This is a genomic window from Myxococcales bacterium (assembly GCA_022563535.1).
Taxonomy (GTDB): domain Bacteria; phylum Myxococcota_A; class UBA9160; order UBA9160; family UBA4427; genus DUBZ01.
The window spans coordinates 1-46,804 of the sequence record JADFNE010000034.1 but is presented as its reverse complement, the minus strand read 5'-3'; the positions used below and the strand labels follow the sequence as shown (position 1 = coordinate 46,804).

The window sequence follows — 46,804 nt, the reverse complement described above, 5'->3', positions numbered from 1 at the left end:
ACATGAACTTCGTGCCACCCGAGTTCGCGGTCTTCGGCGAGGATCAAATTCTTGACGCGCTGCGGGCGACGCCGCCCGACTGGATCGCCATCGTGCACCGACCCACGCGCGAATACGGAATGCTATTTTTCGGGCGCGACTACGGCAAACTCGTCTGGGCCTGGATCCAGAGCAACTATGTGAGCGCGGTAACCCTCGGCGCCAAACCCCTGGTCAGCCGCCGCTTTGGTATCGAGCTGCTCGAGCGAGTACCGAGGGTAGAAAGTCCTCCCCCCGGCCAAGAGCGGTAGCCTGAAAGTACGAAGGGTGCAGTGGCCAGCTTTCTGGTGGCGTGCTAGCGATGGCTAGCAATGGACACCGACGCTTCCGCTGAACCTGACACGATCCTCGAGGCTGGGGTGCGCGATCACCTGGCATCCGTGATCGCCTGGGGCAGCTTCTTTGCAGCCAGCTGGTTTCTGTTCGCCACGCGCGGTCGCTACCACCCCTGGGTCGTCTACTACGCGGGCTGCGTGGGACTCTTCCTGATTACTGTCATCGGTATGCGGGTCTGCCGCCGGGGCCTGCCCCTCGGTCTTCCGGCCATCGTCGTGATCTCGCTCGGGATCCTGATGCAACTATGGTTGCAGTTCAAAAACCCTGGTGTGATGTATTTCAAGCATGATCTTGCTCGCCAGCTATTGAGCAACGGCATTTTGCTGTCCCTCGCCATCACGGCTGCGGCAATGCTGTGGGCAGCATGGCGCCGGGGCGGCCCGCTCAATCTGCCACTGGCGCCGGTGGTTGCGCTATTCGTCATCTTTTTGCTGGGCTCGGGCGCGGTGATCTTGGGTTCGCCAACGCCACACATCGACGTCTGGACAATGGGTCAAGAAGCGTCGGAGCTTCTCTGGAATGGAACCAATCCCTACAGCCACATCTACCCGGATATCTACCGCGGCCGCTACAGCTATACGCCGGTGTTTCCGTATTGGCCGGGCACGCTGTATGGGAATGCACTGTCGTGGCGACTCACCGGAGAGATTCGCTGGGAATACGTGCTGACTTCAATTCTGTCGCTGGCGCTGCTCGTTCGAATTTCGCGCAGTTTGCTGGGATCCTCGCGACAATTCGCGCTGCCCATGGTGTTCATGAGTCTGCCCATGACATTCTTTGTGCTGGAGCAGAGCTGGGTCGATGCCGCATTGATCTTCATGTTGATCGCCAGCTATGTGGCTTTTCGCGAGCGACGGTTCCTTCTGCTCGGGGTCCTGCTCGTGCTCGCGCCGGCGGTAAAGCAGTATGGCGTCGTCTTCTCGGTCTTCCTCGGGCTGGCCGTACTGCGCGACACCACCTGGCAGCAGCGAAAGACCCTGATCTTCGGTGCAACAGTGACCGCAGGGCTCCTCTTTATCCCATTCATCATTCTCGACGCCCAGGCAATTTACGATTCTACCGTGGGGAATCTTCTCAATGTGAAGCCCCGCATGGATTCGTTCAGTCTGACCGTGCACTGGGCGCGTGAAGGACTGATCAGCGCACGGGGTAGCGGCCCCACGTTGATAACAGCTGTATTGGGTGGCTTGTTATGTGTTTGGATCAGCTGGGGGCGGGGCGATCCGCTCATTGCCACGGCTTCGCTATTCGCATTCTTCTTTCTATTCTCGAAGGTGTCGTTTTGCAACTACCATCATTTCTTGCTGGGGATATTCGCGCTCTTGCTCCTTCACCTGCATGGTAACTGGCTGAATTGCGGCTCAACGAGTTTGTCTACCAGCCGGGGGCAGATCTAACTTCGCCCGCTCGGCTTGAAGTGAGCGTCGCACCCCTGGCGCTTTGGGTCGGATATTGAGCGCGAGTTCGAGGTGGCGGACCGCATCCTCGTGCTTGTCCAGCGAACTGTATGCACCCGCCATGTTGATGTGGAGCTTCGCCATGTGGCCGAGTCCAGGCAGAGCCCGCTTGTAGCTCGCGATCGCTAGCGCGGGCTCTTGCTGCCGGCGATAGATGTTTCCGTAGTTGAAGAACTGAGACGCCGCCGATTGGCGCAGGTCGTCGGTCCACGAGTGGAGCGACAGTGCTGCGATCAGAACCGCCGGAAGCAGCCAGGCGATCAACTCGAGGCGCGAACGCCGCACGAGCGCAACGATCTCCATGGCGCCGCAGCCCGCTAGCACAGCCAGGACCGGGACCGCGGGCAGGCGGTAGCGGGACGCAAAGTAAAAGATCAGAACCGACGACAGATTGGCGAGGGTGAATAGATACAGAAGGACCTGGGGCGGCTCGCGCCAGCGCGGGCTGCGAAGTCCCAAGAAGGCGAACGCCAGGATCAACCCGAAGGGAACGGGTGCGAACCAGAGCGCTGGCGTCAGCTCGCGCTCCGCGGGCAGGGAGTAGTCGACGGGAACCTCATCGCTCGACAGCCAGAAGCGCAGCTTGAGGGCGATCAGGCCGACGGCGCGAATGGGATCGTCCGTGAGGTGCGCGAGACCGCGCCCGAACCAGTAGCGACTGACGCCGGCCTGGGTGAGGGAACGGCCGGCCGCCTGCTCGGCGACCTGCCGCTGATCCGCGGCCTGGGTGAGTGGGTTGCCGCTGATCACGTCAGCCCGAGCGTAGAGCCCGCGGGCCTTGGGGTTGTTGCCATCAAAAAATGTAACCCCGGCCTGGGACGAGATCAGCGTAATCTCGCCGGTCACCCAGTAGTTGCGCAGGGTGGCGGGGGCGATGGCCAGAACGATCCCGCAGCACAGGGCGAGTGCCCCCGCGAGCGCCACACGGGTCTGCCCGGCATTGGTGTTGCGCGGGGTGTGCTCGCGCTGAGCCCATAGCCACCAACCGATGGCGAGTGGAGCAAAGAGCAGAGTATTGGGTCGAGTCAGACACGCCGCACCGAGCAACAGACCTGGAATTACTGCACCGACTGTCCAACGTCGATCGTGAGCAAACAACAGCAGGGCAAGGCTCGCAACACACAAGAATGTCGCAAAGGTCGAACTCATGAGCTTGACCTCGAACATCCCCATGGCGCCGTAGAACGCGATCAACGCCGCCGCCGCGATCCCCGCGCCCGGGCCGCAACAGCGCCTGGCGATTAGCGCGACCAGTGCAACGCTGGCGAGACCGAGCAATTGTTGCACGGCGTAGATGCAGCCCGGTCCGTCTGGGCCGATCCAGCGGAGCAGGGCGACAAAGTAGGCGTAGAGGGGGCCGAGGCCGAAGGCCTCGCTCCCCGCGAGCAGGTCGCCCGCAGTGATCTGCGCGGCCATCTGGTCATAGACCCGCGAGTCGAGTAGTCGCATGTCCCGGAGTTCCGGACGACTGAGGGTCTGGAATAGAAGTACGCCCCGGACACCAGCGGCGGCGGCGAGCACTCCTGCGAGCCAATACCGAAAGCGCATCACCTCGGGCGCGACCTCATCATGATCTGAGCGCGCTCCAAGGGGGCCCGAGCCTGAATGGTTCGACGACTCCATGGCTCGCTTCTTTCGCTGCGCTGGGTTGTCATGAAGCGCCAAACGCTACATCGACCCAGTGCATGGTTCAACTTGACGCCATTGTCAGCGAGGCCTCTACTGCCGCGGCCAGAAAGCCTGGCTGGCTCGTCGGCCAAGCCACAGCGCGAAGAAGAGCGCCAGGCACAAAGAGATCGCGTAGCGACGTTCGTCCACCAGTCTGAAAGGGCCGCTCATGACCTCGTGGCCGTAGAGGAACGCCGCAAATATGACGGGCACCAACGGTGCGAGTCGTCCCGGTAGCAGTGGCAGCGCGAGAAGTACGACCCAGTAATACGAGGTAACCGGAGTCAACGCGAAGATCAGCGCAAGTCCCAGCACGGCGGATTCGACCAGGCTGGCGCGCCACGCCGCAAGACAAAAGAGAACGATGAATCCGAGCCTGAGTGCAGGTAGAACGAGCCCGTGTCGCTCGACCATGGCCGGAAGGCTCGACCCGGGCATCGGGGTGAGCGTGACCAGAGCGCGGGTGAGCGCCAGGGGATCGATGTGCAGAGCCGTGTTCAGGTCAAAGGTCATGGGCGATACGAGGGCTACGTGCATCCGCATGTTGTCCACGAATTCAGACCAGCCTGCGAAGCCACGGCCCGACAAGGTGCCGGCGAGCAGACCGAGCGCAACGGTCGCTGCGAATGCTCCGAAGAGCTGAAGCGGCCACTCGGGTCGCTCTCGTCGCCGCCAGGCCTTCAGCGCGAGCAGGGCGGGGCCGGCGAGCAGGAGTGCCGGAAAGAGTCTGGTCGCGGTGGCGTAGCCGAGCATCATCCCGGCGAGCGCTGGCCGCTTGCGTTCGAGCATGCAGAAAGCTGAAACCACAGCGACGAGCCAGTCCAGGCGCATCAGCGCGCCGACATAGACGTAACGCCATCCGAAGCCCAGACCAAAAACAACCAAACTCGCGCACAGGACACGCGAACCATAGGTTCTGCCGATCAGGACAAACATCAGCGACGCGAGGACGATGTCGAGCAAGCAGAGGATCCCGGACCCCATCGGTCCCGGTGTCACGAGCGCGGTGATCAAGCGGGCGACCGACACCCAGGTCGGGGTCGGGTTGAAGCCGTGATCCTTGTGGATTGCTCTATTGACTTTGGCTGGGGCGAAGCGGTGAATGCGATTGCGGTCACTCACGAATTGCTGCCAGCGTTCCGGCGTAAAGCGCGCCGCAATGCTGTCCGCGTACACCATGTGGTCTTCGCTCAATACCAATGTGTTGGTGCGGAGATCCCTGACCCACTTCGGAAGGGCTGTGTTCGGCAGACTCTCTCGATGCGCCGCAAGAGAAGCTGCGTAGAGACCGTCGTAGCCGAGTTCGGAGAAGTACTTCGCGCCGAGGTAATAGTGAAAGTGCTCGTGGTAGTTGACGAAGCCGTCTCCCTGGTAGTGCCGAACCGCGCCGAAATTGTAGAAGGTCAGCAGCGCGAGGGCGGCGGCCGTGACCGCGATGGTTTTTGCACGCCAGTCGGACGGGGGGAACTTTGCGCGAAGGCTCACCGCGATGAGGAGAAGGCAGATCAGGCTGGTAGCGAAGCGGAGAAGCGTCTCTGTCGCGGGGTCCATCGACTCAGTCTACCCGACCCATGACCGGAATCACCCGGTCACGAATGTTCCAGAGGCTGATGGTGTTGTTGTAAGTTTTGTTATAGGTGTTGTTGTAGATGTTGGTGTGGCAGCATGAAAGCAGGGAGAACGAATCAACATGTCCCCAGTGGTGCGCGCCAGCCTCCAACTACTGCTGCTGCTCGCGCTTGCGTGCGGTCCGAGCGACCCCATGCCGGAAGTTCGAAAACTGCAGGACGCTGGCCATTTCGAGCAGACCATCGGTTTGCTGCGGCAGATCGTCCGCGAAGATCCTTCGCATACCGAAGCAAGTCTGCTGCTCGGCAAGGCGCTGCTGCGGACGGGCAATGCCGGACTCGCCGTGTGGCCGCTTCGCAAGGCCGCCGAGTTTCCCGATTACGCGGTCGAGGCCGGCATGCTGATGACCCGGGCAATCCTCGCGAGTGGAACCTCGCTCGATGCGGTCGAGGAGATCGAAAAGGTCCTGGAGATCGAGCCCAACAACCTGAACGCCTCGGCACTGTTGGCGGATGCCCACCGATCGACACGCGAAATCGAGGTATCGCTCGCGAACATCGAGCGAGTGCTCGAGCTGCACCCTACCAATCTCGCGGTGCTCGTAACTCGAGTGACGGCGCTGATTGCGCTGCATCGAATTGAAGAGGCCGGTGCATCCCTCGATGCCGCCCAAGCGAGCTTCGACGCCTCCGAAAATGACATCGCAAGCCGGATGCTCGCAAGACTCTGTGTCGCCCGCGCCTCGTTCACGGCCGAGCGCGGCGAAATGGAAAAGGCCGAGAAGCACTACGCCGATTGCGCCAAACAATTCCCCACCGAGGCCGCCGCCGTCACGGAGATCGTTGCCTTCTACGATCGGATCCAAAAATCTGAGCGCGCCACCGAGGTCCTCGAGCGCGCCTCGAACGAGTTGAGCACCGGCCCCTTCCGCACAACCCTTACACGGCGGATGGACGCCCTCGGTATTTTGGGGACAAAGGAACAACTCCTGCTCGAAAAGGCCGAGACGCAACATTCGACCGAGGCTTGGTTCGCCGTTGCTGACGACTACGTGCAGCGCGGACGCTTTGACAAGGCGATCGATGCTTTCGAAAACGCGCTGTCCCTCAGCCCGGGATCGCCGCGCCTCAGTTTCGCCTACGCCGACACCCTCGTGCAGGCCGAGCAGTTCGAGAAAGCTCGCGAAGTTGCCAACCAACTGGAACAGCCCAAGTTTCAGAGCCTGATTCTTGGCCGCATCTTCCTCGCCGAGGGCAACTCCCGGGACGCGCTTGCGGCCTTCGAGACCGGGATTGAATTGTGGCCGGAGAACGCAGTTGGACGATTCCTGGCCGGGCAGGCCGCCGAGGGCGTCGGCGAGTTCAAGCAAGCGATCTCCCACTATCGCGAGTCGTTTCGAGCCTCTCCCGGCAGCAGCGCTGCCGGACTCGCACTGGCGAAGCTCTACGCATCCCAAGGTAGTCTCAAGGGGGCCCTTCAGGTCTCCGGCAAATACCTGCAGACTCCGGCGCATTATCAAGATCCTGAAGCATTGCTCGTAAACATCCGCAGCGCCCACGCTCTTGCTCTATCCAAGCTCGTCGATAAAAAGCTTGCGCGTTTGAGCAAGATACCCGGTCAGGCCGCCGTTGCCGTCGCCGAGCGGGCGTCGATTTGGGCCGAAGCTGGCGCCACCGAACAAGCGGTGGGGGTTGTCGAAGCGGCGGGTCTCGATCTGACAGATTCAGCAAACTCGATTGCGTTCCGGGTTCTCATCGAACAACTCGAGATGCTCGGCCAACACAAAAAGATCATGGGCCAAATCGAAGTGGCGCTGGCCGCTTATCCCGACGATTCGATCTTCCACGAACTACACGGCCGCGCGCTCTACGCCGCGGCACAGCCCGATCAGGCACGCGCGAGCTACGAGCGGGCGCTGGAACTGGACGCTGCGAACTGGCGAGCCCTCGAGGGTCTGGCCGTCCTCGCCACGGCGGCGGGGGATACGCCCCGGGCACTGAGCCTCTATGACCGCGCCCTCGCCGCCGACCCAGAGGATGCGACAACCGCATTCGCGGCGGTCGCACTCGTGCGAGAGACCGACCCCGACGAGGCCGCCCAGCGTCTCGAGCGCTTGCTCGACGCCCACCCGCACGCAGCTACCGCGGCGAACGATCTCGCGGGGATCCTCGCCGATCGAGGCGAACTCGAGCGGGCCAGCATTTATGCCGCCCGTGCAGCATGGTTCCATTTACCGGAAGCCGCGAAAACCCTCGAGCGAATCGAGCAGCTTCGGGCCGGAGCCGCGACAGCGATGGAACCACAGTAGGGCATTGCTCAGCGCCTGGGTGTGCGCGTCTTCGACTGCTCCATCAAATAGAGCAGGGGGACACCCATTCGCTCGACCGTGCCGAGTACGCGCCCAGCATGACGGCGATGACAGTTGGTTCGTGTGAATGCCAGCACGATATCGGGACGCCAGATTGGGCGACTTGCCACGAAGTCAGCTTCGCTCCCTGGGATATGATCGAGAGCATCCACCATCGTGGCATGCATCCCCTGGCACGCGGATACGGAAATTTTTTGTCCGGACGACGCTCCTTCGTCCCCGCCCCGAAGAGCAAAGAGTTGTCGCATGCCCTCGCGATAACTCAAACCCAGGTAGTCCGTTTCGTAGCGCTCGGCAGCGCCGGGTAGCCCGCCCGCGACGCTTCGGTTGAAATACACATACTGGTAGGGGTGTAGTGCGCGCATATCGAGCAACGTGAGCAGCGCCAGCGCAACCAAAGCGGCCAGCGTCGCAACACGCAGGCTCAACCCGTGGCGCCCAGCGAGAAACTCTACCAACGAAGCGGCGAGCATCACGGTCAGCGGTGGCAACAGAAAGAGGAAGTGGCGGATCCCGTCGAATTGAATCACACCCAATAGAACCGTTGCGGCCAGTGGCGCGACCACCGACACGGCAACCACAACCCATGCCATCTCCCTTGGCTTGGGCCAGCCCGGTGAACGTCGGCGCGCCCATTGCACCAGTGCCCAGATCGTCACCGGCGCCAGCAACCAGAACTCCGGCGCGCTGATTGCCAACCACTGCACGCTGTAGCGGGCGGGCACACGGCTGAGCAGGTGGGTGCTGCCGTCGAACAACACCGAAAAGTCGACATTGAGTTCCTGCGCAATGTCGCCAAAGAATCCGAGTGCTTGAAGCGGCCGCAACAGCGGAGAAAACTGTGCCCATGGCCACCCGACAAGCATCACGCCCCATGCCACCACGGCCACTGCGATCGCGCAGCCGATGACGATCATCAGTTCGCGCTTCAAATTCGAGGTCGCCTCGCTCTCTTTATCCACGAGGGCTTTGCCGAGCCACCATGTCATCCCGAGCCCGAGAAAGGCAAAGTTGATGACGCCGGCTACGCGAATTCCCATACAAGCACCGATCGCGACCCCCAATGCGAGTATGCGTCCCATGGATAGACGCGGCAGCGAGGACAGCGCGCCGCAAATGGCCAGCAACATGAATGTCGAGAAAACTGCAAACGGGAGGTCCTTCGGGTTGGCAAAGAAATGGCCATAGAAACGCGGCGTCAGGGCCAGCAGCAACGCGCTCAAGAACCCGGCGGCTCGGCTGTGCAGCAGACAGCCGAGCCAGGCAACGGCGCCAAGACCCACCACACCCAGCCAGGCGGTGACGAGATGTCGGGTTGAAGTGCGATCGAGTGGCGAAACGCGTGCCGCCATTTCCGCAGGCAACTCGAAGAAGCCTCCGTAGTAGGCCATGGCATCTACCCTGGGCACGAACTCGTCGAAACTCCCTTGCGGCGAGAGCCCGCGTAAGTACCAATCGGCGATTTCCACGCCCAAGGGAGCCTGAAAGATCTCGTCGATGTTGTAGCCGTAGTCGTCGTAGCTGGTGGTTACGACCAGCCACGTGATGACGAGCAGCGCGCCGGTCGCGAAGTGCCAATGAGGACTCGCGATGTCGGGCCAGGGTGGTTTTGCCGTCGCGGCGGCGCTGATTTTTTCATGTCCATTCGCCAGGGAAGGCGATGAACCCGCGAACCGAGCAATCAAACCGGCGGCTAGAGCCACGGCGAGCGCAATTCCGACGGGCAAGCGCGGCCAGGCCAATAGCAGTTCGCTCATCGGGCTAGGCTAGCCCACGCTCGATTGAGCTGCTGGCCGCTAGCAACTTTCGGGAGTCCAATGGTCGGTTCTTCAACCCCCTCGCAATTTGACAAACTGGATAGCGACCCGCAGGCTTTGTTGGTGCCCGTCGATTCCAGCGCTCCCAATGCCGCAACCGCACACCAGCCTGAATCGGGTTGTCGAACGACAGTCGTCCTGCCCTGTCTGAACGGTTCGGCCTACCTGGATTCATCGCTGCGCACGCTATTTGATTTCCTTGATCGGGAAATTCCCGAAGCTGCGCCGTATGAGGTCATCCTCGTCGACGACGGATCCGACGACGGAACCTCCGAGATTGCTGCTCGCTTCGACGGCCGTGTAAAGGTTCTCACCCACGCTCTAAATTGCGGAAAGGGTGCGGCGGTCAGAACCGGAATTCAGGCTGCGCGGGGAGAATTCATTTTTTTCATCGATGCGGACATCCCCTATGCGCTTTCGGCAATGTCCATCATGCTCGACGCGCTGGATCGCAAAGAATTCGATCTCTGCCTGGGGACGCGATCACTTGCTGAGGCCCAGAGTATCCTGCGGCCCTCCTTCATCCGGCGCGTGGCCAGCGCAATTTTTTCCGAGTTCGTGAGTCGGATCGTCGTCACCGGAATACGCGATACGCAGTGTGGGTTCAAGGGGTTTCGTGCGGACGCGGCCCACTACCTTTTTTCACAGAGCCGTATCGACGGTTTTGCGTTCGACGTCGAACTCGTCTACCTCGCTTTCAAGAACAACTTCGACATGAAAAAGGTACCCGTGAAGCTCGTGCGCGATGAAAATTCGAACGTATCGCTCATGCGGGATGCCCCACTCATGCTGCTCTCCGTTCTGCGCCTCCCATTCCACTACTATCTGGGGCACTACCAGATGCAGGACTCACAAAAACAAGAGGGCTCCCAGTCTTGAGTTGCATGTTGTGCGGGGAGGAGGTGCTTTCTCATCGCCACTCGTTCGGTGAATACGAGATCCGCACTTGCCAGGCCTGCGGACTGAGCCAGCTCGATCCCCTGCCTTCGACCGAGACGACAATCAACTTATACGCTGACGGTTATTTCGCAGGAACGGGCGCGATCGGCTATTCGGATTACGCTGACCAGGAGCGTGAGTACCGAGCCACTTTCGCCGAGGACCTCCGCTCACTATCCCCTTATCTAGCGGCCGGGGCTTCGGCGCTCGATGTCGGCTGTGGCTTTGGTTGGTTCGTTGATGGAGCCTTGGCAGCGGGCTACGACGCGATCGGCATTGACTTTTCACGCGAGGCAGTGGAGCGGGCCGCACAGATCCTGCCAGGCCGCGTCTTTCATGGCGCGATCAATGATGTCGCCGAGCTGCGAGACCGGCGCTTCGATCTCATCTTCTCATCCCACGTGATCGAACATATCCCCGAGCCGCACGTTTTCATGGCCGATCTTGTCGACCGCCTGAATGAGGGCGGAGTGATTGCACTCGTTACACCGAACATTGAGAGCGCGCTGGCACGAATCTCGGGTAGACGCTGGGTCTCATTCAAACTGCCCGAGCACGTATCCTATTACTCGCCTTCAACCATCAGGCGCCTGCTCGAGACTGCCGGCCTCGAGGTTGTCAGCGTAGAGCCCGCGTACCAATATTACGCGCTGCCGTTCTTGATGCATCGCATCCGCGAACTGATACATCCAATCGGCAAGTTGATCCCACGAATCGAATCGAGCGCGTTGCTCCGCAACCGAATGGTTCGCGTAACCAGCGGATCGCTTCGTGTGATCGCAAGACGCCCAGTCTCCTCGCCGGGCCCTCTGTTCGATCTTGACCGTGCCGAGTTGGCTCTATAGAGTGAGCGTCATCCGTTCAGACAGTCCTGCGAACTCAGGAGATACCCGCATGAAGCGTCGTCTCGCGACCGCGATCGTAGCTTTCGTGCTTGCACTGAGTTCGGCGATGGCCCTCGCGGACAGTCGCACGGAGTGGGCTGTTCGTCCAGGTATTTCGCTCGAGGTTTTTGCGACCGACTTCGTCCTGCCCGTCATGATCGCGATCGTTCCCGAGCCGGGACCAGAGCCGGAGGACCCCTTCCTCTTCGTGACCGAACTTGCAGGAACCATTCGCGTCGTCACCAACGACGGATCGGTGCATGATTTCGCGAAGGACTTCTTCGAACTCGAGATGCCGGTCGATCTTCCGAAAGCCGCAGGCGCCATGGGACTGACAGGAATCACCCTCGACCCTGCAACTGGCTATATCTTCGCGACCTTCGCCTACCAGGCAAAGTCGAAGCGCCGATACAACAACATCATTCGCTTCGAAACCAAGCCCCATACGTTTTCGCTGAAGCCGACGGGCAGCATGATGTTCACTGACGCCCTGCGAAGCGGGAGATCGAATTTCACCCGCAATCCGAACGGGCATCAGATCGGAGCGTGCCTCGTAGATGGAGACAAGCTCTACGTTGGCGTCGGAGACGGTGAGATGAGCAGGCGTTCCCGCAATAAACGCTCGCTCTTCGGCAAAGTGCTGTGCCTGACGCTCGACGGTAAGCCGCATCCGGAAAATCCATTTCACGACGACAAGGGCGCTGCGTCATTGATCCACACCCTCGGGCTCCGCAACCCGTTTGGGATGGTCGAAATTGACGGGCGTATCTTCGTGGGGGACAACGGTCCAGGGGTCGACCGGATCGTCGAAGCACACAAGGGGATGGACTACCTCTATGACGGATCCGATGCATCGATCGGATTGAACGCACTCGCGGTCCTCTCCCCCGCACGCGGGATGGGACAGATGGGTTACCTCGAGCGCAATACTTCCTTCGCGCCTGCGGGACTCGGAGAGGGCTTCTTGCTCGCGCGCACGGGGCCTCCCGAGATCCTGATTGAGGGTGAGTACCCGGCTGTTACCTGGCTCGGATTCGACCCCGACCGTACCCGGGTGACGACCCCCGAGCGAACGGTGGTCGAGTACATCGGAACCGACCAACAGTGCCTCAACGCGCTGGCAGTCGGGAAAGATGAAATCTTCTTTGCGCCGCTCTTCAGCGACGGCAAACCCGGCCCGGTGTCGATCTATCGGATGCGCTACGACCCGAAGAACCCGGCACCGGAAATCTTGGGGGCTCCGCGCACGGGCCTCGCTGTCATCAAGCAACGCCGCTGCCTCGGCTGCCACAGTTTCCGGGGCAGGGGCGGCAAGCGAGCGCCTGCCCTGGATCCGAAGGATCTGATCCCGCGGCTCCACGCAAGGATCGGAACCGCTGAGTACACCCAGAAGCTCGCCAGTTGGAGCCCCGACGACGACGGATTTCGAGACGCGCGCAAGTCGGTGCTGGCTGCGGACGGCGACGAGCGCATTCGTCGTTGGATCACCGAGCACGTCATGGAGCCGCGCTTCGACTCCAAGAACGCGACCATGCCGGCCCTGGGCGTGAATCGCAGAGAGGCCGAAATGCTCGCCGCCTATCTCCTGGAGGCCTATCACTCTTCTGCGATCGTCGAGCCTGAATAGATGAAGGATTCGATCACGAGAGATTCGTCGCGCCCATTGATGACACTGTTCGGCTACCTGAGTCGAGTTTCCATGCTGCCCACGGCGGTGTTCCTCGTCGTTCCGGGCATGTTGTACTACTTCAACCGCGGTGAGTGGGGCGGTGACATGCTCCCCCTCATGTTGTCCGGCGGTGCATGGTTGTTGACCGTCGCCATTGCGGCTGCGCTCTATCCGTTTCTGGGTAGCAAGGGTCCAGTGGTCGCCAATTGCATGTTCCTGGTGGGCCTGATCATTCTTGCAAGCGATGTCTTCGCCCCGGTACAGCTGGGTGTATTGGATGGTCAAGCCCTGCGCAGTGACGAGCCCCTCCTATACACCGTGATTGAAATCGTCATCGCAGTCGTCATTACGGCGGTCTTCCTTCGAGCACTGGCCCGTGAAGCGAATTGGCCCGACCAGCTTTCGGTCATCGGATTGTTGTCGGGTCTGCTCTTGTTCTTGCTGTCGATTCAAAGTACGCAGGGGATCGGGCGGGTGGATAGGCTGCTTGATGAACAGAGTGAGCGCCCCAACGTTTATCATATTCACCTGGACGCGATGCAGACGGATTACTTCCGGCGCTATCTGAAGGCCGATGCGAGGGAAAAAGAATTCGACGGATTCGTATTGTACGAAAACAATATTTCCAATTATCCCTTCACGGGTGCCTCTGTAGCGAGCTACTTGACCGGCACAATTTATCGCCGCGGGCGCTACGACAAATGGTTGGATCGGGCGGCCGACGGGCTGCCCGCCGCGTTGCGGGGCGACGGCTACTATTTGAGTTTCTACGGAAAGAAAAGCACGATCGATACCTCGGGCTTCGATCAAGTCGATGATGCCCATGATCTGGTGAGACAGAAAACGAAAGTACGACACCCACAAATCGTCGATTTCGTCAGGTTGTGGAGCGCAAGGCTGGCGCCGAATTTCGTCACCAACAATGCACTGCTTCTCGGTATGGAGTTCGGCACGGCAGTGCAGGCATTCGTCAATGATGACGGAGGCAAAAAGGAGATCGTGCCCCTGACCATTTCCGCGGGGATCGAACCTTTTTCCGGCGTATTGATGCTGCGCAAACTCATCGACGACGAAGGTGAACGTGCAAGCCATGGCGAATACGTGCTCGCGCAGGTGTTAATTCCTCATGCTCCGTATGTCATCGGCGCGGGGTGCGAGCTTCGCGGTAAGCATGAAAATGCCAAGTGGGCCTACTACGAACAAACAATCTGTACGGGAAACTTGTTGCGAGAGCTCATCGCTCTTCTCAAGCGCCTGGATCGCTACGACAAATCAGTCATCGTTTTTCATGGGGATCACGGGGCTGGTTGGGCGGGCATGATCACTGAGGATGGGGGATTTGAGTATCCGGAAGGGACGAATGTGCAAGCCCCTCCATTCCGGAACTGGGACAAGGAGCAGGTGATTTCGCGTGCTCGCGCTTTGTTGATGGTCAAGCTCCCCGGCGCGAAGGGACCCCTGCGGTATTCCGCGTTCGATTCCCAACTTGCAGATATCTATCCGACAGTGCTGTCTGCCATTGATTTGCCTTATTCGGAAGGCGATGGAGTGGACTTGTCCGAGTCGCGGGATGAGTCAGTGCGAAGGACGAGGCACTTCTATCTATTCACACCCGAGAGGGCCGCTTTCAAGAACATGGCTGTCTATGGAGCAACGACTTTGTCGGGTGCGATTCCTCTGGCTTTGCGACGAGTGGGCAACATCTGATCCGCCCCGGCTAGCGCGAGGAGTAACACGAGACCCAATGCGCTGATCCACAGGCCGACACTGAGGGAGCCTGGCCAATACTCGAGAATGACCTCGTGATGCCCCGAACCCATCTCCAAAGCCAGGAAGAAGCCATTGGCGCGCTCGAGTTCGCGAATCTGACCGTCGACCCGCGCTCGCCAGCCCGGGTACCACAACTCGCTGATCAGCAGATAACCCCCGTCTCCGGCATCGAAGTCGAGCCGGATTCGATCGCCCGAGTGCTCGACCTCGATGGCGCGAAAGGGATCCGGGTAGATTGTCGTCCAGTCCTGGTCTTCGATCAGCACTTCGCGTCGCGGGTCAACGCTCCTGAGTTGTTCGAGCGCCTGGTCCTGATTCGCAACCTGCCGCGCTCGCGGGATCAGGCCAGCGCGGGGGAGGGCCCGGGTGTTTTCATAAAGAAGCACTTCGTTGAATTCGAACATCGCTCTTGGCAACTCAAAGAGATAGACGGATAGATCGGGGAAGCGATCGCGAAGCACGAGTCCTTCGAGTTGGATCGGGGCCACCGAGATTACCCAGCGAATGTTGAAGAGGTCCAGCGGAGTGCGGTGCCGCAGGGGAAAGGAATCGACGGTGGTCGAGGTCTTCCGGGAGGGTTCCATTCCCCCAACCCCTTCGCGGAGCAGTCGATGCGTCGAGACTGGAACCAGGGGATTGAAGCCTCGCATGCCCTCGATTCCCGCAGGCGTGATGTAGGTCACGGGCAAGGGGCTCAGATCGGCGCGAACTCTTCGATTGATCGAGAGCACGCGTTGGTGTCCGAGGGGCGCGGCCAAACGTGAAACAAGTGGGTGGTCTCCCAAGGCTTCCTCGATCGGCATGGTGTGTATCAGCGGAATGACATAGCGAGCTTGATCAATCAGGAGTCCAAAGACCAACAGTGGCGCGGCGAGGGCGGCGGGCCCCCACGCACGGATCGCAAGCGCAATGCCGGGGAGGCAAAGAGCGAGGGCGGTGAACAGGGCCGCTGGGGTCTGGACGATTGCAACCAGTACCAGCGCCGCAATCGCCGGTGTGATCGCCGCCGCCGCCAGGCCCCGTCGGATCGGAGCCCGGAGCAGGGTCTCGGTTCCCGCCGCGACCAAATAGGCGAGCGGAAAACCGATCAGGAGCAACATGCGATTCGGAAAGCGAAACAGTGAAAAGCCTGGAAGCCAATCGTGCATCAGTCGATGCAGGCCACCGGGTCCCCCGGTGGCGTACCAGAGACAGAAAATCACTGAACCGAGACAGTAGAGCAGGGCGTTACGTCGGGGGCGGTGCCACAGCGCAAAGCCACCCAGCACGAGGGCGGCGATGCCCAGGTAGATTGACGCTTCCCAATTCGGCAGGGGGCCTTGCTCTGGCAGCAACAGGTTCTGGAGCAATTCCCTTGTGATCGCGTAGTTTGCGGCGACAGAGTAGGGGATGCCCTCGCCGCGAACGTAGTAGGTCATGTGGTCGACGATGGGAAGCAGGTGTGCTGCGCAGAGCACGAGGGCGAGGCAGCCCGAACCCACAAGGACCAGCGGTGCCTTGAGTCTCGACGCATCTACCCGCTGGGTGTCTCGACTCCGCCAGAGAAGGATGCAGCCCCGCAGGCCATAGCCCAGTACCAGGAGTTGAGAATAAAGAAGCAGCTGGGGATGAAACCCCGTGATTGCAAACGCGGTCACGAGAGCAAAGCCAATACAATCTCGGGGTTCGGGGCGGCGCAGAATCCGATCGATGAAGAAACACTGCCAAGGGATCCAGGCCAGGGGAAGAAAGATGATGTGTCCTGGGACCGCGATGTGGAGCAGCCATTTTCCCGCGAATGAAAAGGTGAACGCGCCCGCGAGTCGGGCCCAGAGGTCGAAGCCGTGCCCCTTCAACCACGCGAGCATGCCCCAGCCGCCGAGAATCAAATGCAGGATGATGTTCCAGCCAAACCAAGCGTGACTTCCATCGGAAGGCGCCAGCGCGTGGAGCCAATTCATCGGATAGAAAATGCCGGCCTGGGGATCTCCGACGAGCGGCATGCCGCCAAAGGACGTGCTGTTCCAGAGCTGAGGCCGTCCGCGCTCGTGGAGTGATTCGACCTGAAGCGTGCGAAAGGGGTGATGCTGGGACAGTACGTCGGAGCGCGGGCTATAGATGACATCCGTTGGATGGAGGACGACGGGCGCAAAGACCAGTGCGACGGCAAAGAGCAGAGCGGCGTGAACGGCAAAATTCCCGCGTTTCGAGTCGGAGTCCGGTAGCGATGTGCGGGATTCCATATCGCCCAATATTGATATAGCGACCGGCTCGACGCAATTGAGTCCGACCCAGGCCACCAGCAGGCTGCTAGACGAAATAGAAAAAGGCGGGACCCATGACTGGGCCCCGCCTTTCAATTCACGCTCGGTGTTGCTTTCTTTCGCTCTAGCTACGACCGAGTTTCTTCAACGCTCCGTCGAGACCGAGCTCGAATCCTTCGAGAGTCTCCTTCAGGCACGCTTCGTCGTGGGATTCGCAGAGGAAGAAGGGTTCGCGGGAGTCGGGCTCGATCATGACTCCGTGCTCGAGCATCTCCTCGGCGAGCGCCTCGTAGAGCGTGTTGTCCGTCTTCTTCCAATCGCGATAGTCGGTCGGTTGTTCCTCGGTGAAGAAGAGACCTCCCATCGAGGCATGTCCTACGAAGACGTGCTCGATGCTCCTCGCATTCAGGATCTTGGTCATGCCTTCCTGCATCTTGAGGCCGTAGGCCTCGATGTTCGCCAGCGCGTCGGTCTCGTCGAGAATCTCGAGAGTCTTGTTCGCCGCACAGATCGATACGGAGTGCGCCGTGTAGGTGCCGCCGTGGGTGACGCCATTGCCGATCGTGCGCATGATCTCTTCTTTACCCGCCAGGACCGAGATGGGATAACCATTCGCGACGGCCTTGGCATAGGTGCAGAGATCTGCTTCCACGCCCATCCATTCCTGCACGCCACCGCGAGCGACCCGGAACCCGGTCTTTACCTCGTCGACGATCATGATGACGTCGTGGCGGGTACACAGCTCGCGTGCATCCTTCACGTACTGGGCGTTGGCGGTAATGCCACCGGCGTTGCCCAGAATGGGCTCGATCAAGAACGCGCCAATCTGGTCGCCCTTGGCCTTGAGCAGGTCTTCGAGCTTGTTGGCATCGTTCATCGGAACCATGTTCAAGAGCGCCTTGAGGTGCTGGGGAATCCCCTTTCCGGTGGGAACGACCTCCGGTTCGCCGTCTTCCTCAATTTCGAGGTACCACATCACGGAATCGAACATCCCGTGGTAGCCGCCCTCGACCATGATGTAACTATCCTTGCCCGTGTAGCCTCGTGCGGTCCGCAGTGCGGCCATCACCGCCTCGGTTCCACTCACGCAGTATCGGACCAGTTCTGCGGCGGGCACCATCTTGATGATGCGCTCGGCGACCAGGGCTTCCATCTCCGTCGCCAGGGCGAAGACGCCACCGATTTCCATTCCCTCGCGCACCGCGGCGTCGACCCGCTCGTCGGCGTAACCGAGGATGGCCGGGCCGTAGCCGAGCCGATAGTCAATGTATTGGTTGTCGTCGATATCCCAGACACGGCCGCCTTTGCCGCGCTTGATGTAAATGGTCTCGTCTTCACCCCAATAACGGAAATTGGAGGTAACCCCGAGGGGCATCGATTTGATCGCTCGTTTGAATTGTTCATTCGACTTTTTGAGCGAACGCGCCATGTAGATCTCCTTGCCCGATCAGCGGGCTGTCATGTTCTGTATTTACGTCCATTATGGATCCGGCCCGCATGTGCTGCGCAGGTGCATTATTCACACCTGTTGGCCGGTGCTCCGCTGTCTCCTCGCAGAGGAGATTCCAGGAAGCGGCGGGAGTATAGGGGGTACTGGCAGAGGCCGCCGCTACCCCGTTGGGGGGGCCTAATCGCAAGGACGCAGGTGCCGAGGCTAGGGGCCGGGGCCCCGTTCAGCTTTTTTCGGCCGTGCACTGATCAATCATTTGTGTCTGCCTGCCAAAGAACAGGAAAGTGTTCCGGGTCTTCGGACAGCCGCTGCCCAGGTTGCACGTTGGCATTCGCTTTTCCGTCTCCAAGGGGAAAATCGGGATTCGGCACATAGACGGCGGATTCATCGACGAAGCGGCAGTTGAAGCGGCGCTGCTCGGACTGCGTTGGGTTGCCTCGACTGCTGTGCAGGGTGAGGCCGTTGAAGAAAACACAGTCTCCGGGTTCTACCTCCCAGGAGAGAATCTCGTAATCCCCTGCATCGATATCGGGAATCGGATCGTAGGATTTCGGCACGACCCCTGCTGAAGCGGGATCTCGATGCGACTCGAATTCAACGGGAGGAAATCGCTTTCCCCAGCGGTGCGAGCCCGCAACCAGCCGCAGTGTCTCGTGTTCGCCGTGGGAATCGAGGGGGATCCAGGCGACCAGGATGTCCCCTTCGATTTCGTAGTACGTGAAGTCGTGGTGCCATGGGACCTTGATTTCTGAGCCCGCCTGTTTGATGAAATAACTGTCGTCAAAAAAACACACGCGTTTCGACTGCAGCAACTCGGCCGCAAGTTCCGAAAGCCTGGACGTCGCCGCGAACTCGATGTACTCCGGGATCCAACGATGGCATCCGTAGTCGAGGGTGAATACGCCTCGCCCATCCTCACCCTCGAAGCGAGAAAAGGATGTTGGCGAAGGCTCTGCGACATTTTTTTCGATACCGCGAGCCAGGAGTTCGAGTTGTTCGGGGGAGAAGACGCCTCTCAATAACGCCGCTCCGTTTTTTTGATAAAAATCTTTGATCGTCTGATCCATGAGCACGCTGGCTCCTTTCCGTTCCGCTTCTTCCACTACGAAGTTTCCATCACTTCGTGCAGCGGCGCCGGAAGCTGGGTGCGGCGTGGAAGGTCGATCAACGGTCCGTTCTTCAATACAACGTCGAGCCGCTCTCCATCGATCACGGTCCACGCCTCCTCGAGGTCGGCGTATTGGAGTTGAATGGACGCGTTGCCGATCATGCGCTCCATGCCCCAGGAATAGCTGTGGCAGGGCATCGTGCCGATCTCGACCGTTTCTCCGTCTATTGACGTGTGGAGCGTCCCATCCTCATCGGGTGGCTTGCGAGTTTCGATTGCGAAGCTCCGGAGCGCGAATCGGTGCCCACTCTCCTTCCTCTCACGCAGTGCGTCCCGGCCGACGAAGTCGGCCGCCTTCAATTTCACCAACCAGCCGAGGGCCAGCTCGTAGGGTGTGCGCTCCCTGCTCGGCGAGGGGTCGAGCTCCGTCGCGCAATCCCAGCCGGGTACAATGAAGCCTCCTTCAATTCGACACGTCTCCATCGCCGTGACGCCATAGCCCAGAATGTCGATCCCCATCTCTTTGCTCACGGACAGCAGGCCCGCTTCGAATACCCCGTAGAGATCCGGGGCGAACCAGCACTCGTAGCCGAGATCGGCGGTAAAGCCCATGCGCGAAATGCGGATGCTGCCGCTCCCCAACGGGAAGTCTTTCACGTCGAAGGGTTTTAGATGTTCGATGCCATCCATTCCCCAACGATGCAGCACGGTCGCGGAAAGGGGACCTTGGAGTGACACCCCCGCCATCGACTCCTTGCAGTCCGTGATCGTCACGTCATCCAGGCCAAGCGTCCGGCGCACAGACTCGAAGTGTGCGGTGTGATCGATTTCGGACGGCATCATGAGGTAGTCGTCATCGGCAAACTTGTAGAGGATGGCGTCGTCCTTCAGGATGCCCTTCTCGTCGCAGAGCGCGACGTAGATCCCACGCATCGAAGGGGAGTGGCTGACGGGTCGCGTGACCAGCCGATCCAGGAACTGGCCCGCATCGCCGCCACGAATGCTGTACTTGCGGATCGGTGTCACGTCGAAAATCGCACAGCTGTTCCTGATTGCCTGGTACTCCGACTCCGCGTCTCCGAAGTGATTGGGAACCAGGTAGTCGTTCCAGACGATGTAGTCCTCGCCCTCCGTATGAGTGCGGACGTAGTCATTCAAATCGGCTTCAATGTTGCGATTGAACAGGTCGTAGAACGGAAGCTTCTTCACGCTAGCCTCGAGTGCGTAATTTGTAGCTGGGGCGAGGATAGAGGATGCCTGGCTCGGCGGAAATTGAGGCCACCTGATTTATCCACCGTTGTCTGATCCCGACCGTTCCTCTTGCTGCAACTGCCACATCTTGGCGTAGTAGCCGTCTGCCCCGAGTAATTCGGCGTGCCGGCCGCGTTCGACGATGCGTCCCTCGTCCATCACGAGAATTTGATCGGCGTTCATGACGGTGGAAAGGCGATGGGCAATCACGAGGGTTGTTCGGCCGATCTGGATGCGGTCGAGTTCTGCCTGAATCGATTTTTCCGAATGTGAATCGAGCGCAGAGGTAGCTTCGTCGAAGATGAGGATAGCGGGGTTTTTCAGCAGGGCGCGTGCGATCGCCACGCGCTGCTTCTCGCCGCCGGATAACTTCAGACCCCGTTCGCCGACCTCGGCCTCGTAGCCGTCGGGCAGTGTCATGATGAAGTCGTGAATGTGAGCAGCCCGGGCGGCGTCTTCGACTTCTTTGCGGCTTGCCCCCGTTCGGCCGTAAAGAATGTTGTAGAAGATCGTGTCGTTGAACAGCACGGTATCTTGGGGAACGATCGCAATGGCGGCGCGCAGCGTCTCTTGCGTGTAATCGCGTACGTCGCGACCGTCAATCAGGATATGGCCAGAGTCGACGTCGTAGAAGCGATAAAGAAGCCGGGTCAGGGTCGATTTTCCAGAGCCCGAATGTCCGACAACTGCAATCGTGCCCCCCGATGGAATCTGAAAGTCGACGCTGTGCAAGATCTTCCGGCGCGCATCGTAACCAAAATGCACATTTTTGAAGCTGACGGTTGGGCGACCGACGTCGAGGGGAATGGCGCCTTCCTTATCTTGCACGTCCTGACGCTCATCGAGCAAGCCGAACAGGCGCTCCATGTTGGTCAGCGCCTGTTTGACTTCTCGATACACCATGCCGAGCAGGAACAAGGGTGCTGACAACTGCAGCAGATAGGCGTTGACCAGCACCAGGTCGCCGATCGTGAGTTCGCCGGCAGCCACACCTGCGGCAGCTCGCCACATCATCGCCGTGACACCAATTGCAATGAATGCGGTCTGGCCGAGGTTCAGCACGGCCAGGGATGTTTGCGCCTTGACCCGGGCGTTCTCGAGGTGGCGCAGGTTCTCGTCGTAGCGCGTGGCTTCGTGGGCCTCGTTGTTGAAGTATTTGACGGTCTCGTAGTTGAGCAGGGAGTCGACCGCGCGTTCGCTGGCGCGGGTGTCGGCTTCGACCGCGGCGCGATAAAAACGGGTGCGCCATTCGGTGATGGAAAATGTCCACAGAGAATATGCCGTGAGCGTTCCGAGCGTAATGAAGGCGAAGCCCCAGTCGTAGGCCCAGACCAGCACCGCGGTAACGAGAAACACCTCGAGCGCGGTAGGCAAAATGGTGTAGATCGTCCAATCGAGCAGGTCAGAAATGGCGGTGCCGCCGCGTTCGATATCTCGGGCAACGCCCCCAGTGCGGCGACCGAGATGAAACTTGAGACTCAAACCGTGCAGATGCCGGAATACCTGCAGCGTAATTTCTCGCGAGGCCCGCGCCATCACCCGGGCAAACACGACCTCTCGCAGCTCGGTAAAAAGCGTGACGCCGATGCGTGCAGCGCCATAGGCCAGCAGCAATGCGACCGGTAGCACCAGCAAGCTCGGTTCGACATTGAGCTGATCGACGATGCCTTTGAGTGCGAAAGGGATCAGCAGGTTGGTGAGCTTCGCAGCCAGGATCAGAAACAGGGCGAGAATGATGCGGCCAAGGTAGGGGCGCAGGTATGGGAGAATCTCCGTGACTACATGGAGATCCCCACGGGCTTCCCTGGCTCGTTCGACCGGCACGACCGATTCATCGCTTTCTGCAAGGTCGCGATCGATCATGCGCGAAGCGTAGCACCAGCCAACTCGCGGCTCTGGTTTCCCCCGTGGCGTACTACTCCAGCCAAACTCGATAGGTCTTCGGGGGGCGCTCCAGCTGAATCAATGCCTGCGGAGCGATTCCCGTGTCGCGCACCTGATCGATCAATCCGGTGAGGTCAATGTTTTCCTCGCGGATCATTTCCCGCACGTCGTCGGGAACGATGCTCTCGAGATCCAGGGCGACTTCGGCTGGGAAGATCAGTTTGACTTTCTGTTTGCCGCCATCGAGTACCTGTACGATGAGCGAACGGGCCAACGGGCGCGCGTCCCGCCCGTCGATCTTGGCCTGGATGGCCGCGGGCAGGGGTGGCGGCTCGAAGTTCGCTGCTTGCATCCGCAACGCCTCGGGTACACGCTCCTCCAACATCTCCCGCCAAGGAAGGGCGATCTTCAAGGTCGCCAACTGCTGCATCAGCCCGCCGAACGCCCGGAGCAGGAGCAAGCTGTCCATTGTCCAAGTTGGTTCGACGACGTACACTAGGCAATCTCAGGCATGAGACGACGCGCGGCAGGGGCTCCGGCCCTTGCCGCGCGTCCTTTTCTGCTGGACGGTCTTGAGCTAGCCGCGCACCACCAACGCATCGACGGCGACGCAACCCTCCGGACCTACGATCAGGGGGTTTACGTCGATCTCGCGGATGCTGTCGCCAAGGGCGAATACGAGAGCCGAGAAATGGCTGAGCGTCTCGGCCAGGGCCTTGATGTCCACCGCCGGCCGGCCCCGCGCGCCATCCAGAAGCGGGCGAATCTTCAGACGGTCAATCTCGCGCTCGGCTACGTCCACACCGAAGGGAGGCAGAATGACCCGCACATCCTTCATGATTTCGACGAAGACACCTCCGGCACCCAGCATCACGATGGGGCCGAAGTTGGAATCGCGCACCATGCCCATCACGACTTCGACACCGTCGCTCTTGATCATGGGGGTGACGAGCACACGTCCGCCCAGGCGCTTGCTCATGTCCCGGTAGACGTCAGCCAGCGCGGCCGAGTCCTGAATGTCGAGCTTGACGCCTCCCACATCCGACTTGTGCGCAATGCCCGGCATGGCGGTCTTGAGCACGACCGGATAACCCAATGCCTCGGCGCCCGCGACCGCAGATGCTTCGTCTTCGGCGATGCGGTAATTCGGTGCCGCCACGGAAAAGTCGCGCAGCAGGTCGTATCCCGCGGCTTCGTCGAGATCCTCGCCGGTCGCGAGACGCCCGCGCCAACGCTCTACGGTTTCCGGGTCGCAGGTGGGAACGGGCAGTGGCGCTGGCCGTGCCAGGCGGTCGCGGTAGGCGAAGGCGTGTTTGATGGCGTTCATCGCGTGCACGGTGCTGTCGAGCACAGGGATGCCCCTGTCGGTCAGCGCCCGGGCCATGCCCTCGTAGTCCGCTCCCGCGATGTTGGGCAACAGGATCATCGGCTTGTCGCTGCTCTCGTAGGCCGCGAGCAAAGACGCACCGTACTCGTCTTCGAGAGTGTGGTGATTCGCGAATTCGCCCGACAGTGCAGTCAAACCCGTGTCGGGGTCCTCGGACAGTGCGGTGAGGTAATGCGCCACCTCATCGTTCCATTCTTTTCCACCATTGCCCCAGGCGTCGAGGGGATTTGCGGGTTCGAGGGCGAAGAACAGACGTTCTGCGATCTTCGCCTTGGTGTCATCGCTGATTTCCGCAAAGGGAACACCGATATCGTCCGCGATGTCGACGACCAGTTCGCGTTCGCCACCAGAGTCGATCACCATCGACAATCCACCCGCCGTGACCTGCCGGTCCGCGGTGAAGAGGGAGACGGTATTCGCCATCTCATCGAGTGAATGGACCCGGACAACCCCGTAACGATCGAATACGGCTTGATAGGCGGAATCGTTCCCCACCAATGCACCCGAATGGGTCTGGGCGAAGGCTGCGGCTTTCTCCGAGCGGCCGACCTTGCACGCGATGATGGCGACTCCCATCGCGTCGGCCTTCTCCAGCGCAGCGATGAAGGCCTGGGGCTTGCGAACCGTTTCGACGAAGAGGCACACCGCACGCATGCCGTCGATTCCGAGTGCGTAGTCGAGATACTCATCCATCGTGGCGCCGATCTCCTGGCCGGCGCTCACCACGATGTTGAAGCGAACACGCGGGTGATGCAGGCCGAACTCCGCAAAGACCGAGCCCGAGTGCGTAATGAACGCGGCCTGGCCACCGGAACGGTGGTGATCGAGAACGTTGTCGAAGGTCGAATGAACGCCTTCTGCCGCGTTGATGATTCCCATGCCGTTGCCGCCACAGACGGGCATGTCCGCTTCTCGCGCCATGTCGCGCAACCGCTTCAGCATGGTTCGGTCGGGATCGTCGGGCACGTAACAGGTGTCGAAGATGACGGCCGAGCGTGCACCGGCGGCGATCGCCTGCTCGAGCTGTTGTTCGACCCGCTGGCTGGAAATGGCAAGGATCGCGAGATCGACGGGTTCGGGGATGTCCCCGATCGACGCAAAGCAATCGACGCCCTGGATGCTCTCGTACTTCGGGTTGACGGGATAGATCGCTCCGTCATAGCCGTATCGCTTGACCTGATAGATCAGGGCATGTCCGGGGGATCCGGGGGTCTCGGAGGCGCCAATGTAGGCGATCGAGCGCGGCTTCATGAGTGGGTCTAGGCGGTGAGTCGACATGCTTCAATTCCAATCAGCTGGTTCGAATGGGACGAATGGATCCGTGAAAGGCGGGGCAGAGTAACTCCTTCTACCCCCAAAACTCAAGTCCTGACGGGCCAAGGCCGGAGCTTCCCCTTACCGCAAACCCGACTCTCGGGGGAGATGCCTGTTGGTTGCTGGTAAATTGGCCGGAATTTGAGGGGTACTTCGCTCTCGGATCGCTCTCATTCCTCGAAGATGAAGTAGAACTTGCGGACGTCCTGCGTGCTGGTCCAGGAGTTCACCGCGTCCGGGAGTACCAACAAGACGTCGGGTGCCTGAAATTTGTGCTCCATCCCCGCATCGTCGGTCAGGGTCATGCCGCCTTCGAGCAGGCACATCATCTCGAAGCGGCCGAAGCGCTGCTGTTTGCGGTGCATGGGCGAGCAGGTCCAGGTGCCACTGAAGAGTCGGTCGGTGGCATCTTCGAAGTAGCTGTAGTCGTGCTGCGTGGGGGTGTCCCCTTCGAAGTTGGTCGACTTCTGCAGAGCGAGCTGCTTGAGCCCGATGCCCTCAGGCCCAGTGGGCGAGAGGCGGATTGCGCGTTCAGCAACGGGCTGGTCCGGCATCCCGTTATTCGGATCCTCGAAAATCACGTAGTACTTGCGCATGGACTCGGTCTGCTTCCAAGAGCAGGGAAGGCCCTTGGGGATGATGAATGCGTCTCCAGCGCGAAAAATTTCTTCGTGGCCACCCTGGTGGACGATGTTGACCGAGCCCTCCAGGACCAACATGAATTCATCGACAGGGTAGGGGCCGAACTTCGTCGTATGGGCCGTGCAGTGCCACACGCCTGCGACCAAGCTCTTGTCTTCCGATTCATAGTAGAGGTGCCCCATTTCGATCGGCGTGCCTGCTTCGACCTCGTCCGGCGTGGTATCGAAGATCTGCACCAGCGGTTGGTCGGCAGGGCCGTTGGGTTCGAAGCGGATGATGTTGGGGTTGCTCGCCATGGGGTCGGTTCCTCAAGGGGCTGGCAGGGGTTTGACTCGGATGTAGACCCAAACATTGCTGTGAGATCAAAGCGCTCGATCAGGCGCTCACCGGTCTGTAGCGAATGACGACTCTGCTTCCGTCTTTTGTTCCCTCGTGGAAGGGTACGCCATAGGTCTTCCAACCGGTGGTTGCATACTTCTCGCCCATATCCGCGAGACACTTCTCAATCACGGCGTCTCCCCGCGGCACAATACTGGCCTTGGCGAGAAAATGGGGCGCAGATTTGTATTTTCCGCCGGAGCGCCTCCAGTTCCCAAAGCTTCCCACCCAGATGCGTGCCGTGTCGAGTCCTTGCTTGATGGCCCGGCTGCGCCAGGCATCCAAAGGCGTAACGACGAACAGATCCTCGCCATCGGAGATGAACCAGATCTCGGCGTGGCACTTGCTCTCGCTGCCGTCAGAGCGCAAGGGCGAGACATAGATGAGGGAGCTTTCGGTAGTGGCCTGCCTGGCCGCATCGGATAGATGATATTTCCCTTCCTCGGACCAGGCGCGCTGGGCTGGCAACAGCAGCGCGCTCGAAAGCGCTGCGGCTCCGGACAGCGCTGCAGCTTCGAAAAGAAAACTTCGTCTGTTGAGTTGGAGCCATTCCCGAGTCGTCCCGGTGTGGCTCATGCTTCCTCTTCCCATTCGCGGTAGCGGGGCAGCGAGTCCGAAGTTTCGAACCACGGGATTCTCTCCGCGTGATGGACGTGAAACTGCGGAGCGAGTTTGCTGGGGTCATCGGCCGTGCCGACGAGGATTTCGACGAGCGGGCCCAATTCATCGCCGTCGCCTTCCCAGGTCAGCGAGGTTCCGCAGTCGGCGCAAAATCCGCGCGCCACACCGGGAGAAGACTCGTAGGTTGCGCGCTCGCCCTTGGGAAAGCGAACTTGATCACGCTTGAAGCCTGCCAGGGCAACGACCGGGGCTCCGGAGTGCCGGCGACAACTCTCGCAGTGACAAAAGATCACTGATATCGGATCCCCGCTGGCCTCGTAGCGAACGGCTCCGCACATGCATCCGCCCGTTATAGTGCTCTCTTCCTCGGCCATGGCGAACTCCTCTATCGTTGTCTCGATCGTCGCGCTTTTCTTCGCGCGAGTAGAATGCTCAGCCCTGTGGGTTGCTGAGATCCATCGCCTTGGCAAGTTCTTCCCGCATCGACGTGATGGTGGCTCGGTAGTCGTCGCTTCCGAAGATCGCCGAACCCGCGACGAACGTATCCACCCCCGCTTCGGCGATCTCTCGGATGTTTTCGACTTTGACTCCGCCGTCGATCTCCAAACGGATGTCGCGGCCGCTCTCGTCGATGATCCGCCGGGCCTCGCGTGCCTTGTCGAGCACGTAGGGAATGAAACTCTGCCCGCCAAAGCCAGGGTTCACAGACATGAGGAGTACCATGTCCAGCTTGTCGATGGCATACCGCAGGCTCTCGAGCGAGGTTGCGGGATTGAAGACCAGCCCGGCCTTGCAGCCCAGGCCCTGGACGAGTTGAAGGGACCGGTCCACGTGCTCTGAGGCTTCGGGGTGAAACGTAATGTAGCTGGCGCCGGCATTCGCGAAGTCGGCGATGATGCGGTCGACTGGCTTCACCATGAGATGGACGTCGATCGGTGCCGTGATCCCGTGCGTGCGCAACGCTTCGCAGACGACGGGCCCAATGGTCAGATTCGGCACATAGTGATTGTCCATCACGTCGAAGTGGACAACATCAGCCCCAGCGGCCAACACGTTGTCCACATCCTCGCCGAGGCTGGCGAAGTTCGCCGACAGAATGGAAGGTGCGATCCAATAGTCCGCCATGCCTCTCTCCTCTTGCGGTTTCAATTCGTTGCGGTGGCAGATGACAGTACCCGTTTTTTGGCAGGCGGGACTTCCCCCGAATCCGTGGGTCCAATTCACCTCATCTATTAACCCTATGCAAATCCGTTTCAAGTGTCGAACTTCGCCCCAGAAACCCCGGAGACCGCAGCTCTGCCTCAAGCCAGCGTTCTTCGGTGTCGATGCCTATGCGACGCCATATCGAACCATTCGAGACATTGAGTCTCGCAGAATTCGACTTCCACGATCGGAGCCAACCATGATCGCATCCGTTGCGTATCGAAGTGATAAACCCGGAGCCCGAACTGCTCAGTCTTCCCCAGTTTGGTCAGCCCGCGCTACACTGGTCCTTGGACTGATGTTGACGTTGCACGTATTCCCGGCCCGCGCGACCGCGGACGATGTCGTCGATGATCTCCTCGGAAAATCTATCGAAGAACTCCTCAACCTCGAGGTGCCGACCGTATACAGCGCCTCGAAGCGAGAGCAGAGCATTACCAACGCTCCCGCATCCGTCACCATCGTTACTGCCGACGAGATTGCCAAGTTCGGCTACCGAAATCTGGCCGACGTGCTCGGGAGCATACGCGGGGTTCACGTCATCTACGACCGGAACTATCACCACATCGGCTTGCAGGGATTCAATCGGCCAGGGGACTACGACTCTCGCATCCTCAAGCTGATCGACGGGCAGCGGGTGAACGAGAACGTCTATGGCAGTGGTCAAAGTGGTACGGATTCTCTTATCGACCTCGACATCATTGAGAGAATCGAGTTCGTCCGGGGACCGGGATCAGCGCTCTATGGCACAAGTGCGTTCTTCGGGACGATCAACATCATTACCCGCAATGCGGAATCTATTGACGGAGTCGAAGCCTCGGTTGGATATGGAAGCGACGACTCCTATCACACCCGCCTTGCGTACGGGAACACCTTTGACAACGGCATCTCCGCGGTGGTCTCGGGCTCATTCTTCGATGACCCGGGTGCGAAGCGACTTTTTTACGAGGAATTCGACGATCCTTCAACGAACAACGGAATCGCCGTCAAAGCAGACGGCGACCGCGCCGGTCGATTCTTCAGCAATTTCTCCTATGGTGACTTCAATCTCCAGGCAGCATTTTCCCAGCGTCGAAAGGTAGTCCCGACTGCCGCCTTCTTCACCATCTTCAACACCCGGGACACCTGGACCCAGGACGAGCAGGCGTTGTTGTCGCTCAGCTACTCGAAGGACGTTCTCACCGATGCCGTCGTGAATGGGCGTGCGTACTTCTCTCACTACGCATACAAGGGCGAATACCTGTATGACTACAGGCTTCTTCCGAGCGACCCGCCCGACATCGTATCGAACCAGGATTTTGCAACCGGGCAGGTGATCGGTGGAGAGATGCATGGAACCAAAACGATCTTCGACCGCCACTACGTGTCCGTGGGCGGTGAGTTCCGCGGCAACTTCAGACAGGATCAGGTCAACTACGAGGGCGATCCGAAGTTTTACTACATCAACTCGAAGAAGAGTACCGTGGAAGGGGGCTTGTACTTCCAGGGTGAGTTTGCGCTTCACGAAAACGTGATGTTCACGGGCGGCCTTCGCTACGACCACTTCGAGGCCTTCGGCGGAACCTGGAACCCGAGAGTTGCGCTGGTTATATCACCCGTCGAAACGAGTACTCTCAAGTTGGTCTACGGTCGCGCGTATCGTGCGCCCAGTGCCTACGAACTCTACTATGAATATGATGACGGTTTTACCTCGGTCTTGAGGAATCCGGATCTCTCCGAAGAAACGGTCTCGACGTATGAGATAATCGCAGAGCACTTCTTCACGGATCGACTCTACGGGACTGTCTCCTCCTACTATTACGAAGTCAAGGACCTGATTTCGTTTGTCGACATCGGCGGCTCGGTCAGCCAGTTTCAAAATCGCGGCAAGACCACGGCGATCGGGATGTCTACCGAGCTCAGCTACTCGACACCCGACGGATTCCTGGCAAGAGGAAGCTACGCCTATCAAAGAACAAAAGACCACGCCACCGGAACACGGCTGACCAATTCACCGCTGCATCTCGCGAAGTTCAACCTCAGCGTTCCGTTCTTCGACCAGCTTTTCAACGTCGGATTTGAGGCTCAGTACACGGCCTCAATGACCGCGGCACTCGGAAACCATGTAGATGACTTCTGGGTTACGAATCTCACCGTGTTGACTAACAAGTTGTATCGAAATCTCGAGTTGTCGGCATCCATCTACAATCTTGCAGACACCTCCTACGGTCATCCAGGAACCTTGGATCATGTCCAGGGTGTCATCCCGCAAGACGGTCGAACTTTCCGTCTGAAAGCAACATACCGGTTTTAATTGCTCCCGCACCTCGTGGATTCGGAGAACTTTGAGTTGAGACTCTTTCATATAGCGCCTGTCGGACTGCTGCGATTCGTCGCAGTGCTGTGCTGTATGGCGCTGCCAGGTCATGTCGCCGCCGGTACGGCCGAGCTGAACAGGGGGCAGATCAACGCCGCATTCGTCGCGAAGTTTGCCAACTATGTTCATTGGCGGTCCGATCCCGGAGCATTGATCTCGGTTTGTGTCGTCGGACAGGACGATCTCACAGCGGCGATCTCGATCATCGAAGGCGCAGCCGTAGGGGAGCGGAACATCCGCGTCGCAACCGATGTCGCAATCGGGGATCTAGGCAAGTGCCAAATCGTGGTGGTGGGAAGTTCGTTTCGAAAATCGATGCCCGGAATTTTGGCCGCCCTTTCAGCTGGAGACGCATTGACGGTCTCGCTCATGCCTTCTTTTCTCGAGGAGGGCGGCATGGTCGGACTGATCGAGGAAAACAACCGGGTCCGATTCGAGATCCACTGGTCTCGCGTCAAACGGCACGGCCTGTCGATCAGTTCCCGGCTCCTCAGACTTGCTGCGAAAATCGTCGAGGACGACAGCGCAGCCCCCTGACAAGCGTTTCTGGCGAGACCTTCAAAGGCCCCCAATCGGGGGAGCAGAGGCTCCAGACCGGGCCGAGAGCGGTTCCCTGAGGCGGGGGTGCCAACAAAACCTGAAAAGGGTTGGATTTTCTTTGCCATAAATCCATGCGCAAAACCACATCACTCCGGAGCAACTGCTGCTCGAATCTGGAGAGGTTTTCATGTGGAGTGCTGTCGTCGGGATCGCTCGATCCCGGCATATTTCTGCCCTGGTCATCCTGTGGGTTGCTTTAATGGTGTCTGGCACCGCTGCCGCGGTGAGTTTTGATCTCAACACCGAGTTCGATACCGGTGTCACTGGGCCGTATGCCACGGTAGAGATATCCGAGAACGACGGCGCATTGGATTTCTTGATCTCACTCAATCTCGATGAACTGGGGCCGGCCGCCGATCTGCAGACATTCTATTTCAATTTCGCGGACGACTTCGTGGGACCTGCGATCAGCGATACGAACGCGCCGAATACCGAGTACGTTCTCGTCGCCGATCCTGAGGTGACTGGCGGTGCTGGGAGTTCCTTCGATTGGGCTGTGGAGTTCGGCAACGGTGCCGGCGAGATGGGGAATGACACGCTCCAGGTAGCGAGCTTCACCCTCTCGGCGTTCGGGGATTTGTCGGTCACGCATCTACTGAAAATGTCGTCGACCGCCGGAGGAGCGCTTCAGGTTCAAATGGCGGCGCACATCCAGGGGACCAGCCTTGTGACGGGTGCGTCGTCCGAGACAATCGGTGGCGTGGTTCCCGAACCATCTACGGCCGTACTCGTCGGCCTTGGGATTGCGGTGCTCGCAATCGTCAGACGGGACACGCGCCGAGCCCGAGCATAAGCTCGCGTGCGATATCCGTTGCGTTCCGGTCGACAAAATCGAACGCCATTGGACGCCTCTCCCGATGGCCTCTAGAAAGCGTCCCGACGAACCGATATGGGCAGGACACTGATGACCGGGACGTTTTACCTCCCCCCCTTGAGGATTGAGAAATGAACCGGTCGACCGGCAGCGCCCGCGTCTATTCCGAATCCGATCGAGGTGCTGAGCAAAGCCCCGGCGAGACCCTCGCGCTGCTGAAGCGAGAAAATCCGCTCTTCCAGCTGCGCAGCCAAACCCAGGAGCTGGACAGCAGTGAGCGGTTGTTTCGCGACGGGGGCGGGATGGAGACGGGACAATATGCCCGCGCCTCCGCGGCACTCCCCTCCGACAGTCTGGAGGCGGTGAGCCAGCTGCTGCGCCCCGAACACACCACCCTCGAGATTGGCGGCGGCCACTCGACCGTGGTCTTCGCTGCGGCAGTCGCCAAGCACTACTGCATCAATCCCGATCGCACGGCCAATCAGCTGGTGCGCGAATTCCTCGAAAATCACGATCTCTGGCGAGACAATGTGGAGTTTCTCGGCGAATCCTCAGACGTCGCGCTGCCATCTCTCGTGCCCGACGCTCCCGTCGACGTGGCCCTGATGGACGGCAATCACAGCTTTCCATTTCCGATGCTCGACTTTCACTTCATCGACCGTCATCTGCGCGCGGGCAGCATATTGGTGATCGACAACGTCGAGATCAACAGCGTGCGCATGCTGGCAGATTTTCTCAGCATGGAGCCGGCCTATCGTCTGGTCAGCAAGGTGCGCGACAGTCCCCACTACGATTGTTACACCTACGAGAAGGTTCTGGATCAGGTTGTCTGCGGTTGGAGCGACCAGGGGATCAATCAAGGCCGCTTGCGCGATCTCAGTCTCGATATCAAAGTCGCCCGATTCTTGCAGCCCCTGCGCCTGCTGAAACGCAGACTCGTCGGCTGATCAGTCCACCTTGCTGGGAGTGAACTCGCAGCGCATTTCCTTGATGCCGTGAATGAAGTTCGACTGCAGCCTCTTGGGTTCTCCCAGGACGTGGATGTCCGGCATGCAGCGAAAGAGCTCGCGGAACATGATGGTCACTTCGCGGCGTGCGAGATGTGCGCCGAGGCAGAAGTGGGGGCCGGGTCCGCCAAAGGCAATATGGGGATTCGGATTGCGCTGGAGATCGAAACGATAGGGATCATCGAAGACCTCTTCGTCGCGATTGGCCGAGTTGTACCACAGGACCACTTTCTCTCCCTCCCGGATCTTCTGGCCTCGGATCTCCGTGTCCTGGGCCGCAGTGCGACGAAAATGTATTACCGGGGTAGCCCAGCGAATGATTTCGTCTGCCGCCGTAGGGGCGAGCCCCTCGAAGTCGTTCTTCCATGACTCCCGTTGCTCGGGATGTTCATCCAGGGCAATCAGGCCGTGACAGATGGCGTTGCGCGTCGTCTCATTGCCCGCCACCGAAAGCAGGATGAAGAACGAGACGAGTTCCTCGTCGGACATAGTCTCTCCGTCGATCTCGGCATTTACCAGTGCGGAGGTGAGGTCATCGGTCGGATCCGTCCGGCGTTTCTTCGCGATCTCTTTGCAAAGTTCGCCGATCGAAGTCACGGCGGTCATCAGTCGGGGGAGCATCTGGCTGAGGTCGCTCACGAAGTCCGGGTCTCCACTTCCGGCACCGACGATGACGTTGGCCTGCTCCGAGACGAAGTCGTACTGGCTTTCGGGGATCCCCATCATGTCGCAGATGATCACCAGGGGAAGGCGCCCGGCGATCTCGCTCACGAACTCGCACTCGCCCTTTTCGGAGACGTTGCGCATGATGGTGTGAACGGCTCGTTCCACACTCGCCTCGGCCCGCGCAATCATGGCGGGGGTAAAGCCTCGAGAAATGATCTTGCGCAACCGCGTGTGACGGGGTTTGTCCATGTTGATGAGGCTGCCCATGAACTCGAGCAATTGTTCCGGCATGTCGCCGATGGTGCTGCCCTTGCCCGAAATGAAGAGCTCGGGGTTGCGGCTCACGTGAAGGATGTCCTCGTGCTTGACGATGGCCCAGAAGCCCGGGCCCTTCGGCATGAGCATGTCCGCGGGTAATTCCAACTCCTGGTGAAACGAAATCGGCAGCTCGCGGCGCAGGGAACGAAAACCACCCTCGCGTTCTTCGAGAGGGCGCACCCAGAATGAAGGGTCACTGAGCACAATTTCTTTCGGAGAAATTACTTCTCGGGGGATCATGGGGTGAACTCCTTTCACGAAATGTAATGCAGTTCCTTCGCCGCGGCAGTCAGCTCGTCGCGGAACTTCGGATGAGCCAGGCCGATGATTGCGGTGGCGCGCTCGCGCAGAGACTTTCCCTTGAGATTCGTTGCCCCGTATTCGGAGACGAGCCAGTGCACCTCGCAGCGGGGGGTGGTTACGACTGCGCCCGGCGTGAGCATCGGGACGACGCGAGAGACCTGGCCGCTCTTTGCCGTCGAGTAGAAGGCGATGATCGACTTGCCACCCTTGGAATCGAATGCGCCCCGGGCGTAGTCGTGTTGGCCGCCGGTGCCGCTCCACTGCCGGGGACCCATCGACTCCGAACAGCACTGCCCGGTGAGGTCGATCTCGATCGTGGAGTTCACCGACACGAGATTGTCGTTCTTTGCGATGTTTGGGGGGTAGTTCACATACGAAACGGGGTGTGCCTCGATGTGCGGGTTGTCGTCCACGAAGTCGTACATGCGCTGGGAACCCGCGGCAAAGGTAAATATTGCTTTCCCCGGATGGAAGGTCTTCTTGGATCCGTTTGCGACGCCCGACTCGATCAGGTCGACCATCGCGTCGACGAACATCTCAGTGTGAATGCCGAGATCCTCGTGGTCGAGCAAGCTCTTCGCGACCGCGCTCGGTACACCTCCGATGCCGAGCTGGATGCAGGCGCCGTTCGGAATCATCGCGGAAATCATCTCGCCCATCGCCTTGTCTTCCTCGCGGTCCGGGGCGACGGGCAATTCGGTCAGCGGCGTATCGTATTCGACGATTGCGTCTACCTCGGAGACATGAACCCAACCTGTGCCGTGTACCCGCGGCATATGTCGGTTGACCTCTGCGACGACGTATTTCGCCTTGGCGATGGCGGCGACGGCAGTGTCAATGCTGACACCGAGGCTCATGTAACCGTTCTTGTCGACGGGAGATACGACGACGACGGCAACGTCGATGTCCAGAAACTCGGTGAAGATACGCGGGAGCTGGTGGAAGAAAGCGGGCATGAAATCGGACTCTCCGCCCTGGACCAGGCCGCGATCGATGCCCGAGGTAAACAGCGATTTCCACTTGATGACGTCACGCACCTCGGGCGCGAGAATCGTTCGGGCACTCGTGGCCATGGGCAGCAGGGCCATCATGGTGATTCCGTCGCGAAATCCGCCATTGCGGGCGCGCTGGGCGATGGCTTCCAACATCGCCTGGGGTTCCCCGATGGTATTGCCCTGGGCAATCAGTGCGCCGTCCGGGATCCCTGCGGCGGCCTCCTCGGCCGTCATCAACTTCGATCGGTACTGGGCTTGCGCGTCGGCCACCTCGAAGCTCTCCTTGTCTACTGCTGGCTGAAACCCACGTGCCGCCCAACCTGGGCAGGCGGTGCTTCCTCAGTGTGCGCGTTGAGCAAGCGCGCCAGGCATTCCTGCACCGAAGTCGCCATCGGCGCGGCCCGTCGGGTCAGTTGGCTCACGTGCAGGCTCATCAGCTCGTTGGTCGCCGCCACATAGCCTTCCTCCGCATGCCGCATGGTATGAATGTAGTGAATGCGCTTCTCATCAAAGCCGAGCAGTTGCGTGGAGAACGCCAATGGATCGCCCTCACGTACCTCGTGCAGATAATTCACGTGAGCCTCCAGGGTGAAGGTCGTGATCTTATGCTTCTGCTTGTGCGCGGCGTCGATACCAATGTGGGCGAGCCACGAATCCGTTGCGAAGTCGAAGACGACGACGTAGTACCCCATGTTGAGGTGCCGGTTCTCGTCGATCCACTCGGGGAGGACGCGATCGCGATACTCGTCGAAGACAGGTGCCATGGACTAAAAATAACGCTTTCCGAAGGTGTTGTCGGGAAGTCCGTGATTCTCGCTAGCAGCCTGTTGAAGAATCCTGACCGAGCCAGGTGCGGTAATCTCAACGACGAAGTCTGAGTTGGGCATCTCGGCGAATCTCTCGCCCGACAAGACCCGGTACGTCGCAGCACTTCAATGCAGCTCGAAAGAAAGCAAAGAAGGAGTAGTGGATGCGCCCCCTCAGTGGAGTTCGTGTCGTCGATCTGGCGGACGAGAAAGGCGAACTTTGTGGCCGTATCCTGGCCGACCTCGGTGCCGAAGTCATTCGCGTAGAGCCGCCGGAGGGCGCATTCTCCCGGACCCTCTCGCCGTTTGCGCCGGACGGGACGAGCCTCTACTTCGCGGTTCGCAACATGGGCAAGCGCGGTGTGGTCATCGACCTCGATACCGAGTCCGGACGCGAACGGCTCGATGCGCTGGTGAGCGAGGCGGACGTACTGGTCGAATCATCGCACCCCGGAACCCAGAAGCGCCTGGGGCTCGACGCCGAAACCCTGCGAGCGCGGTATCCGCAGCTGATCGTGACCTCGATCAGTGACTTCGGGCAGGATGGTCCCTACGCGGACTACCAGGGCACGAACATGGTCGGCGTTGCGATGGGCGGCATGCTGCACCGGGCGGGTATCGCGGCAAAGCCGCCGGTCATGATCCCCGGAAATCTCGCCTACGACGTGGCTGGGATCGCCGGTGCGTTCGGCAGCCTGCTGGCGTTCTACAAGCGCATCCACACCGGGGTTGGACAGCACGTCGACGTCTCGACCATGGACGCGGTTGCAGGTCTCACGGACTGGTCACTGCCCAACTACTCGCTGAATCCCGACCTCGGGCACCGCTCGGGCTCGGGGATCTACACCCTGTATCGCTGCGCGAACGGGTTCATTCGGATGATTATTCTCGTACCGAAGCATTGGCGGGGCTTGCTTGCATGGGTGGGCGAGCCCGAAGAATTGATGGATCCGAAGTATGATCAGTTCATCAACCGCCTGATCGATCTCCCCAAGATCGTGGCCGTTCTCGAACGCTTCTTCGCGGACAAGGACAAAGTAGACATTGCTCGCGAGGCCCAGCGTCGAGGCATTCCAGCGACGCCACTGCTTCTGCCCGACGAAGTGATCGAAAACGAGCACACCCGGGGACGCGAGACTTTTCGCATGCTTCCGGTTGCGCCCGGAATCGAAGCCAAGGTCGCTTCTGGTTTCGTCACGATCGACGGCGAGCGCGCGGGGCCACGGACGGGCCCGCCGGAACTCGGCGAACTCGGAGCGGGCGGCTGGTCGAACGTGGAAGATCGCGCCGCCATCGCAAAGCTGTTGGAGCGCGCTCCGAACCCGCCGGAAGACGGTTATCCGCTCAGAGGTCTGCGGGTCATCGACTTCGGGGTTGGTGCGGTAGGTGTCGAGACCGGTCGTTTGTTTGCCGAGTACGGCGCAGAGGTGATCAAGGTTGAGTCGAGTGACGCACCCGACTTCATCCGGGTGATCATGGGCAGCTACATGAATCCATCGTTTCTTTCTTCAAGTCGGAGCAAGAAGAGCTTCGGAGTGGACATCACCGGGGAGAAGGGCAGGGAGCTGGTTCGTCAGCTGATTCGGGACGCCGACGTCTTCATTGAGAACAACGCAACCGGCACGATGGAGAAACTCGGTTTCGGCGTCGAGCAGCTGCGCGAAATGAATCCCCGCATCGTCAGTTTTTCGAGTCAGAGCCTCGGCACCTACGGACCCTGGAAGAACTGGATTGGTTACGGACCGAACACCCATCCCGTGAGCGGGCTGCAATACCTGTGGAACTACCCCGAAGACGCGGAGAGTCCCGCGGGCTCGACCGCCGTGCACCCGGACCACCTGGTCGGGCGGATCGGTATTTTGAGCTTGCTCGCCGGGTTGATCGCGCGCGAGCACACTGGGCGCGGGAGTCATCACGACGCGGCTCAATTCGAAACGCCCATTGGCTTGATGGCAGACCTGTTTGCACAGGAGAGCCTCGATCCCGGTAGCGCAAAGCCCCTCGGTAATGCGAGCGATCGAGGTACGCCGTGGGGTTGCTACCCGTGCGAAGGCGAAGACGAGTGGTGCGTGATCAACGTGCGATCCGACGCCGAGTGGCAGCGGCTGAAGAAGGCGATCGGTGATCCCGACTGGACCGCCACTCTGGCTTTCGACGCGCAAGAAGGACGGTTCGCTGCACGCGATGAAATCGACAGCGCCCTCTGCGAATGGACTCGAGGACGCACCCCGCGCGCGGTCATGGAGACCCTGCAGAGCGTGAGTGTGCCGGCCGGGATCGTGGCCCACCCGGAACACCACATGTCCGATCCACAACTCACGCATCGCGGTTATCCAAAGCTCGTCATCCAGCCGGACTTCGAAGCCATCCTGCTGGAAGGCCCACTCTTCCTGGGCAGCGACCTGCCCGAAGTGATCATCAAGCCCGCACCCATGCTCGGCGAGCACACACGAGAAATTGCAGAGCGCGTGCTCGGCCTGTCGCAAACCGAGATCGAGGCGTTGATACAGGAAGGAGTGCTCGAGGACCCGCCGAAGGAGTTCAAGCTCCTCTAGCTCGAGCTTGGATGCTCTTCATCCGGCAATGTCGCGGAGGCGTCCTGCTGCTGAGCGGAGTCCGGATTCTCGAGGGTATGGATTCGCGTCAACTGATCCACTGCGAGCACGATCAAGTCCCAGTGCTCAGTCAAAAGGTTCGATGGATTTTCCACCGCTGTGCGAAGAACCCGCTCCACCATCGCAAGCGAGCTCGAGATCTCGTCGTGACCAAACGAGCCTGCCGTTCCCACCAGGGAGTGAACGATCCGGATCGCCTCGAGTAGAACGATCTCGTTGTTGGAATTGTGATGCGCTGCCTCGATGGAACGGCGAACCTCATCGATCCGTTGCTGCAGGGCTGCTTCGAAGTCATCGAGTTTTTCTTGCAGGGCTCGTTCGAAGGCTTCGTTGCCCTCATCGGGCCTCCCCGACTTGCCACCGATCAGAGTCACATTGCTCAGGTCGTGCTTTATGAATACCTCGGCGATCTCCTCGGCAAGGAGATCCGATGTGATCTGCTTTGGCAGGACCTTGTCGACTTGTAGTTCGTATTTGAGGGTTTGGTATGTGGTGGCATCCCGAAAGAAACTCGAAACGTAGATGATCGGAATCTCGGGTCGGCTCACCCGGACCCAGCGAATGAAGTCGATGCCCGTGCCATCCGGAAGCAGTCCGTCGACCATCAGCATGTCATAGTGTTTCTCGGTGAAAGACTGCTTTGCCTCTTTGATACATGAAACCACCTCAGTCTCGACACCACTGCCCTCCAGAATCTCCCGGACCACCGCCTGGAAATGTCGGTCGTCCTCGAGCAATAGAACCGAGTGGACAGTGTCTGTTGCTTCGAGCATTTAGATCGCTTCCGTGATTCGCCGGAGCTGCGTTGGAAAGTCCCGCAGCTCTATTGGTTTCTGGATGATGCCCGCCGGCTCGAGCACCTTTGGATCAGCCAACTCTTTGTCTCCGGTGAGAGCCGTGATGAAGATGATCGGCACGTCGTCTGTTGCCGGGAGCGCCCGCATCTTCGAGAAAATTTCGGGCCCAGTCATCTCGGGGATGTTCACATCCAGCACGATGACATCGGGCCGACGAACTTCGAGCATCGCCAGAGCCTGAACCCCCGTGGCTGCCAGGTCGACACTCCAACCGCCAATCTTTTGGACCGAGAGTGCATAGAGATCACGCTGCTCGTCGTCGTCTTCGACGATCAGGATGTGTTCGATCTTCATCGCCCTGATTGATCGGGTAAATCCCAATCCTTCTGAAGAGTTCGAGATCCCGAGGCGACGCACATCTCCCCAGTGATCAAATTCTCGTCCTCGTTAATGGAAAGTACTGAGAAATTCGCGGCACACACCGCGTCGTGGGCGGTTGAACCGGGAGCGCCTTCGGGGACGCCTGGGCGAGCGCATCCTCAAGTACATCTAGAATTGCACCGAGACGCCCCTTGAGTGTTGAACAATCGAATGTGGAAAGGAGCTGGTTGCGTGCGTACCCCAGAGGTCGAGCCCAATCGTCGTATCCTCGTCGTAGACGACAGGCAGGAAATCCATTCGGACTTTCGCCGACTCCTCATGCCCAAGGTCGAGTCTGACGAGTTCGCACAGCTGCTGAGCCTGGACTCCAACGAATCGAGTCCGCGACATCATGAGATACGATTCGAAGTCGATTCCGCACTACAGGGACCGATCGCACTGCAGATGGTGCAGAGCGCGGTTGTCGAAGAGCGACCGTATGCGGTCGCCTTTGTAGATATGAGCATGTCTCCAGGCTGGGACGGCCTCGAAACCGTGCAACGAATTTGGCAGGTCGATCCGATGCTGCAAATCGTGTTCTGCGCGGCATTCTTTGATCATTCCCATGAACGTCTCCTGAATGAACTGGGTCGGATGGACCAGTTTTTGATTCTCCAAAAGCCCTTCGGTACTGCCGAGTTGGTACAGCTCGCCTGTTCGCTGAGCGAAAGATGGCGGCTCGCGGTGGAAACCCGACTAAAAATGGAAGATCTCGAAAAGGTCGTTGCGGAATTGTCCTGCCGAATCAGCCGTCTCGAAAACTCGCAATCCGAATTGAGAGAATCTGCGCACCAGCCGTCACGCCATCTGCAGGAGCAGCTGCGCGGGATGAGTGTCTTTAGTCGACTGCAAAATCGCGGGGACGCGGATATATCCATCGCCCCGGCCCCTCGCGCCATGTTCGACTGCCGCAATCTCGCATCAGTCGTTCTGGAGAACGCGGGATCGATGGCGATCCGCGACATCAGCACGAGTGGCATCGGGATCATTGTTCCATCGAAATCTGAGAAGAAACTGATCGATAGCGAAACTGAGCTCACGATCTGGTTGACCGATGATTCTCCGATCCACGTGAAAGGAATCATCCGACATCTCGCGGACCTGAATGATCTGGAGGCCTGCGCGGGATTCCAGTTCTTGGATCTGGGAACTGAGAATTATTGCCAGATTCGAGACTACGTCGAGCGCGAGCTCGTGCACTAGTTTCCAGGCGCGCGGCAACCGCGAGGGGTGTGCGGGCCACTGCGATGGATCCGACCCAGGGGTCTATCGTCTGCGGCGTCCTAGAGCTGAGGCGTCTGTTCCCGCCGAATCGGGTCGCCGTTCGGTCCCATCGTGAAGATATCGTCCCACGTGTAATCGCGTGCGGACTGTCGATTCTCGTTTCGAGTCGTATCAAATAGCATCGAGCAGCCGTGGCAAAACGATTCCTTGGCATCGCTCGATTCGTTCATCGCCTTCTCCGGGTTGTTGACCATCGCGCGCATGGTTTCGTACTTGGGAGATTTCCAGATTTCCTTGAGGGACGATTCGAATACATTGCCCACTACCCGCTTGTCTCCGTCGGGTGTGTACTGCTCGCCTTCACGATTCCAGCAGCAAGGGATCACATCGCCATTGCTCTTGACCAGCGTATTGAAGTGCGGCCATGTGCAAAGAGGAGGAGCGTTCTTCTCGGGTTTCTTCGGTTCATTGACCGTAAAACGATCGGGGCCGAGATCCGTATAGTTATGGAAATTGCCCCAGAAGCTGGAGAACTGGTCGACGCCGATCTCCTCACAGAACTGCTCGGCGGCCTCCAGATCATCCACGTTGTGTTGGAATATGATGTACTGCACCTCGATGACCGGAAATTTGAGCTTGAGCTCTCGCTTGACCGCACAGAGGCGCTTCAGGTTGTGCATGGTCGTCTCGAGGTTGGCGCCTACCCGCGTCAGTTCATACGTCTCTTGCGTCATGCCATCGAGATCGGCAGTAAATTCCGTAATTCCGCACGTCGCCAGGCGGCGGATGCGCTCGTCGGTCATGCGGAAGCTGAAGTTGGTTCCGACGTGCACGCCCAGCCCGGCGTCGCTGGCAATGCGACACATCTCTTCGAGCTGGGGATGCGCGAGTGGATCCCCGAGGTAGTAGAGCGAGACCGCGCTAGTCGTTGCCTTGATCTGATCGATCAGCTGGGTGAAGTGCGGGATGTCCATCTTGTGTTTGTTCGACAGGTCCTGCTTCTGCAGCACGGGATCTTCACCGGCAAAGCCATGAACGCATGATGGACAGCGCAGGTTGCAGGCCGGCGAGATGTCGATCTTCACGATCACCGGCATGTTGTATGCCTTCTCGGACTTCAAATAGAATTGCGCACCGGAGATGGCCAGGTTGATGGCTTTGCGCAGCGTCAGTCCGTGCCAAAACCAGCTGATCTTCCTCATGACGATTTTGAACACGCCGGACCCAAGCCCGCTCGCAGTTGTGATTATTCGCACCCGGATCTACTCCTAAATTCGCTGCTCCAGCACCGCTATCAGCAGAAACCTCGCCTGTCGATTCTCTCATTCTATGTCCAAATTTGTCAAGAAATTTTCGTTCGATAACAGAGTTCGACAAGTAGAGAGTGACATTTTCGGCAGATTTGGTGACGAAATTTAGTCCCGAGAATCACGAATCCGATGCGGTCTCGTTTAGATACAACATATAGAGTGTAATTAGAGTTTGTTAATAAACGGCTTAGTCATACAAATTGAAAATGCATTTAAAGCCAATTTTTTGTTCCGTGGACCGTGTCTGCGTGCTGACGGCTCGATCTCTCGGTGAGAGCCATCTCTCTCCCGAAAATTTCTGCCGCCGAACGGTTCTCAAAATTCCAGTCTGAAGAATTGAGTGAAACCACACTGCAGATTGAAAGTGGGTTTGGTCCCATCATTCAGAGAATGTTCGCAGTGAAAAGACCCCGTTCGAGAACATTCCGTGTGAGTAGTTGCAGGTCGGCTGCGGTCGCAGTGCGACAGTAATGCAGAATACTTGCGTATGAGAACGTTGGCATCGTGATTGCACTAGCTAACGGTGGGCGTGTTCGATGCTTCCGGATAGACACGACAAACTTGGAGTCAGCGCGTTCGAATGAATCACCGCGTTCGATGTGCGGGGGCTAGAAAATACACGGAAGGAGCTTTCGACAATGGGGCTTCGAGTCAACAACAATATTTCAGCGGTCAATGCGCAACGAAATCTCGCAAACACGACCGCTCGGCTCAGTAAGTCGCTACAGCGTCTCTCGTCGGGTCTTCGGATCACGCGGCGGGCCTTGCGATATCGGAAAGCTTTCGCTCAGAGCTGCGGAGTCTCGGGCAGGTGCAACGAAACGCAAACGACGCAATTTCACTCATTCAGATCGCAGAGGGCGCACTCAATGAAACGAGTGGCATTCTGATTCGTATGCGAGAGCTCTCGATCCAGGCGGCCAATGGCACCCTGGGGAGCAGCGAGAGAACCGCGATCAACGACGAGTTTCAGGATCTCGCCAGCGAGATTACGCGGATCGCACGAGTCACACAATTCAACGGCCGGGTATTGTTGAACGGAGGTTCCGCGATTGAATTCCAGATTGGCACTGCAAATACCAGCAGTGACCGCATCGCGGTGAGTAGTGTCGATGCCACAGCCTCGGCCATCGGATTGGACAATCTGGCAGTCAGCAGCGCCACCGGGGCCCAGAACGCACTCGAAGTCCTCGATAGCGCCATCAGCAATGTGGCCAGTCTGCGCGCCACCTTTGGTACCGCGCTCAATCGCATGGAAAGTACGATTCGCTCGATCGCGATCGCATACGAAAATACCTCCTCCGCCGAATCCCGCATTCGAGACGTGGACTTTGCCGTGGAGACCGCCGAGCTGATCGGCGAGTGCCTCGGGTTGCGCACCCTCGAACCCGACGAGGCCTTCTGGGAATTGAGCAAGGGGGAGTGGGAAGGGCGGATGCCCCGCATCCTGCCGCCGGAGGTACGGCGGGAAGTGGACGCGGACCCCTTCGGTTATCGCCCCCCGGGGGGCGAATCGTACCGCGACGTCTGGATGCGGGTCGGGCCGGCCTTCGACCGGTGGGTGGCCCGCTATCGGGGGGAGACGATCCTGTTCGTGCTGCACGGGGACGTGATCCGCGCCCTGCTCTATCACCTGATCCGATTCCCCCCCGAACGCATCGGGGACTGGACCATCGACTCCTGCTCCCTGACCGAGGTGAGCGAGACGGACGGACGCATCGTGATCGTCGGCTTGAACGACGCCAGCCACTTACCCTGAGCGCCGGCCGGCGTGCCCCGCAGCCCGTCGGGATTCGATTCGAAATCAATTGGGGACCTGCTGGGGAGGGCGATCACCCTTCCATGGACTTGGGCGGCGGCTCTTCGCCCGCCACTTCCTTCACCCGCTCCCACCAACGCCGCCAAGGAAAGCGGGGCTTGTCGGCAGCCACCAACACGTCGCGGAACTGCATCTCGTAGAGCCGCTTGTACTGCCCCCCCCGCTGAAGCAGCTCGTCGTGGTCGCCCGATTCGACGATGCGCCCTCCGTCCAGCACGTAAATCCGGTCGGCCTGGCGGATCGTGGACAGCCGGTGGGCGATCACGATCGTGGTGCGGTCCTCCAGGATGCGCTCGATGGCCTCCTGCACCTCGATCTCCGATTCCGAATCGAGGGCCGAGGTGGCCTCGTCGAGGATCAGGATCGGGGCGTTCTTGATCAGTGCCCGGGCAATGGACAGCCGCTGCCGCTGCCCGCCGGAGAGGTGCCTCCCGCCTTCCCCGATCTGGGTGTCGTAGCCCTCCGGCAGGTTTTCGATGAACTGGTGGGCGTTGGCGGCCCGGGCCGCCTCGACGATCTTTTCCTTGGGGCAATCGATATCGCCGTAGGCGATGTTGTTGGCAACGGTGTCGTGGAACAGGAAAATCTCCTGGGTCACAATGGCGATCTGGGCGCGCAGCGACGAGAGCGTGACGTCCTGGATATTTCGCCCGTCGATGGTGATCGCGCCTTCCTGCAGGTCGAAATAGCGCGGAACGAGATTGACCAGCGTGGTCTTGCCCGCGCCGCTGGCGCCCACCAGTGCGATCACCTCGCCGGCCTTCACGGTAAACCGAATATCCTGCAGGGCCGGCTCGTCGTTGGAGTTGTAGCAGAAGCGGGGGATGTCGATGGAAAGCTCCCGCTGAATCGGGGGCAACGTCTCGGCGCCGGGCTTGTCCGCCACCTCGGGCCGCACATCGAGCAACTGGAACACCCGCCGGGCGGCCGCGATGCCGTCGTGCACCTTGAGGGAGAAGCCGTTGAGCTTCTTGATCGGATCGCTGAGCAGGAAGAACGCGAAGATGAAGGAGGCGAAGTCGCCGGTGGTGATCGTGCCCCGGATGATGAGATATCCGCCGAACATGAAGATTCCCGCCGCGGCCAACGCCCCCATGGTTTCCAGCACGGGCGGCGAGTACGAGTTGAGCCGCACCGACCGTTTTTGGCGCCGCAGGAACACCTTGTTGGCTTGGTGGAAGCGGTCGCCCTCGTATTTCTCCATGCCGAAGGCCTTGACGACCCGGATGCCGTTGATCGCCTCCACGAGCAGGGCGGTCAGGTCGCCCAGGGATTCCTGCCGCAACGTGGCCAGTTGGTTGTTGCGCTTGCCGAAGCGGGAGATGAGGAAGAACGCGATCGGCAGCAGCCCCAGCGCGGCCAGGGCCAAGTGCCAACTCCTGTAGAACAGGATGGCGATGTAGATGGCGATCTGGGGCACGTCCCGCAACGGTCCCGTGATGCTCATGCTGAGCGATTGACGCAGCGAGATCAGATCGGCCGTGAACCGCGAGATGAGGTTGCCGGAGGACTTGCCCGTGAAAAACGAGAAGGACAGCGTCAGGTGGTGGTTGAACAGGCGCATGCGCAGGTCGGCAACCAGCCGCGCCCCCATGATCCCGATCAGATAGTTGTGGCCGAAGAAGAACAGCCCCCGCAGCGAGAAGATGAGGACGATCGCCAGCCCGACCATCACGAACTGCTCCATGGGCGGGACGTTGCCCTGCTCGAGGGCATCCACCAGATCCTTGATGTACCACGCGGGCGCCGCGGTAAAGACCGTGTAGCCCACCATGCAAAGGATGCCGAAGAGCAGCAGCGCACGGTAGCGCAGCATCAGCCCCATCAGCCGCAGGAGGATGGCAAAGATTTCCTGGCCTCCCCAGAACGACTGGGCCAGAAAGACCAGCGGGCGAAACAGCCACTTCAGCAAGGGGATACTCCCTGGGGTGGTCGCAAAGCGGGCACTGCCCACACTCTGAGAGTTCACCCCATCGATGTCAAGCGCCCGGCGGGGCCCGATCCGCCCGCCACGGGCCTATCTGGCGCCGGGCGGATAGGGCAGGCGCACTCGAAATCCGCGGGCCTTTCCCTGCTCGTGATACAGGGTCAGGCTGCCGCCCTGCAGCTCGACGATCTTCTCCATGTACAACCAGTCCACGACGGTAATCGCCGAGACGCCAGGGCTGAACACGATCTGCGAGGCGTCCTGGACGGCGTCCAGCCCCTCCCGTTGCCCCGCGCAGGTGATCGTCATGCAAATTGCGTCCCCCGTGGGCCCGTTCGACGAGACCTCCCGGGCCACCTCGACCCGGATCAGGGCACCGATCAGTTGGGTGGCGATCCTCGCGACGGTCTTGCCGATCAGGGGCACCGTGGCGGATATGGCGGCGGCATCCTCTGGCAGGCCCTCTCCGAATTCCAGCGGCACGTCGGCGCCCAGCGCCGCCAGCTCCGCCTCGAGCCCGGCGCGCAGGGTGGCCATGGAGATGCGGTCGTGATCTTCGGCAATGCTTTCCAGCAGCAGGCGGTGATGGTCCCCGATCTGGCGGAAGGTATCGAAGAGGTAAAACGCCGTCTGCCGGCAACGCTCCAGCTCCTCGCGGAGCGCGGGATCCTCCACCTGCGCGATGACCCGCTCCAGCCGCGCGGTCAGTTCCTCCGCAGGTCCCTGGAGCCGCGCCACCACGTGGGGCGCGAAGTCGTCCCTCCATTGCAATTCGGGACCCGCCCCCGCGGCGCCGCAGGGCGTTGGCTCCCCCGGACTTCCCGCCCCAC

36 protein-coding genes are annotated in these 46,804 nt (G+C 59.9%); 14 read left to right on the top strand and 22 right to left on the bottom strand.

The genetic code is table 11. The features are described from left to right. Positions 1–290, top strand: a 290-nt coding sequence (locus tag IH881_12040) for a hypothetical protein (GenBank protein ID MCH7868419.1), incomplete at its 5' end; no start/stop codon positions are given. A gap of 60 nt (positions 291–350) precedes the next feature. After that, positions 351–1,772: a DUF2029 domain-containing protein gene (locus IH881_12035; GenBank protein ID MCH7868418.1), complete on the top strand. Its 1,422-nt coding sequence runs from the start codon at positions 351–353 to the stop codon at positions 1,770–1,772. Here IH881_12035 and IH881_12030 read toward each other — a convergent pair. Together IH881_12030 and IH881_12025 are read right to left on the bottom strand one after the other, a co-directional pair. Beyond that, entirely contained in the window at positions 1,737–3,455 is a 1,719-nt protein-coding gene (locus IH881_12030) for a glycosyltransferase family 39 protein (GenBank protein ID MCH7868417.1), read from the bottom strand. The two genes, IH881_12035 and IH881_12030, sit on opposite strands and share 36 nt — an antisense overlap. A 96-nt stretch (positions 3,456–3,551) precedes the next feature. After that, positions 3,552–5,051: a hypothetical protein gene (locus tag IH881_12025; GenBank protein ID MCH7868416.1), complete on the bottom strand. Its 1,500-nt coding sequence runs from the start codon at positions 5,049–5,051 to the stop codon at positions 3,552–3,554. Between the two features lie 139 nt (positions 5,052–5,190). Between IH881_12025 and IH881_12020 the strand changes: the two genes are divergently transcribed. Then, positions 5,191–7,377, top strand: a complete 2,187-nt coding sequence (locus IH881_12020) for a tetratricopeptide repeat protein (protein ID MCH7868415.1) — start codon at positions 5,191–5,193, stop codon at positions 7,375–7,377. An 8-nt stretch (positions 7,378–7,385) separates the two neighbouring features. Here the strand turns inward: IH881_12020 and IH881_12015 are convergent, their stop codons facing one another. After that, entirely contained in the window at positions 7,386–9,194 is a 1,809-nt protein-coding gene (locus IH881_12015) for a hypothetical protein (protein ID MCH7868414.1), read from the bottom strand. A 60-nt stretch (positions 9,195–9,254) separates the two neighbouring features. Between IH881_12015 and IH881_12010 the strand changes: the two genes are divergently transcribed. From IH881_12010 to IH881_11995, 4 genes are read left to right on the top strand one after another with little or no spacing between them, the layout of a single operon-like run. After that, positions 9,255–10,133 carry a glycosyltransferase gene (locus tag IH881_12010; protein ID MCH7868413.1) on the top strand — a complete coding sequence of 293 codons (879 nt, stop codon included), beginning with the start codon at positions 9,255–9,257 and terminating at the stop codon, positions 10,131–10,133. Between the two features lie 23 nt (positions 10,134–10,156). Further along, a complete protein-coding gene (locus tag IH881_12005; protein ID MCH7868412.1) occupies positions 10,157–11,038 on the top strand; it encodes a class I SAM-dependent methyltransferase in 882 nt (293 codons plus the stop codon). Between the two features lie 49 nt (positions 11,039–11,087). After that, on the top strand, positions 11,088–12,704 hold the full coding sequence (locus IH881_12000) for a PQQ-dependent sugar dehydrogenase (GenBank protein MCH7868411.1): 1,617 nt from the start codon (positions 11,088–11,090) through the stop codon (positions 12,702–12,704). Beyond that, complete coding sequence (locus tag IH881_11995) at positions 12,705–14,453, top strand: hypothetical protein (GenBank protein MCH7868410.1); 1,749 nt, start codon at positions 12,705–12,707, stop codon at positions 14,451–14,453. It begins immediately after the preceding gene. Here the strand turns inward: IH881_11995 and IH881_11990 are convergent. The 11 genes from IH881_11990 to rpe all read right to left on the bottom strand — a co-directional run bounded on the left by IH881_11990 (position 14,390) and on the right by rpe (position 27,919). Further along, a complete protein-coding gene (locus tag IH881_11990) occupies positions 14,390–16,738 on the bottom strand; it encodes a YfhO family protein (protein ID MCH7868409.1) in 2,349 nt (782 codons plus the stop codon). The two genes, IH881_11995 and IH881_11990, sit on opposite strands and share 64 nt — an antisense overlap. A 145-nt stretch (positions 16,739–16,883) precedes the next feature. Beyond that, complete coding sequence (locus IH881_11985; GenBank protein ID MCH7868408.1) at positions 16,884–18,188, bottom strand: aminotransferase class III-fold pyridoxal phosphate-dependent enzyme; 1,305 nt, start codon at positions 18,186–18,188, stop codon at positions 16,884–16,886. A gap of 269 nt (positions 18,189–18,457) precedes the next feature. Further along, a complete protein-coding gene (locus IH881_11980) occupies positions 18,458–19,312 on the bottom strand; it encodes a phytanoyl-CoA dioxygenase family protein (GenBank protein MCH7868407.1) in 855 nt (284 codons plus the stop codon). Continuing rightward, a complete protein-coding gene (locus tag IH881_11975) occupies positions 19,312–20,526 on the bottom strand; it encodes an aminomethyl transferase family protein (GenBank protein ID MCH7868406.1) in 1,215 nt (404 codons plus the stop codon). The genes IH881_11980 and IH881_11975 overlap by 1 nt, the downstream gene beginning before the upstream one ends. A gap of 78 nt (positions 20,527–20,604) precedes the next feature. Next, the gene (locus IH881_11970; GenBank protein ID MCH7868405.1) at positions 20,605–22,431 is read right to left on the bottom strand and encodes an ABC transporter ATP-binding protein/permease; all 1,827 of its coding nucleotides are present in this window, start codon (positions 22,429–22,431) and stop codon (positions 20,605–20,607) included. A gap of 52 nt (positions 22,432–22,483) precedes the next feature. Next, positions 22,484–22,921 carry a hypothetical protein gene (locus IH881_11965; GenBank protein ID MCH7868404.1) on the bottom strand — a complete coding sequence of 146 codons (438 nt, stop codon included), beginning with the start codon at positions 22,919–22,921 and terminating at the stop codon, positions 22,484–22,486. Between the two features lie 108 nt (positions 22,922–23,029). Further along, a complete protein-coding gene (locus IH881_11960; protein ID MCH7868403.1) occupies positions 23,030–25,117 on the bottom strand; it encodes an acetate--CoA ligase family protein in 2,088 nt (695 codons plus the stop codon). Positions 25,118–25,323: 206 nt separating this feature from the next. Continuing rightward, positions 25,324–26,091, bottom strand: a complete 768-nt coding sequence (locus IH881_11955) for a DUF861 domain-containing protein (protein MCH7868402.1) — start codon at positions 26,089–26,091, stop codon at positions 25,324–25,326. Positions 26,092–26,170: 79 nt separating this feature from the next. Continuing rightward, a complete protein-coding gene (locus IH881_11950; GenBank protein ID MCH7868401.1) occupies positions 26,171–26,749 on the bottom strand; it encodes a hypothetical protein in 579 nt (192 codons plus the stop codon). Continuing rightward, positions 26,746–27,168, bottom strand: coding sequence for a GFA family protein (locus IH881_11945; GenBank protein ID MCH7868400.1), 423 nt, complete (start codon positions 27,166–27,168; stop codon positions 26,746–26,748). The genes IH881_11950 and IH881_11945 overlap by 4 nt, the downstream gene beginning before the upstream one ends. A gap of 58 nt (positions 27,169–27,226) precedes the next feature. Continuing rightward, a complete protein-coding gene (gene rpe, locus IH881_11940; protein ID MCH7868399.1) occupies positions 27,227–27,919 on the bottom strand; it encodes a ribulose-phosphate 3-epimerase in 693 nt (230 codons plus the stop codon). A 277-nt stretch (positions 27,920–28,196) separates the two neighbouring features. Between rpe and IH881_11935 the strand changes: the two genes are divergently transcribed. From IH881_11935 to IH881_11920, 4 genes are all read left to right on the top strand, one after another. After that, positions 28,197–30,290, top strand: coding sequence for a TonB-dependent receptor (locus IH881_11935; protein MCH7868398.1), 2,094 nt, complete (start codon positions 28,197–28,199; stop codon positions 30,288–30,290). Between the two features lie 36 nt (positions 30,291–30,326). After that, positions 30,327–30,890, top strand: a complete 564-nt coding sequence (locus IH881_11930; protein ID MCH7868397.1) for a YfiR family protein — start codon at positions 30,327–30,329, stop codon at positions 30,888–30,890. Between the two features lie 190 nt (positions 30,891–31,080). Next, on the top strand, positions 31,081–31,746 hold the full coding sequence (locus IH881_11925; protein MCH7868396.1) for a PEP-CTERM sorting domain-containing protein: 666 nt from the start codon (positions 31,081–31,083) through the stop codon (positions 31,744–31,746). Between the two features lie 152 nt (positions 31,747–31,898). Further along, positions 31,899–32,714, top strand: a complete 816-nt coding sequence (locus tag IH881_11920; GenBank protein MCH7868395.1) for a class I SAM-dependent methyltransferase — start codon at positions 31,899–31,901, stop codon at positions 32,712–32,714. Here IH881_11920 and IH881_11915 read toward each other — a convergent pair whose 3' ends face one another. From IH881_11915 to IH881_11905, 3 genes are read right to left on the bottom strand one after another with little or no spacing between them, the layout of a single operon-like run. Further along, complete coding sequence (locus IH881_11915; protein MCH7868394.1) at positions 32,715–33,998, bottom strand: cytochrome P450; 1,284 nt, start codon at positions 33,996–33,998, stop codon at positions 32,715–32,717. It abuts the gene before it with no gap. A 14-nt stretch (positions 33,999–34,012) separates the two neighbouring features. Beyond that, positions 34,013–35,290, bottom strand: coding sequence for a 4-hydroxybutyrate--acetyl-CoA CoA transferase (locus tag IH881_11910; protein MCH7868393.1), 1,278 nt, complete (start codon positions 35,288–35,290; stop codon positions 34,013–34,015). Positions 35,291–35,343: 53 nt separating this feature from the next. Next, positions 35,344–35,820: a thioesterase family protein gene (locus IH881_11905; GenBank protein ID MCH7868392.1), complete on the bottom strand. Its 477-nt coding sequence runs from the start codon at positions 35,818–35,820 to the stop codon at positions 35,344–35,346. Positions 35,821–36,026: 206 nt separating this feature from the next. On the opposite strand from IH881_11905, the gene IH881_11900 reads away from it, so the two are divergent. After that, positions 36,027–38,417 (top strand): CoA transferase, encoded by a 2,391-nt coding sequence (locus IH881_11900; GenBank protein ID MCH7868391.1) that lies wholly within the window; start codon positions 36,027–36,029, stop codon positions 38,415–38,417. On the opposite strand, the gene IH881_11895 is transcribed toward IH881_11900, so the two are convergent. Then, entirely contained in the window at positions 38,414–39,250 is an 837-nt protein-coding gene (locus IH881_11895; protein ID MCH7868390.1) for a response regulator, read from the bottom strand. The two genes, IH881_11900 and IH881_11895, sit on opposite strands and share 4 nt — an antisense overlap. Further along, positions 39,251–39,628: a response regulator gene (locus tag IH881_11890; GenBank protein ID MCH7868389.1), complete on the bottom strand. Its 378-nt coding sequence runs from the start codon at positions 39,626–39,628 to the stop codon at positions 39,251–39,253. A gap of 258 nt (positions 39,629–39,886) precedes the next feature. Between IH881_11890 and IH881_11885 the strand changes: the two genes are divergently transcribed. Then, a complete protein-coding gene (locus IH881_11885) occupies positions 39,887–40,897 on the top strand; it encodes a PilZ domain-containing protein (protein ID MCH7868388.1) in 1,011 nt (336 codons plus the stop codon). 80 nt (positions 40,898–40,977) lie between these two features. On the opposite strand, the gene IH881_11880 is transcribed toward IH881_11885, so the two are convergent. Then, positions 40,978–42,174 carry an SPASM domain-containing protein gene (locus tag IH881_11880; protein ID MCH7868387.1) on the bottom strand — a complete coding sequence of 399 codons (1,197 nt, stop codon included), beginning with the start codon at positions 42,172–42,174 and terminating at the stop codon, positions 40,978–40,980. An 865-nt stretch (positions 42,175–43,039) separates the two neighbouring features. Here IH881_11880 and IH881_11875 point away from each other — a divergent pair. Then, positions 43,040–43,987, top strand: a complete 948-nt coding sequence (locus IH881_11875; protein MCH7868386.1) for a histidine phosphatase family protein — start codon at positions 43,040–43,042, stop codon at positions 43,985–43,987. A 73-nt stretch (positions 43,988–44,060) separates the two neighbouring features. Here the strand turns inward: IH881_11875 and IH881_11870 are convergent, their stop codons facing one another. After that, positions 44,061–45,872: an ABC transporter ATP-binding protein gene (locus IH881_11870; protein ID MCH7868385.1), complete on the bottom strand. Its 1,812-nt coding sequence runs from the start codon at positions 45,870–45,872 to the stop codon at positions 44,061–44,063. Positions 45,873–46,064: 192 nt separating this feature from the next. Continuing rightward, complete coding sequence (locus IH881_11865) at positions 46,065–46,715, bottom strand: hypothetical protein (protein ID MCH7868384.1); 651 nt, start codon at positions 46,713–46,715, stop codon at positions 46,065–46,067. Between the last annotated feature and the right edge of the window lie 89 nt (positions 46,716–46,804).

Coding starts and splice junctions, on each gene's coding strand:
- IH881_12035 (MCH7868418.1), top strand. CDS start 351: ATGGACACCGACGCTTCCGCTGAACCTGACACGATCCTCGAGGCTGGG.
- IH881_12030 (MCH7868417.1), bottom strand. CDS start 3,455: ATGGAGTCGTCGAACCATTCAGGCTCGGGCCCCCTTGGAGCGCGCTCA.
- IH881_12025 (MCH7868416.1), bottom strand. CDS start 5,051: ATGGACCCCGCGACAGAGACGCTTCTCCGCTTCGCTACCAGCCTGATC.
- IH881_12020 (MCH7868415.1), top strand. CDS start 5,191: ATGTCCCCAGTGGTGCGCGCCAGCCTCCAACTACTGCTGCTGCTCGCG.
- IH881_12015 (MCH7868414.1), bottom strand. CDS start 9,194: ATGAGCGAACTGCTATTGGCCTGGCCGCGCTTGCCCGTCGGAATTGCG.
- IH881_12010 (MCH7868413.1), top strand. CDS start 9,255: ATGGTCGGTTCTTCAACCCCCTCGCAATTTGACAAACTGGATAGCGAC.
- IH881_12000 (MCH7868411.1), top strand. CDS start 11,088: ATGAAGCGTCGTCTCGCGACCGCGATCGTAGCTTTCGTGCTTGCACTG.
- IH881_11995 (MCH7868410.1), top strand. CDS start 12,705: ATGAAGGATTCGATCACGAGAGATTCGTCGCGCCCATTGATGACACTG.
- IH881_11990 (MCH7868409.1), bottom strand. CDS start 16,738: ATGGAATCCCGCACATCGCTACCGGACTCCGACTCGAAACGCGGGAAT.
- IH881_11985 (MCH7868408.1), bottom strand. CDS start 18,188: ATGGCGCGTTCGCTCAAAAAGTCGAATGAACAATTCAAACGAGCGATC.
- IH881_11970 (MCH7868405.1), bottom strand. CDS start 22,431: ATGATCGATCGCGACCTTGCAGAAAGCGATGAATCGGTCGTGCCGGTC.
- IH881_11965 (MCH7868404.1), bottom strand. CDS start 22,921: ATGGACAGCTTGCTCCTGCTCCGGGCGTTCGGCGGGCTGATGCAGCAG.
- IH881_11960 (MCH7868403.1), bottom strand. CDS start 25,117: ATGTCGACTCACCGCCTAGACCCACTCATGAAGCCGCGCTCGATCGCC.
- IH881_11955 (MCH7868402.1), bottom strand. CDS start 26,091: ATGGCGAGCAACCCCAACATCATCCGCTTCGAACCCAACGGCCCTGCC.
- IH881_11950 (MCH7868401.1), bottom strand. CDS start 26,749: ATGAGCCACACCGGGACGACTCGGGAATGGCTCCAACTCAACAGACGA.
- IH881_11945 (MCH7868400.1), bottom strand. CDS start 27,168: ATGGCCGAGGAAGAGAGCACTATAACGGGCGGATGCATGTGCGGAGCC.
- rpe (MCH7868399.1), bottom strand. CDS start 27,919: ATGGCGGACTATTGGATCGCACCTTCCATTCTGTCGGCGAACTTCGCC.
- IH881_11935 (MCH7868398.1), top strand. CDS start 28,197: ATGATCGCATCCGTTGCGTATCGAAGTGATAAACCCGGAGCCCGAACT.
- IH881_11925 (MCH7868396.1), top strand. CDS start 31,081: ATGTGGAGTGCTGTCGTCGGGATCGCTCGATCCCGGCATATTTCTGCC.
- IH881_11920 (MCH7868395.1), top strand. CDS start 31,899: ATGAACCGGTCGACCGGCAGCGCCCGCGTCTATTCCGAATCCGATCGA.
- IH881_11915 (MCH7868394.1), bottom strand. CDS start 33,998: ATGATCCCCCGAGAAGTAATTTCTCCGAAAGAAATTGTGCTCAGTGAC.
- IH881_11910 (MCH7868393.1), bottom strand. CDS start 35,290: ATGACGGCCGAGGAGGCCGCCGCAGGGATCCCGGACGGCGCACTGATT.
- IH881_11905 (MCH7868392.1), bottom strand. CDS start 35,820: ATGGCACCTGTCTTCGACGAGTATCGCGATCGCGTCCTCCCCGAGTGG.
- IH881_11900 (MCH7868391.1), top strand. CDS start 36,027: ATGCGCCCCCTCAGTGGAGTTCGTGTCGTCGATCTGGCGGACGAGAAA.
- IH881_11895 (MCH7868390.1), bottom strand. CDS start 39,250: ATGCTCGAAGCAACAGACACTGTCCACTCGGTTCTATTGCTCGAGGAC.
- IH881_11890 (MCH7868389.1), bottom strand. CDS start 39,628: ATGAAGATCGAACACATCCTGATCGTCGAAGACGACGACGAGCAGCGT.
- IH881_11870 (MCH7868385.1), bottom strand. CDS start 45,872: ATGGGGCTGATGCTGCGCTACCGTGCGCTGCTGCTCTTCGGCATCCTT.